This window comes from Comamonas squillarum (assembly GCF_025309455.1).
Classification (GTDB): Bacteria; Pseudomonadota; Gammaproteobacteria; order Burkholderiales; family Burkholderiaceae_C; genus Comamonas; species Comamonas squillarum.
Genome location: NZ_CP104377.1, coordinates 4,940,574 through 4,998,244, shown reverse-complemented (window position 1 = coordinate 4,998,244; position 57,671 = coordinate 4,940,574). Strand labels below are relative to the sequence as shown.

At 64.2% G+C, this 57,671-nt stretch carries 46 protein-coding genes (2 of these 46 cut by a window edge); 19 read left to right on the top strand and 27 right to left on the bottom strand.

Translation table 11 applies throughout. The annotated features are described in order from the left end of the window. From mgtA to N4T19_RS22660, 4 genes are all read right to left on the bottom strand, one after another. Positions 1 to 2,614 carry the 5' portion of a magnesium-translocating P-type ATPase gene (gene mgtA / locus N4T19_RS22675; protein WP_116927245.1) on the bottom strand. Its footprint begins 134 nt before the window's first position, so the window shows 2,614 of its 2,748 coding nt (coding positions 1-2,614); it begins with the start codon at positions 2,612 to 2,614; the stop codon falls past the left edge of the window. A 122-nt stretch (positions 2,615 to 2,736) separates the two neighbouring features. After that, entirely contained in the window at positions 2,737 to 2,931 is a 195-nt protein-coding gene (locus tag N4T19_RS22670) for a hypothetical protein (protein ID WP_116927244.1), read from the bottom strand. A 338-nt stretch (positions 2,932 to 3,269) separates the two neighbouring features. Continuing rightward, entirely contained in the window at positions 3,270 to 4,280 is a 1,011-nt protein-coding gene (locus N4T19_RS22665; RefSeq protein WP_182345215.1) for a Bug family tripartite tricarboxylate transporter substrate binding protein, read from the bottom strand. Positions 4,281 to 4,341: 61 nt separating this feature from the next. Further along, positions 4,342 to 4,710, bottom strand: a complete 369-nt coding sequence (locus tag N4T19_RS22660; RefSeq protein WP_182345214.1) for a winged helix-turn-helix transcriptional regulator — start codon at positions 4,708 to 4,710, stop codon at positions 4,342 to 4,344. Positions 4,711 to 4,911: 201 nt separating this feature from the next. Here N4T19_RS22660 and N4T19_RS22655 point away from each other — a divergent pair, with 201 nt between their 5' ends. Further along, positions 4,912 to 5,919 (top strand): zinc-dependent alcohol dehydrogenase family protein, encoded by a 1,008-nt coding sequence (locus tag N4T19_RS22655; protein WP_116927243.1) that lies wholly within the window; start codon positions 4,912 to 4,914, stop codon positions 5,917 to 5,919. Positions 5,920 to 6,042: 123 nt separating this feature from the next. Here the strand turns inward: N4T19_RS22655 and ilvD are convergent, their stop codons facing one another. Both ilvD and N4T19_RS22645 read right to left on the bottom strand, forming a co-directional pair. Continuing rightward, positions 6,043 to 7,908, bottom strand: coding sequence for a dihydroxy-acid dehydratase (gene ilvD / locus N4T19_RS22650; RefSeq protein ID WP_116927242.1), 1,866 nt, complete (start codon positions 7,906 to 7,908; stop codon positions 6,043 to 6,045). 245 nt (positions 7,909 to 8,153) lie between these two features. After that, positions 8,154 to 8,396, bottom strand: a complete 243-nt coding sequence (locus N4T19_RS22645) for a TIGR04438 family Trp-rich protein (RefSeq protein WP_021027701.1) — start codon at positions 8,394 to 8,396, stop codon at positions 8,154 to 8,156. A gap of 146 nt (positions 8,397 to 8,542) precedes the next feature. Between N4T19_RS22645 and N4T19_RS22640 the strand changes: the two genes are divergently transcribed. Next, positions 8,543 to 8,848 (top strand): c-type cytochrome, encoded by a 306-nt coding sequence (locus tag N4T19_RS22640; protein ID WP_021027702.1) that lies wholly within the window; start codon positions 8,543 to 8,545, stop codon positions 8,846 to 8,848. A 94-nt stretch (positions 8,849 to 8,942) separates the two neighbouring features. On the opposite strand, the gene N4T19_RS22635 is transcribed toward N4T19_RS22640, so the two are convergent. Beyond that, positions 8,943 to 9,407 carry a LapA family protein gene (locus N4T19_RS22635; protein ID WP_116927241.1) on the bottom strand — a complete coding sequence of 155 codons (465 nt, stop codon included), beginning with the start codon at positions 9,405 to 9,407 and terminating at the stop codon, positions 8,943 to 8,945. Between the two features lie 159 nt (positions 9,408 to 9,566). After that, positions 9,567 to 11,567, bottom strand: coding sequence for an acetate--CoA ligase (acs, locus tag N4T19_RS22630; RefSeq protein ID WP_182345213.1), 2,001 nt, complete (start codon positions 11,565 to 11,567; stop codon positions 9,567 to 9,569). Positions 11,568 to 11,889: 322 nt separating this feature from the next. Here acs and N4T19_RS22625 point away from each other — a divergent pair, with 322 nt between their 5' ends. The 6 genes from N4T19_RS22625 (at position 11,890) to N4T19_RS22600 (ending at position 18,783) form a co-directional block, all read left to right on the top strand. After that, positions 11,890 to 12,492: a TIGR00645 family protein gene (locus N4T19_RS22625; RefSeq protein WP_027011086.1), complete on the top strand. Its 603-nt coding sequence runs from the start codon at positions 11,890 to 11,892 to the stop codon at positions 12,490 to 12,492. A gap of 850 nt (positions 12,493 to 13,342) precedes the next feature. Continuing rightward, on the top strand, positions 13,343 to 14,647 hold the full coding sequence (proV, locus tag N4T19_RS22620; protein WP_116927239.1) for a glycine betaine/L-proline ABC transporter ATP-binding protein ProV: 1,305 nt from the start codon (positions 13,343 to 13,345) through the stop codon (positions 14,645 to 14,647). Next, entirely contained in the window at positions 14,644 to 15,933 is a 1,290-nt protein-coding gene (gene proW, locus N4T19_RS22615) for a glycine betaine/L-proline ABC transporter permease ProW (protein WP_116927238.1), read from the top strand. The genes proV and proW overlap by 4 nt, the downstream gene beginning before the upstream one ends. Before the next feature lie 123 nt (positions 15,934 to 16,056). Continuing rightward, a complete protein-coding gene (gene proX / locus N4T19_RS22610; protein WP_260719061.1) occupies positions 16,057 to 17,112 on the top strand; it encodes a glycine betaine/L-proline ABC transporter substrate-binding protein ProX in 1,056 nt (351 codons plus the stop codon). A 232-nt stretch (positions 17,113 to 17,344) separates the two neighbouring features. Further along, positions 17,345 to 18,358: a glycine betaine/L-proline ABC transporter substrate-binding protein ProX gene (proX, locus tag N4T19_RS22605; protein ID WP_260719060.1), complete on the top strand. Its 1,014-nt coding sequence runs from the start codon at positions 17,345 to 17,347 to the stop codon at positions 18,356 to 18,358. A 104-nt stretch (positions 18,359 to 18,462) separates the two neighbouring features. Then, positions 18,463 to 18,783: a YkgJ family cysteine cluster protein gene (locus N4T19_RS22600; RefSeq protein WP_260719059.1), complete on the top strand. Its 321-nt coding sequence runs from the start codon at positions 18,463 to 18,465 to the stop codon at positions 18,781 to 18,783. 40 nt (positions 18,784 to 18,823) lie between these two features. On the opposite strand, the gene rtcA is transcribed toward N4T19_RS22600, so the two are convergent. The 4 genes from rtcA to N4T19_RS22580 all read right to left on the bottom strand — a co-directional run bounded on the left by rtcA (position 18,824) and on the right by N4T19_RS22580 (position 24,059). Further along, positions 18,824 to 19,894, bottom strand: a complete 1,071-nt coding sequence (rtcA, locus tag N4T19_RS22595; protein WP_260719058.1) for an RNA 3'-terminal phosphate cyclase — start codon at positions 19,892 to 19,894, stop codon at positions 18,824 to 18,826. Positions 19,895 to 19,945: 51 nt separating this feature from the next. After that, positions 19,946 to 20,602 carry a zinc-ribbon domain-containing protein gene (locus N4T19_RS22590; protein ID WP_260719057.1) on the bottom strand — a complete coding sequence of 219 codons (657 nt, stop codon included), beginning with the start codon at positions 20,600 to 20,602 and terminating at the stop codon, positions 19,946 to 19,948. 42 nt (positions 20,603 to 20,644) lie between these two features. After that, positions 20,645 to 21,865, bottom strand: coding sequence for an RtcB family protein (locus N4T19_RS22585; RefSeq protein ID WP_260719056.1), 1,221 nt, complete (start codon positions 21,863 to 21,865; stop codon positions 20,645 to 20,647). Between the two features lie 616 nt (positions 21,866 to 22,481). Further along, positions 22,482 to 24,059, bottom strand: a complete 1,578-nt coding sequence (locus N4T19_RS22580; RefSeq protein WP_260719055.1) for a vWA domain-containing protein — start codon at positions 24,057 to 24,059, stop codon at positions 22,482 to 22,484. Positions 24,060 to 24,323: 264 nt separating this feature from the next. Here N4T19_RS22580 and rtcR point away from each other — a divergent pair, with 264 nt between their 5' ends. The 5 genes from rtcR to N4T19_RS22555 all read left to right on the top strand — a co-directional run bounded on the left by rtcR (position 24,324) and on the right by N4T19_RS22555 (position 30,972). Then, a complete protein-coding gene (gene rtcR / locus N4T19_RS22575; protein WP_260719054.1) occupies positions 24,324 to 25,940 on the top strand; it encodes an RNA repair transcriptional activator RtcR in 1,617 nt (538 codons plus the stop codon). A gap of 850 nt (positions 25,941 to 26,790) precedes the next feature. After that, entirely contained in the window at positions 26,791 to 28,158 is a 1,368-nt protein-coding gene (locus tag N4T19_RS22570; RefSeq protein ID WP_021027717.1) for an amino acid permease, read from the top strand. 14 nt (positions 28,159 to 28,172) lie between these two features. Next, on the top strand, positions 28,173 to 28,850 hold the full coding sequence (kynB, locus tag N4T19_RS22565; RefSeq protein WP_260719053.1) for an arylformamidase: 678 nt from the start codon (positions 28,173 to 28,175) through the stop codon (positions 28,848 to 28,850). A 73-nt stretch (positions 28,851 to 28,923) separates the two neighbouring features. Beyond that, the gene (gene kynU, locus N4T19_RS22560) at positions 28,924 to 30,240 is read left to right on the top strand and encodes a kynureninase (protein ID WP_116924879.1); all 1,317 of its coding nucleotides are present in this window, start codon (positions 28,924 to 28,926) and stop codon (positions 30,238 to 30,240) included. Between the two features lie 30 nt (positions 30,241 to 30,270). Next, positions 30,271 to 30,972, top strand: a complete 702-nt coding sequence (locus tag N4T19_RS22555; RefSeq protein ID WP_182345204.1) for a 3'-5' exonuclease — start codon at positions 30,271 to 30,273, stop codon at positions 30,970 to 30,972. Here N4T19_RS22555 and N4T19_RS22550 read toward each other — a convergent pair. Further along, positions 30,947 to 32,380 carry an L-lactate permease gene (locus tag N4T19_RS22550; RefSeq protein ID WP_260719052.1) on the bottom strand — a complete coding sequence of 478 codons (1,434 nt, stop codon included), beginning with the start codon at positions 32,378 to 32,380 and terminating at the stop codon, positions 30,947 to 30,949. The two genes, N4T19_RS22555 and N4T19_RS22550, sit on opposite strands and share 26 nt — an antisense overlap. Positions 32,381 to 32,446: 66 nt before the next feature. On the opposite strand from N4T19_RS22550, the gene N4T19_RS22545 reads away from it, so the two are divergent. Next, positions 32,447 to 33,028 (top strand): helix-turn-helix domain-containing protein, encoded by a 582-nt coding sequence (locus N4T19_RS22545; protein WP_182345202.1) that lies wholly within the window; start codon positions 32,447 to 32,449, stop codon positions 33,026 to 33,028. A gap of 27 nt (positions 33,029 to 33,055) precedes the next feature. Here N4T19_RS22545 and N4T19_RS22540 read toward each other — a convergent pair whose 3' ends face one another. Further along, on the bottom strand, positions 33,056 to 33,964 hold the full coding sequence (locus N4T19_RS22540; protein ID WP_260719051.1) for a LysR family transcriptional regulator: 909 nt from the start codon (positions 33,962 to 33,964) through the stop codon (positions 33,056 to 33,058). 106 nt (positions 33,965 to 34,070) lie between these two features. On the opposite strand from N4T19_RS22540, the gene N4T19_RS22535 reads away from it, so the two are divergent. Then, positions 34,071 to 35,603, top strand: coding sequence for an MFS transporter (locus N4T19_RS22535; protein WP_260719050.1), 1,533 nt, complete (start codon positions 34,071 to 34,073; stop codon positions 35,601 to 35,603). Here the strand turns inward: N4T19_RS22535 and N4T19_RS22530 are convergent. The 3 genes from N4T19_RS22530 to ada all read right to left on the bottom strand — a co-directional run bounded on the left by N4T19_RS22530 (position 35,597) and on the right by ada (position 38,594). Then, positions 35,597 to 36,517, bottom strand: coding sequence for a DNA-3-methyladenine glycosylase 2 (locus N4T19_RS22530; protein ID WP_116924873.1), 921 nt, complete (start codon positions 36,515 to 36,517; stop codon positions 35,597 to 35,599). The two genes, N4T19_RS22535 and N4T19_RS22530, sit on opposite strands and share 7 nt — an antisense overlap. An 87-nt stretch (positions 36,518 to 36,604) precedes the next feature. Beyond that, positions 36,605 to 37,429: a 2OG-Fe(II) oxygenase gene (locus N4T19_RS22525; protein ID WP_260719049.1), complete on the bottom strand. Its 825-nt coding sequence runs from the start codon at positions 37,427 to 37,429 to the stop codon at positions 36,605 to 36,607. Next, the gene (gene ada / locus N4T19_RS22520) at positions 37,422 to 38,594 is read right to left on the bottom strand and encodes a bifunctional DNA-binding transcriptional regulator/O6-methylguanine-DNA methyltransferase Ada (protein ID WP_260719048.1); all 1,173 of its coding nucleotides are present in this window, start codon (positions 38,592 to 38,594) and stop codon (positions 37,422 to 37,424) included. Before ada ends, N4T19_RS22525 begins: the two co-directional genes overlap by 8 nt. A 107-nt stretch (positions 38,595 to 38,701) precedes the next feature. On the opposite strand from ada, the gene kynA reads away from it, so the two are divergent. After that, a complete protein-coding gene (gene kynA / locus N4T19_RS22515) occupies positions 38,702 to 39,562 on the top strand; it encodes a tryptophan 2,3-dioxygenase (protein ID WP_116924870.1) in 861 nt (286 codons plus the stop codon). 307 nt (positions 39,563 to 39,869) lie between these two features. Further along, positions 39,870 to 41,141: an MFS transporter gene (locus tag N4T19_RS22510; RefSeq protein WP_116924869.1), complete on the top strand. Its 1,272-nt coding sequence runs from the start codon at positions 39,870 to 39,872 to the stop codon at positions 41,139 to 41,141. 46 nt (positions 41,142 to 41,187) lie between these two features. Here the strand turns inward: N4T19_RS22510 and N4T19_RS22505 are convergent, their stop codons facing one another. From N4T19_RS22505 to N4T19_RS22485, 5 genes are all read right to left on the bottom strand, one after another. Further along, positions 41,188 to 42,396 (bottom strand): FAD-dependent monooxygenase, encoded by a 1,209-nt coding sequence (locus N4T19_RS22505; RefSeq protein WP_116924868.1) that lies wholly within the window; start codon positions 42,394 to 42,396, stop codon positions 41,188 to 41,190. Between the two features lie 99 nt (positions 42,397 to 42,495). Further along, the gene (locus N4T19_RS22500; RefSeq protein ID WP_260719047.1) at positions 42,496 to 45,354 is read right to left on the bottom strand and encodes a putative bifunctional diguanylate cyclase/phosphodiesterase; all 2,859 of its coding nucleotides are present in this window, start codon (positions 45,352 to 45,354) and stop codon (positions 42,496 to 42,498) included. Between the two features lie 157 nt (positions 45,355 to 45,511). Then, a complete protein-coding gene (locus N4T19_RS22495; RefSeq protein WP_260719046.1) occupies positions 45,512 to 48,436 on the bottom strand; it encodes an aconitate hydratase in 2,925 nt (974 codons plus the stop codon). A gap of 487 nt (positions 48,437 to 48,923) precedes the next feature. Beyond that, on the bottom strand, positions 48,924 to 49,211 hold the full coding sequence (locus tag N4T19_RS22490; protein WP_021027731.1) for an H-NS histone family protein: 288 nt from the start codon (positions 49,209 to 49,211) through the stop codon (positions 48,924 to 48,926). A gap of 121 nt (positions 49,212 to 49,332) precedes the next feature. Next, on the bottom strand, positions 49,333 to 50,640 hold the full coding sequence (locus N4T19_RS22485) for a hemolysin family protein (protein ID WP_260719045.1): 1,308 nt from the start codon (positions 50,638 to 50,640) through the stop codon (positions 49,333 to 49,335). Between the two features lie 26 nt (positions 50,641 to 50,666). On the opposite strand from N4T19_RS22485, the gene N4T19_RS22480 reads away from it, so the two are divergent. Further along, positions 50,667 to 51,509: a symmetrical bis(5'-nucleosyl)-tetraphosphatase gene (locus tag N4T19_RS22480; protein WP_260719044.1), complete on the top strand. Its 843-nt coding sequence runs from the start codon at positions 50,667 to 50,669 to the stop codon at positions 51,507 to 51,509. 60 nt (positions 51,510 to 51,569) lie between these two features. Here the strand turns inward: N4T19_RS22480 and N4T19_RS22475 are convergent, their stop codons facing one another. The 4 genes from N4T19_RS22475 to guaD form a co-directional block, all read right to left on the bottom strand. Further along, positions 51,570 to 53,021 (bottom strand): DEAD/DEAH box helicase, encoded by a 1,452-nt coding sequence (locus N4T19_RS22475; RefSeq protein WP_260719043.1) that lies wholly within the window; start codon positions 53,019 to 53,021, stop codon positions 51,570 to 51,572. A 185-nt stretch (positions 53,022 to 53,206) separates the two neighbouring features. Then, the gene (ypfJ, locus tag N4T19_RS22470) at positions 53,207 to 54,085 is read right to left on the bottom strand and encodes a KPN_02809 family neutral zinc metallopeptidase (protein ID WP_116924863.1); all 879 of its coding nucleotides are present in this window, start codon (positions 54,083 to 54,085) and stop codon (positions 53,207 to 53,209) included. Positions 54,086 to 54,308: 223 nt separating this feature from the next. Further along, positions 54,309 to 54,875 carry a dCTP deaminase gene (dcd, locus tag N4T19_RS22465; RefSeq protein WP_021027736.1) on the bottom strand — a complete coding sequence of 189 codons (567 nt, stop codon included), beginning with the start codon at positions 54,873 to 54,875 and terminating at the stop codon, positions 54,309 to 54,311. A gap of 104 nt (positions 54,876 to 54,979) precedes the next feature. Then, entirely contained in the window at positions 54,980 to 56,281 is a 1,302-nt protein-coding gene (gene guaD / locus N4T19_RS22460) for a guanine deaminase (protein WP_116924862.1), read from the bottom strand. A gap of 285 nt (positions 56,282 to 56,566) precedes the next feature. Between guaD and N4T19_RS22455 the strand changes: the two genes are divergently transcribed. After that, positions 56,567 to 57,037 carry an HIT family protein gene (locus N4T19_RS22455; RefSeq protein WP_116924937.1) on the top strand — a complete coding sequence of 157 codons (471 nt, stop codon included), beginning with the start codon at positions 56,567 to 56,569 and terminating at the stop codon, positions 57,035 to 57,037. 65 nt (positions 57,038 to 57,102) lie between these two features. On the opposite strand, the gene N4T19_RS22450 is transcribed toward N4T19_RS22455, so the two are convergent. Beyond that, positions 57,103 to 57,671 carry the 3' portion of an adenosine deaminase gene (locus N4T19_RS22450; RefSeq protein ID WP_260719042.1) on the bottom strand. The gene runs 475 nt beyond the window's last position, so the window shows 569 of its 1,044 coding nt (coding positions 476-1,044); the start codon falls outside the window, past its right edge; its stop codon occupies positions 57,103 to 57,105.

The window sequence follows — 57,671 nt, the reverse complement described above, 5'->3', positions numbered from 1 at the left end:
CACCCATGGGCAGGTAGATGCCGATGGCGACCACCACCAGGGTCATCAGGCCCACCGGCCAGGCAGCGCGGCTTTGGATAAACGGAATGCGCATGGTGCGGATCATGTGCACGATCAGCGACTGCGTGAGCAGTCCCACGACAAACCAGCCGGACTGGAACAGCGCCTGGCGCTCGGGCGTGTTGGCGCCAAACACCTTCCACATCACGACAAAGGTGGTGATATCGAAGATGGAGCTGATGGGGCCGAAGAACAGCATGAAGCGGCCCACATCGGCGGGGTTCCAGCGCTGGGGCTGGGTCAGCAGCTCGGGATCGACATGGTCAAACGGAATCGCCGATTGCGAGAAGTCATACACCAGGTTCTGCACCAGCAGCTGCATCGGCAGCATGGGCAGGAAGGGAATGAAGGCACTGGCAATCAACACCGAGAACACATTGCCAAAGTTCGAGCTCGCCGTCATCTTGATGTACTTGAGCATGTTGGCAAAGGTGCGCCGGCCTTCCTGCACGCCCTGGTCGAGCACCATCAGGCTCTTGTCCAGCAAGATGATGTCGGCCGCTTCCTTGGCCACATCGACGGCAGTGTCCACCGAGATGCCGATATCGGCGGTGCGCAGCGCAGCTGCATCGTTGATGCCATCGCCCATGAAGCCCACCACATGGCCATTGGCCTTGAGCATGCGCACAATGCGCTCCTTGTGCGCAGGGCTCAGCTTGGCAAAGATATGGGCTTCTTCGACCACCTGGGCCAGGCGCTGGTCGTCCATCTGCTCGATATCGCCTCCCAGCACGATGTGCTGCGCGTTGATGCCCACCTGCTCGCAGACCTTGGCGGTGACGGCGGCATTGTCGCCCGTCAGCACCTTGGTCTGCACACCATGCCGGGCCAGCGCCTGCAGCGCCGGCGCAGCGCTTTCCTTGGGTGGATCGATAAAGGCCAGAAAGCCGCAGAGCACCATGCCGGCCTCATCGGCCACGCCAAAGTTGCTCTGGCCCGCTTGCGTCTCGCGCGTGGCCACCGCCACCACGCGCAGCCCCTGGGCATTGAGCGCCTCGGCTGTTGCCACAATGCGCTTGCGCAGGCCCGCATCAAGGTCCAGCACGCCGCCTGCGGCCTGCACCATGCTGCTGACCTGCAGGATTTCCTCGACCGCACCCTTGGTGATGATCTTGCCGATGCCGGCACTGTCGCTCACCACCACCGACATGCGCCGGCGCACAAAGTCAAACGGCACTTCATCGACCTTGGCATAGGCATCTACCAGCGGGGCACGCTCGGCATGGGCGAGCACGGCCACATCGAGCAGGCTCTTGAGCCCCGTCTGGTAGTAGCTGTTCAAGTAGGCCATGTCCAGCACATAGTGCGAGACATCACCCCAGGCATCGAGGTGGCGCTCGACCGAGATGCGGTCCTCGGTCAGGGTGCCCGTCTTGTCGGTGCACAGCACATCCATCGCACCAAAGTTCTGGATGGCGTCCAGGTGCTTGACGATCACTTTCTTGCGCGACAGAAACACCGCGCCCTTGGCCAGGGTGGCGGTCACGATCATCGGCAGCATCTCGGGCGTCAGGCCGACGGCCACCGACAGCGCAAACAGCAGCGCCTCGGTCCAGTCGCCCTTGGTCCAGCCATTGATCAGCAAGACCAGCGGCACCATCACCAGCATGAAACGGATCAGCACCCAGCTGACCTTGTTGACGCCCATCTGGAACGCGGTGGGGCTGCGGTCCATCGCCGAGACCTTGCCGGCCAGCGCGCCTAGGTAGCTGTGGTTGCCGGTGGTCAGCACCACGGCCAGGCCGGCGCCCGAGACCACGTTCGTGCCCATGAACACCAGGTTGCACAGCTCCACCGGGTTGTGCTGTGCCCCATCGGGCAGTTGGGCAAATTTCTCCACCGGCATGGATTCACCGGTCATCGCCGATTGCGCCAGAAACAGATCCTTGGCGCTCAGCAGGCGGCAGTCAGCGGGCACCATATCGCCGGCAGCGAGCTGGATGATGTCGCCGGGCACCAGCTCGCGCACGGGCAGCTCGCGTACGGCCTGCAGTGCCGACAGGCGCGAGGGCGGCGCATCCAGCTCCCGCCCCTCTTGATCCTGCGCCGTGCGGCGCAGCACGGCGGCGGTGTTGGAGACCATGGCCTGCAGGCCGGCAGCGGCCTTGTTGGCGCGGCCCTCCTGCCAAAAGCGCAGGCCGGTGGCCAGCGCCACCATGCTGCCGATCACCACCGTGGCCTTGGTATCGCCGGTCAGCCACGAGACGGCAGCCAGCACCGTCAAGAGCAGGTTGAAAGGCGTGCGAAAGCACAGCCACAGGTGCTCTGTGCGGGTCATCGCCTGGTCCTGCGCAATGGTGTTCCAGCCCGCTTGCGCACGGGCTTGCTGCACCTGTGCATCGTCCAGGCCCTGGCGGCTGGTGTTCAGGCTGTGCAGCAATGCCTGTTCAGGGGCATGGGCGGCGTCGCGCAGCCGCTCGCCCATGGCCTTGGAAATGCCGGTATCCACCGGCGTGTGGGCCAGTTGCTCCAACATGGGCAAGCGGCGGAAATGCACGCCCCAGTGGCGCGAGCGCAAAAAGTTGACGAATCCATTCTTCAGCAGGTTCAACATGACCCATCTCCCAGCCAGGGGCGCGGCTGATCCGCGCCGCATGGCGTCTGCAAGCAATACAGGCGTGCAACTGCGCGCCGCTGCGGTGCGGCGGCACATGTGCACATCAGACAGAAGAAAGGTCAGCGACTGAAGGGGTCCAGCGCAGCCGATGCCGAGCAGGACTGCGCTGCGCCCTTGCCCACCGGAGCGCGGCGGCGCAGCATGGTCGCGAGCTGGCGCTGCATGCGGCAGGGCAGGCCCAGGCCGCAGCAAGGCGTAATGGCCCATGGCGCAGCCTTGCGCTGCAGTGCGCGCAAGGGGGCCAGCGAAGACATACGCAGTGGCATGAAAAGCTCCCACACCCGGCGTGGCAGCGCGCAACAAAGGCGCTCGCCACGGGGCAAGACTGGAAGATCGAATGGGATGCCGTTGGCGCGTAGGTCTAAGAAACTACGGCGCCTGACAGCTGCCCGCCTGGTTGGGCAAGGCAGCGCGCAAAGCTGGGGCGTTTGCGATTACCTTGCCTGTGGTCGGTTGGCCGCTGGCCAACAACTCGGTAAGTCCACAGGGTTACTCCTAGTAAAAAATCTGGGCGGATTGTAGACCAACGCCCCCAAAACCGCCAGTGGTTTGGAAAGCACAACGCAGTCTTTACCTGCGCTTTTCAGAACCCTCAGTCCAGCACCAGCTTGCGCTGCTGCACCAGTTGCTGGATCTGGGCGCGCGTATCGCTGATCAGCAGCGCAAACGCTTGCGGGCTGCCGCCCATGGGCACAACACCCAGCTGCGCCAGGCGCGCCTGCACGGCCGGTTGGCGCATAGCTTCTTGCGCTGCGCGGTTGAGGGTGTCGATCACGGCCGGCGGCGTGCCAGCGGGCGCTACCAGGCCAAACCAGGTAATGGCCAGGCGGTTGAGCGCCGGGTAGCCGGCCTCCGCCAGGGTGGGAACGCCCGGAAGCGCCGGCAACCGCTGCGGCGCGGCCACCGCAAAAGGCACCAGCCGCCCCGATTGCACCAGGCTGCTTGACGAGGGGTACTGGTCGCTCAGCACCTGGGTCTCGCCGGCCAGCGCACTGTTGATCACCGGGCCCTGGCCTTTGTAGGGGATGTGGCGCAGGCGTACGCCCAGCGCTTCATTCATCGCCTCAGCAATCAGGTGGCCGATGGAGCCCACACCCGCCGATCCGATCGTGTAGTGGTCGGGCTTGGCGCGCAACGTCGCCACCAGGCCCTGCAGATCGTGTACCCCCAGGCTGGGATGGGTGGAGAACACCGACGGAATCTGCGCCAGTGCCATGACCGGTGCCAGCTCTTGCAGCGGATCGCGGCGCACCGATTTGAGCATCACCGTATTGACGGCCAGGGTGCTGATGGTCCCCACGCCAAGGGTGTAGCCATCGGGCTGGGCACGGGCCACCGCCTCGGCGCCGATGAGGCCTGCGGCACCGGCCTTGTTCTCCACCACCACCGGCTGGCCCAGCGGCTCGCGAATCGCATCGGCCAGCAGGCGCGCCACGATATCGGTCGAGCCGCCCGGCGCAAAAGGCACCACCAGCTTGACCGGCTGGCTCGGGTAGGCGCGCCGCTCCTGCGCTTGCGCCGTCACAGCGCCGGCCAACGCCAGGCCCAGACAAAACAGCGCGGACAGCAGCGCAAACGCGCGCAGGAATGGAAAGCGGGACATCATGGCAGGTGGGCACGCAACATCAGAGAGGAGAATTATCCTCCCGAGCAGGAAACTGGGACTAGGCCGCGCAGCTGGCCTGCACGCCTGGCGCCTCGTCCTGCAGCCCTTGGGATTGTGCATAGTCCATGCCCCAGTCGCGCATCGCAATCAGCACCGCTTTGAGGCTGCGCCCCATGTCGGTCAGCGCATAGTCCACGCGCGGCGGCACTTCCGCATAGACGGTGCGCGCAACAATGCCGGCCTCTTCAAGCTCGCGCAGCTGCAGGGTCAGCATGCGCTGGGTGACATTGGGAATGGCCCGGGACAGTTCGCTAAAGCGCTTGGTGCCATGGAGCAGATGGAAAAGCACAATCGGCTTCCAGGTACCGCCCATGACAGACAAGGTCACCTCCACCGCGCAACCACTTTTGCTGTTCAAACGCTTCATATTCTCTCCAACGAGCCAGTCGGCCAGGGCGCCATCCTAGCGCCAAGCCAATGCCCATGCATTGCTTACATTTTTAATACTAGACCACAAATATGTTGGTTCTGGCTTTCTGAGCCCGGCGCTTGCATGATGGCCGGGTGGCTGCGCCGTGCAGCCTAAACCGCTCTTCAAAGTGATAGCAACCCAGGAAAGAGAAACGCCATGAAAGCCATACAAGTTGCCGCCCCCGGTGGCCTGGACCACCTGCAGCTGGTCGACCTGCCAGCGCCTGCTGCGCCCCGCGCCGGCGAAATCCAGGTGCGCCTGCATGCCAGCTCGCTCAACTACCACGACCTGGCCATTGCCGCTGGGCGCTCGCCCACCGCCGATGGCCGCATCCCGATGGCCGATGGCGCCGGTGTGGTGACGGCCGTGGGTGAAGGCGTTTCCGAGTTTGCCGTCGGCGACGCCGTGGTGTCCTGCTTTTTCCCGCTGTGGCAATCGGGCAAGCAGGTGCCCTCCACCTTTGCCACCGTGCCCGGCGATGGCGTGGATGGCTTTGCGCGTGAGCACGTCACGATGGCCGCCACGGCCTTTACCCATGCACCCAAGGGCTATACGCATGAAGAAGCCGCAACCCTGACCACCGCCGGCCTCACGGCCTGGCGCGCGCTGGTGGTTGACGGCCGCATCGAAGCGGGGCAAACCGTGCTGGTGCTGGGCACGGGCGGCGTCTCCATCTTTGCGTTGCAGCTGGCCCATGCGATGGGCGCCAAGGTGATTGCGACCACCTCCAGCGCCGCCAAGGCAGAGCGTCTGCGTGCCTTGGGCGCCGACACCGTCATCAACTACCGCGACCAGCCCGAATGGGGCGATGCGGTGCTGCAGGCTACCGGCGGTCGCGGCGCCGATATCGTTGTGGAGGTGGGCGGCCCTGCGACCCTACCCCAGTCCATCCGCGCCTGCGCGCCTGGCGGCCATATTGCGCTGATTGGTGTGCTGACCGGCTTTGCCGGCGCTGTACCCACCGTGGAGCTGATGCGCAAGCAGCAAACCTTGAAAGGCCTGATCGTCGGCAGCCGCGAGCAGCAGCAAGACCTGGTGCGCGCGCTCGAGCAGCTGGCGCTGCGCCCCATCATCGACAGCAGCTACCCGCTGGAGAAAATCGCCGATGCCTTTGCGCACCAGATCAGCGCCCAGCACTTTGGCAAGATCTGCCTGCACTGGTAAGTGGTGGCGGCGGGGCAAGCGCGCTGGCGCCTGCCCCTATGCCCCCTATGCCCCCAATGGCCTCATGAAAAAACCGCCCCGGGCTTGCGCCTGGGGCGGTTCTTCATGGAAGGCGAAGCACGCTCAGTCCAGCAGCGAGATATCGCGCACTGCGCCCTTGTCGGCCGAGGTCACCAGCTTGGCATAGGCCTTCAAAGCGGTGGACACCTTGCGCGGACGGGGCTTGGCAGGCTTCCAGCCCAGCGCATCTTGCGCTTCGCGGCGCTTGGCAAATTCCTCGTCGCTCACCAGCGCATTGATCGTGCGGTTGGGGATGTCGATGAGGATACGGTCGCCGTTTTGCACCAGGCCAATCGCGCCGCCAGCCGCTGCCTCTGGCGAGCAGTGGCCAATCGACAGGCCCGAGGTACCGCCCGAGAAGCGGCCATCGGTCAGCAGTGCGCAGGACTTGCCCAGGCCCTTGGACTTGATATAGCTGGTCGGGTAGAGCATTTCCTGCATGCCGGGGCCGCCCTTGGGGCCTTCGTAGCGCACGATCACGACATCACCGGCCTTGACCTTGTCGCTCAGGATGTTTTCCACCGCCTCGTCCTGCGACTCGACCACATGGGCCGAGCCTTCGAACACCAGGATCGAGTCATCGACACCGGCGGTCTTGACCACGCAGCCGTCCAGCGCGATATTGCCGCGCAGCACGGCCAGGCCGCCTTCTTTGGAGAAGGCATGGTCGTAGGAGCGGATGCAGCCTTCGGCGCGGTCCAGATCCAGGCTGGGCCAGCGCGTGCTTTGGCTGAAAGCCACCTGGGTGGGGATGCCGGCAGGACCCGCCATGTAGAAGGTGCGCACGGCCTCGTCTTCGGTACGCACGATGTCCCACTGGTCCAGCGCGTCCTTCATGGTCTTGGCATGCACGGTGGGCACATCGGTGTGCAGCTTGCCGGCGCGGTCGAGCTCACCCAGGATGGCCATGATGCCACCGGCACGGTGCACGTCTTCGATGTGGTACTTGTTGGTATTGGGCGCCACCTTGCACAGCTGCGGCACGGTGCGTGACATGCGGTCGATGTCGGTCATCGTGAAATCGATGTCCGCCTCTTGCGCAATCGCCAGCAAATGCAGGATGGTGTTGGTCGAGCCACCCATCGCGATGTCCAAGGTCATCGCGTTCTCGAAGGCCTTGATGCCAACAGCGCGTGGCAGCAGGGTCGCTTCGTCTTGCTCGTAGTAGCGCTTGGCCAGCTCCACGATCAGGCGGCCTGCGCGCTTGAACAGTTGCTCGCGGTCCGAGTGGGTGGCCACCACAGTGCCATTGCCTGGCAGGGCCAGGCCCAGCGCTTCGGCCAGGCAGTTCATCGAGTTGGCGGTGAACATGCCCGAGCAGGAGCCGCAGGTCGGGCAGGCCGAGCGCTCGACTTCGGCCACATCGGCATCGCTCACATTGCTGTCAGCGGCCATCACCATCGCGTCGACCAGGTCGAGCTTCTTGATCTGGATGGTCTTGCTGCCGTCAGCCGCCGGCACGGCCAGGCGCACCTTGCCCGCTTCCATCGGGCCGCCCGAGACAAACACCACGGGGATATTGAGGCGCATCGCAGCCATCAGCATGCCGGGGGTGATCTTGTCGCAGTTGGAGATGCAGACCATGGCATCGGCGCAGTGCGCATTGACCATGTATTCGACCGAATCGGCAATCACTTCGCGGCTGGGCAGCGAGTACAGCATGCCGTCGTGGCCCATCGCAATGCCGTCATCGACGGCAATGGTGTTGAACTCCTTGGCCACGCCGCCTGCCGCTTCGATCTCGCGGGCGACGAGCTGGCCCAGGTCCTTGAGGTGCACATGGCCTGGAACGAACTGGGTAAAGGAGTTCACCACCGCAATGATGGGCTTGGAGAAATCGTCGTCTTTCATGCCGGTGGCACGCCACAAGGAGCGGGCACCAGCCATGTTGCGACCGGCGGTAGAGGTTTTGGAACGGTATGCGGGCATCGTGGTGTACGAATCAGTAAACAATAAGAATGCGGCCTGTCTTGCATAGTGCGGGCCTGGATATACGCCAGGGCCAGCGGGCAAGTTGGCGAGAACCTCTTGAGTGCACGCCGATGTGAGCGATGATTATCGCGCAGCTGGGCAAATGACGGAGACACTCGGGTTCCAGCCAGTAACGGCCGTAGGGGCAGCGCCCGGGCAGAAAAAAACCGCCTGCTCGGCGGTTGGTGCCCCAGCAGCCGCTGTCAGCGGCGCCGGCGGGCCGATTGGCCCAGCGCTTCTTTGGATTTTTGCAGGCGGCGCTCTTTTTTCAGCACCTCCTGCTCCATCGCCTTGCGCTTGGTGTAACCCGACCAGTCGGCCCAGGCCCACCACAGCGCAGCCAGCCCAAAGGGCGCCAGCACAGCAGTCCAGGACCAGGCCGCAACCGGGCCTATCTCCAGGTACTTCAACAACAGCAGAATGATCCCCAGGATCAGAAAATACATGGTCTCTCCATCCGCTTTGGCCCCTTGTATGTCGGTGGCGTAAAGCCCGTAAAGAATGCAAACTTGTGGAACATACTGGCGCCCCCGCAGTCTTACGCAGCGAGCCATTAGAATTAATGTACCTCATGCGCTAAGGAGATAACACGATGAACCGTATTCTGATTGCCACGGCACTGGCCTTGTCGGCCAGCGCACCTGCGTGGGCTGATCAGGCATTGGCCCAATCCAAGAACTGCATGGCTTGCCATTCGGTCGACAAGAAAGTGGTGGGCCCCGCATTCAAAGATATTGGCGCCAAGTTTGCAGGCCAGCCCGGCGCATCCAACATGCTGGCCCAGAAGATCATCAAGGGCAGCGCCGGCGTCTGGGGCCCCGTGCCCATGCCCGCCAACACCCAGGTCAGCGAAGCCGATGCCAAGAAGCTGGCCGACTGGGTACTGACCCTCAAGTAAAGAGCGCCTCGCATGCAGGTCGGGCCTGCTGGCCCACTCCGATGAAAAAACCACCTCGCGAGGTGGTTTTTTGCTGGCTGCGCAAGTGCGTCCTTTAGAACGTATTGCGCGGCGGCTCGACATGGCGCATGCGGTCTTCAATCTGGCCCAGGTAAGCGGCATTGCTGTTGTCCGACTCCTGGGCACGGGCCACCAGGTGGGCTTCCAGCTCTGCCAGGCGGGCCAGCAGTGCCGACTGGCCGGCAGCATGCTGGCTCTCCAGCACCTGGCGCAGCTCGGTAAAGCGTGATGCCTCGGCCTTGTCTGCCAGCTCGCGTTGGGCCGTCATCTCCTTGTTGTGGCGGCGCGCCTCCAGCATGACCGATCCCTGCAAGGACAGCACATAGGCAACGAAGATCACGCACAGCAGCACCGTCAGCGCCAGCATCAGCACTCCCAGCGGGGCGTGGATGGTCGTGAGGCCCAGGTTGACTTCCGATGGGGTGGACAGCACCTGCCAGTTGAGGGCCGCCAGGCCGCCGATGAGCACGGCGATGATGAGAAGAAGAATGCTGCGCATAGTGGATTTTGATGGCAAGAGTGGAATGCATAGACCATAGCACGATCTATGCACCAGCGCTTGTCAGCCAATGCTGGCAATTTCTTACCAGTTCTTCAGCTTTAACAACAGCTTGGCGCACTGGAAGGATCCAGCGCGCCATTTGTTGACATTTACCGATCAGTGGGTATCGGACAACTGGTCGAGGATCGCCGGGTTCTCCAAGGTGGAGGTGTCCTGCGTGATCGCCTCGCCTTTGGCGATCGAGCGCAACAGGCGGCGCATGATCTTGCCCGAGCGGGTCTTGGGCAGGTTGTCGCCAAAGCGGATGTCCTTGGGCTTGGCAATCGGGCCGATCTCCTTGGCCACCCAGTCGCGCAGCTCCTTGGCAATCTGCTTGGCTTCGTCGCCGGTGGGGCGCGAGCGCTTGAGCACCACAAAGGCGCAGATCGCCTCGCCCGTCATGTCATCGGGCCGGCCCACCACGGCCGCCTCGGCCACCAGGTCGGTCTTGGACACCAGGGCCGACTCGATCTCCATCGTGCCCATGCGGTGGCCCGAGACGTTGAGCACATCGTCAATACGGCCGGTGATGCGGAAGTACCCGGTCTTGGCATCGCGCACCGCGCCGTCGCCGGCCAGGTAGATGCTGCCGCCCATCTCTTCGGGGAAATAGGCTTTCTTGAAGCGCTCGGGGTCGTTCCAGATCGTGCGGATCATCGACGGCCAGGGCTTGCTGATCACGAGGATACCGCCGGTGCCGTTGGGCAGCTCCTTGCCGGTCTCGTCGACGATCTGGGCCATGATGCCCGGCAGCGGCAAGGTGCAGGAGCCCGGCACCAGCGGCGTCGCGCCCGGCAGCGGCGTGATCACATGGCCGCCGTTTTCCGTCTGCCAGAAGGTATCGACAATCGGGCAGCGCTCGCCACCGATATTGCGGTAGTACCACATCCAGGCTTCGGGGTTGATGGGCTCGCCCACCGATCCCAGAATGCGCAGGCTGCTGAGGTTCCAGTTGCGCGGGTGCACCTTGTCGTCCGAGTCAGCAGCCTTGATCAGCGAGCGGATCGCCGTGGGCGCGGTGTAGAAGATGGAGACGCCATGGCGCTCGATCATCTGCCAGAAGCGCCCGGCATTGGGGAAGGTCGGCACGCCCTCGAACACCACCTGGGTCGCGCCAGCGGCCAGCGGGCCGTAGGCAATATAGGTGTGACCGGTGATCCAGCCGATATCGGCCGTGCACCAGAACACATCGCTGGGCTTTAGATCAAAGGTCCACTCCATCGTCATCTTGGCCCAAAGGATGTAGCCGCCGCTGGCGTGCTGTACGCCCTTGGGCTTGCCGGTGGAACCGCTGGTGTACAGAATGAAGAGCGGATGCTCGGCATGGACGGCCACTGGTGCACATTCCTTGCTTTGGCCGGCCAGCGCCTCACCAAAGCTCACATCCCGGCCGTCCACCTTGTTCCAGGCTGTCTGGGTGCGTTCAAACACCAGCACTTTCTTGACGGTGTCGCAGCCCCCCATGGCCAGTGCGTCGTCGACAATGGCCTTCAGCGGCAACTCCTTGCCGCCGCGCATCTGGTAGTTGGCGGTGACGATAAGCACCGCGCCGGCGTCGATGACGCGCTCATTGACCGCCTTGGCCGAGAAGCCGCCAAACACCACCGAGTGGGTCGCACCAATGCGCGCGCAGGCCTGCATCGCCACAATGCCCTCGACGGTCATCGGCATATAGATGAGGACCCGGTCGCCCTTTTGCACGCCCTGGGCCTTGAGCGCATTGGCAAAGGCACTGACCTTGTCCAGCAGCTCACGGTAAGTGATCTTGGTCACCTGGCCATCATCAGCTTCAAAGATGATCGCTGTCTTGCTCTCCACCGGCGTGCCGATGTGCTTGTCGAGGCAGTTGGCGCTGACGTTCAACTCACCATCCTGGAACCACTTGAAGAATGGCGGCGTGCTCTGGTCCAGCACTTCGGTGAAGGGCTTGGTCCACTGCACATGCTCGCGGGCACGTTGGGCCCAAAAGCCTTCAAAGTCGGACTCGGCCTCGGCGCACAGCGCCTCATAGGCCTCCATGCTGCCGACGCGGGCCGTGGCAGACAGGCTGGCCGGTGGGGGAAATACGCGGTTTTCGACCAGAACGGATTCAATGGTTCCTTGGGCTGGGGCTGTCATGGGTGGGTCTCCTTTGCAAACATTGTAGGTATGAAAATCGCTGCTACTGTGGACCGGCGCACTTACAGGCATCTGACAAGGCTCCACTGCCTGCCACCGCTTGCGATAGACAAAACCAACCACCCGATCCAGGCGAGGAATTTTCCCAATCGCCACACTGCAGACGCAGGGCGCTGGCTACAATGCGCGACGCTCTTTTTAGCGGCATTTCCGCACGCGCTGAGCCAGCATCCGGACAGGCTGGCACGGACCTCAGCGATGGACGGCCGAAACACAGATTCCAAACCTGCTGCAGGGCACTCTCTCCACTACCCCCTCCACCATGTCTCTCCCTCAAAATGCTCCTTTGCGCCCCTTGCCGGCGCTGATTTTTGCCAGCCGCTGGCTGCAGCTGCCGCTCTACCTGGGCCTGATCGTTGCCCAGCTGGTGTATGTCTGGCATTTCCTGGTCGAGCTGCTGCACCTGGTTGAAGCGGCCTTTGGCAGCGATACTGCGCTGCGCATCCTCGTCACCTCGGTGGGATATTCGCCCGATGTCCAGATCACGGCGCTCAACGAGACCATCATCATGCTGGTGGTGCTCGGTCTCATCGATGTGGTGATGATCTCCAACCTGCTGATCATGGTCATCGTCGGCGGCTACGAGACCTTTGTCAGCCGCATGCACCTCAACCGCCACCCGGACCAGCCCGAATGGCTGGGCCATGTCAACGCCTCGGTGCTCAAGGTCAAGCTGGGCCTGTCGATCATCGGCATCAGCTCCATTCACCTGCTCAAGACCTTTATCAATGCACCCAATTACAGCGAGAAGGTGCTGATGTGGCAGACCATCATCCATGTGGTGTTCCTGCTGTCTGCGCTGGCCATCGCCTGGACCGACCGCATCCTGCACCCAGCAGGCCCTGCACACAAGGACAGTCACTGATCCATCAGCCGCTTCGCGCCCCCTCCAGCCTCGCCCCCGTGCGGGGCTTTTTCATGGGCGCTTTGGAGATCCGTATTGGCGAGAAATTCCTACAAGGCAACCTTTGGTTTTCAGATATCAGCAGTCATTTACCCTTAAAAGACAGCATCCATAGCACAAGCAACGCGATCGGTTCGCAATTGCTAAAATTGGGGTCTTTTCGGCAATGGCTCCGCATAAAATTGAAACTATATGTTTCATGTTCATGCAAAGTCCTGACCGCTTGATCCGACCATATTTGGTTTTTTATTGCTATTAAAAAAGTAGCAATCCAGAAATCAGATGCTGCAAATGGCCGTGTAGAACGCCAAATTCGCCCGGATGAAACCCGCTTTTTTTGACTTCTATATTTCCAATACGTATACTTAAAGGATGTTTTACAACCTGCAACGCAGGTAATCCGTGCCTTTCTGACAGGTGCGGATCGTCTCCGTCGGGTCTTTGGCGTCGCGCCAAAGTCCGTCAACAGGCCGGAATATTCCCGGCCCTGATGCCCCGGCGTGGTGGCCTTTTTACAGTGTCCGCCGCGCTCGCGTGATTGAAACCATCGGGTTTCAATGCGCACGAGAGACCCTGTACCCGGCTCGACCCTGGAGCCCATCGCTGCTGGCATGCACGCCCGGTACAGGCAGAAATTGTTGGTCACATTGCGTGGCCTGCCCACCCCACGAGGGCTTGCCATGGTTGTCGCTTCGACAGCCAGGCGCAGCTATCGGCATCAGGGTTGAGAGATTGACGGTCCCGTGCTGGACGACGCCCTTCATGGGCGTCTTCAGCGTTGTAGCCACTACAACTTAGGGAGGAGCCACACATGGCCAAACAAATCCGTATCGAGCACGTCTTCAAGGTGTTCGGAGATTCCCCAAAAGCCGCGCTCGAGCTGGTGCGCAAAGGCGCCACCAAACAAGAAGTCATGGAGAAGACCGGCAACTCCATCGGCGTGTTTGACGCCAACTTCACGATCGAAGCCGGTGAAATCTTTGTCGTGATGGGCCTGTCGGGCTCGGGCAAGTCCACGCTGGTGCGCATGCTCAACCGCCTGATCGAGCCCACCAGCGGCGCCATCGTCGTCGATGGCCAGGACATCAACCAACTGTCCGACAGCAAGCTGCGCGCACTGCGCCGCAAGGACATCTCGATGGTGTTCCAGTCCTTTGCACTGATGCCCCACCTCACCGTGGTGGAGAACACCGCGTTCGGCCTGGAGTTGGCCGGCGTGGCCCGCGAAGAGCGCCTCACCGCTGCCGAGCAAGCGCTCGAGCAGGTGGGCCTGGCCGGCTGGGGCGCGAGCTACCCCGATGAGCTCTCGGGCGGCATGCAGCAGCGCGTGGGCCTGGCCCGGGCGCTGGCATCGGACCCCTCGATCCTGCTGATGGACGAGGCCTTCTCGGCGCTCGACCCCATTATCCGCACGGAGATGCAGTCCGAGCTGATGCGCCTGCAGGAGATCAAGCGCCGCACCATCGTCTTCATCTCGCATGATCTGGACGAAGCGATGCGCATCGGCGACCGCATTGCCATCATGAAGGACGGCATGGTCCAGCAGGTCGGCACGCCCGACGATATTTTGCGCAACCCTGCCAACGACTACGTGCGCGCCTTTATCCAGGGCGTGGATGCCGCAGCCGTGTTCAAGGCCGCCGATATCGCGCGCCGCGCCATCACCGTCGTCAAGGAAAGCGACCAGCGCGGCGCCCGCGCCGCCATGCAGCTGCTGCAGGACGAAGACCGGGATTTCGCCTATGTCGTCTCGCCCCGCAAGCAGTACCTGGGCACTGTCTCGACCGAATCCCTGCGCAATGCCTTGAAAGGCCATGTCGGCCCGCTGGGTCTGCAGCATGCCTACCTGGACAAGGTCGAGCCCATTGCCGAAGACGCGCTGGTGGCCGATCTGTTTGGCCAGGTCGCGCAGGCACCCTGCCCGCTGCCGGTGCTGCGTGCCGATGGCCGCTTTGTCGGCGCCATCAGCAAGAACACCTTGCTGCGCTTCCTGGACCGCGACACGCCGCCCGTGCCGCCCACCGACCCTGCGGTGATCGCCATGCAAGCGGCCACCGAGGCCGCTGCCGCTGACGCCGCCAATACCGACAACAACGACAACAGGAGTGCCGCATGAGTACCGACAACACGCTGACCATCGCCCAGAACACTGCCGCTGCCGACCCTTGGGCCGATACCGCATCGACCAGTTCGAGCGCGGCCACCGCATGGACCTCCACCGACGCTACGGACGCGGCAGCAGCACCCGCCCAGGCCGCACCGGTGGACGACCCCTGGGTTGCCGTGGGCAATGTCTCGGGCAACACCGACTGGCTGGGCGGCCCCGACGCCGTGGGCCAGACCGCGGACGCTGCCCAGGCCGCAGCGCAGCATGCGCAGGCCGCCCATGACAGCGGTTTCCACCTGAGCCAGCTCTGGGACGGCAGCCTGCCGGTGCAGGACTGGATCAACAGTGGCCTGACCTGGGTGGTGGCCAATTTCCGCCCCTTCTTCCAGACCGTGCGCGCGCCGATTGACGCCACGCTCACCGGTGTGGAGCATTTTCTGACCGCCATCCCGATGCTCGCGATGGTGGCGATCCTGGCGCTGATCGCCTGGCAATTTGCCGGCGGCGCCCTGGCCATTGGGGCCGTGGTGTCGCTGCTGATCATCGGCATGCTGGGCATCTGGCACGAAGCCATGGTCACCCTGTCGCTGGTGCTGACCTCGCTGGCCTTCTGCATCATCATCGGTCTGCCGCTGGGCATCTTGCTGGCCAGCAGCGACCGGGCGCAGAAGTTCTTCCGCCCGGTGCTGGACGCCATGCAGACCACCCCGGCCTTCGTCTACCTGGTGCCGGTGGTGATGCTGTTTGGCATTGGCAATGTGCCAGGCGTCGTGGTGACCATCGTGTTTGCACTGCCACCGCTGGTGCGCCTGACCAACCTGGGTATCCGCCAGGTCCGGCCTGACCTGATCGAAGCGAGCCGTGCCTATGGCGCCTCGCCACTGCAATTGCTGTGGAAGGTGCAGTTGCCGCTGTCCATGCCCTCGATCATGGCCGGTATCAACCAGTCGCTGATGCTGTCGCTGTCGATGGTGGTGATTGCCTCGATGATCGCCGTGGGCGGCCTGGGCCAGATGGTGCTGCGCGGTATCGGCCGCCTGGACATGGGCCTGGCCACTGTTGGCGGCCTGGGCATTGTGCTGCTGGCCATTTTGCTCGACCGCATCACCCAGGCCATGGGCCAGCCACGCCGTGGCGTGCGCCACTGGTGGCAGACCGGCCCGGCCGGCCTCATCGCCCGCGCCCTGCACAAGCCTGAAGCCAGCCCTGCGCCCAAGCCCCTGCCCCAGGCAGCGGCCCAAAAGCAGGCACAGGCAGCCACGCAGCCCGGCCAGGACGCCGTGCCTGCCGCCTAAGCCCAGGCGGGGCAGCCCACACCCGTTGGCCAAGGCTGCCCTGCTCGCCCTCTTGGCCCCCCATTTGTGCATTGATCGGCGGCACGCAGCGCGTGCCCGCCGAACCCCTAACAAGGAGCATCCATGACATCCACCTCCCATTCCTGGCAGGCCTTCGCCGCCCCCACCCGCCTGGTCAAAAGCCTGCTGACCACCAGCCTGCTGGCCGCTGGCCTCGCCGCCGCCGGCCATGCGATGGCCCAGGACCTGCCCGGCAAGGGCATCAAGGTCCAGCCGCTGCAAAGCTCGATCGCCGAAGAAACCTTCCAGACCCTGTTGGTCAACAAGGCCATGCAAAAGCTCGGCTATGACGTGCAGCCCATCCGCGAAGTGGAGTACGCCACCGCCCACGTGGCGATCGGCAACGGCGACGCCACCTACATGGCCGACCACTGGGATCCGCTGCAGGCCGACTTCTACAAGAATGCCGGCGGCGCCGACAAGCTCTACCGCGAAGGCGAGTACTCGACCAGCGCCGTGCAGGGCTATCTGATCGACAAGAAGACCGCCGATGAGCACAAGATCACCAATATCGAGCAGCTCAAGGACCCCAAGATCGCCAAGCTGTTTGACACCGATGGGGACGGCAAGGCCGACCTGACCGGCTGCACCCCCGGCTGGGGCTGCGAAGGCGCAATCGAGCATCAGCTGACTGCCTACAAGCTGCGCGATACCGTCACCCATGTGCAAGGCACCTATGCCGCGCTGATGGCCGACACCATCGCCCGCTACAAGTCCGGCAAGCCCATCCTCTACTACACCTGGACGCCATACTGGGTCAGCGCCGAGCTGCGCCCTGGCCGTGATGTTGTCTGGCTGCAAGTGCCGTTCACCGCACTGCCCGGCAACCAGGCCGATCTGAAGACCGCGCTGCCCAACGGCAAGAACTACGGCTTCCCGCTCAACACCCAGAAGATCGTCGCCAACAAGAAGTTCGCCGAAGCCAACCCAGCGGCCGCCAAGCTGTTTGCAATCATGAAGCTGCCGGTCGCGGACATCAACGCGCAGAACCTGGCGATGAAGGACGGCCAGAACAAGCCTGCCGATATCGAGCGCCATGCTGACGGCTGGATCAAGGCACACCAGGCCGAGTTTGACGGCTGGATCAAGACGGCGCTGGACGCCGCCAAGGCGCAATAAGCCAGCTGGCAACACCAGCCCGGCAGGATCTTGCCGGGCCGGTGCCTTCCCTCAGGGCATGCCGCCATGCCCACCGCTGCAGCGCCAGCGCTGCCCGCCCCAAGCCCCCCGCAAGCTGCACACAGACCACCCGGCACCACCGGCCGGCCCGGGCGCCGTCTTGCCCCAGGGCTGCCCATGTTCCCTCTCGGTGCACCTCTGGTGCATCGCGTATCCATCCAAGGAGAAGACCATGACTGATAAAAACCGCCTCAATCGCCCCATCCACCTGGCCTGCGCCGCCGCCATCTCCTTGATGGCCTGGGTGCCCATCGCCCAGGCGCAAGACCTGCCCGGCAAGGGCAAGGATGTGCTGCCGCTGCTGGGCACCGTGGATGAAGAGATGTTCCAGACCCTGATCGTCTCGCGCGCGCTGGAAAAGCTGGGCTACACCGTCAAGGACCCCAAGGGGCTGGAGAACGGCACCGAGCACGTGGTGGTCGGCCAGGGCGATGCCACCTTTATGGCCAACCACTGGATTCCGCTGCACCAGGAGTTTTATGAGCGCAATGGCGGCGCCAAGGTCTTCTACCGTGAGGGCATGTTCTCGACCAATGCAGCCCAGGGCTACCTGATCGACAAGGCCACGGCCGAGAAGTACAAGATCACCGACATCATGCAGCTCAAGGACCCCAAGATCGCCAAGCTGTTTGACACCGATGGCGATGGCAAGGCCGATCTGACCGGCTGCAACCCCGGTTGGGGCTGCGAGCTGGCGATCAACAAGCACCTCAAGGGCCTGGGCCTGGAAGGCAGCGTGACCCACCGCCAGGGCAACTATGCGGCGCTGATTGCCGACACCATCGCCCGCTACCAATCGGGCAAGCCGGTGCTCTACTATGTCTGGACCCCCTACTGGGTCAACGGCGTGCTCAAGCCCGGCCAGGATGTCGTCTGGCTGCAGGTGCCCAATATCCCCAATGCCAAGGGCGATGACGACACCCGCCTGCCCAACGGCAAGAACTATGGCTTCAAGGTGAACAACCAGTACATCCTCGCGAACAAAAAATGGACCGACGCCAACCCGGCCGCCGCCAAGCTGTTTGCCACCATGCAGGTGCCCATTGAAGACATCACCGCCCAGAACCTGCTGATGCGCAACGGCGAAAACAAGACTGCCGATATCCAGCGCCATGTGGACAGCTGGATCAAGAACAACCAGGCCAAGTTTGATGGCTGGATCAAGCAAGCGCTGGCCGCCAAATAAGTTTGGCACTCGCCGTGCCCACCCGAGCCCGCTCACCCAGCGGGCTTTTTTGTGGCGTTCAGCGGCGCAAAACTACAATAGCCCCCAAACAACGCCCATGCCCCATGTCCCATCCCTGCCTCAGTTGCGGCGCCTGCTGCGCCAGCTTTCGCGTTGATTTTTCGGTCCATGAATGCGACAGCAACGGGGGGCGTGTGCCCTCGGGCCTGGCCGAAGAGGTCAACGACACCACCAGCCGCATGCGCGGCACCGACTATGCCCGCCCGCGCTGCGCGGCCTTGACCGGCACCATCGGCCAGCAAGCCGCCTGCGGCATTTATGAATGGCGCCCCTCGCCCTGCCGGGAGTTTGCCACCGGCAGCGAGGCCTGCAACAAGGCACGCCTGCGCCATGGCATGCCGGCGCTGGAAGGCGGGCTGTACTAGCCAGCCCTCCCACCGCCCGATGCGTTGCGCTACATCGGCGCTAGAGCGGAGCGATCCGCACCACCGGCGCACTGGCTGTTTCAATCGACATGCGCAGCGGCAGAAACTGCGCAATCACCGCCATATTGCTGTGCAGGTGCGCGCTGGCCTCGCTGCAGCTAAAGGCAGCGGGCTGGCCGCTTTGCCACACGGCCAGCGCCTGCAGCAGCAAGAGCTGGTCGGCCAGGTAGGCACAAACGGCAGCATCGGGCTTTTTCTGGTAATCGCGCAGGTCCTGGCAGAGCTTGCGCGCCACCGCTTCGGACGAGACGCCATGCGCGCCCAGGCACCAGAACAGCTCGGTGACATGGTCATAGCGCAAGGTGGCCTGCAGCAGATTGCCCGGGCCTTCCTCCTGGTCCACCGGCAGCAGCTCCATCGCGCGCCGGTCCCAACCGGTCAGCCGCGCCAGCTCATCAAACTCGCGCATCGCCACGCCGCGCGGCACGGCCGCGCAGACCGCCTCCACCGACACATGCTGCAGCATGCCGCGCGCCAGCAGGTCAAAAGGCTGCAAACCCTGCGCTGCCGGGCTGATGCAGGCCAGCGCCTCGCCACCACCCGCCGGGTAAAAACCAAAGCGGCGCAGCCGCATATCCAGGCCTGCCCCCATGCGCGCCACCAAGGGCGCATAGGCGCGTTCAATGAAGTGGAAATTGGGCGCCAGCGGGTTGTGCGTGCCGCCCGCCAACTGCACCGTGCTCGCGCCATCGGCCATCAGCAGCGCCGGCAGCACCGTCTGCAGCACCAGCATGGCGCTGCCCGCGCCCGAGATCGGGAAGCGGTAGTCCCCGGCCTTGAGCGTCACCGGCGCAAACTGCAGCTCCGTCACGCCCGCAGCGATGGGCGACAGCTGCGCATCGCTGATGGTCTGCGCGGCCTGCACACAGGCCAGGTGCTGGCGCATCAGCCCCGGCTTGGAGCGCCTGGCCCGGATGCTGTGCATCGCCAGCGGCCTTTGCGTGATGACCGACAGCGCCAGCGCCGTGCGCAGCATCTGGCCACCGCCCTCGCCTTGCGAGCCGTCGATCTCGACCAGGCCCTTTTCTATGGATTGGCTTGCGATTTGCATTGGAATCGTTTCCCTCTCTCTGTTTTCTTCTTCTGATTTACCTGCGCTGGCTCAGTGACCGGACAGCGCAGCGCCCATGGTCACGCGGGGATAGGCCACTACTCGGCAGACGCGATGCACACCGGGACGCAGCTCTACCTGGCGCCGCAAGATGCGGTCGATACGCGGCGCCCAGCTGCGCTCCAGGCTCAGCGCCTCCAGCTGCGCATGCGCGGGCTTGTCACCAAACTGCACCCACCACCAGGCGAGGGCCTGCGCTGCCAGGCTGCGCAGATCCGGCGCCTTGGACTGCAAGGCGGCATGCACACGGGCACGGGCAGACGCGTCGGGGCGGGCACGCCATAGCGCACGCAAGGCTGCCATCTCGGCCGCATCGCAATGGCTTTGGCGCCAGGCGCGGTGCCGCGCACGGCAGTCCTTGCAGCGGCTGGCACTGGCATACAGGCTGCCTTGCACTTGCTCGTACCACCATTTCTGGTCCTGCGCGGTCCAGACACAGGCGGCGCCGCAATCACAGCAGCGGTAGCTGATATCGACGTAGTAACCGGGGAGCCAAAAAGGCGCGCCGTGGATCAGTTCAAGGCGCTGCACATCAGCAGCCAAGGCGCCATGCGGCATGGCTGGGCGTAACGCTGCTTCACGCTGCGCCTCCATGCGCGCCCAACGGCGCTGCTTGATCTCGTGTCGACGTTGCTTATTGCTCTTCATCACCCTTCTCCTCAGGGTTGCGGCCCCATGGCCGCCCCCTTTTTACCCCTTCACACACACCACCTGCTTGAGCGTGTACACCACCTCCACCAGGTCGCTTTGCGCCGCCATCACCGCGTCGATATCCTTGTAGGCCATGGGGATCTCGTCGATCACCTCGGCGTCCTTGCGGCATTCCACGCCTTCGGTGGCGCGCATCTGGTCCTCGACGGTGAACAGCTTCTTGGCCTTGGTCCGGCTCATCGTGCGACCGGCACCGTGGCTGCAGCTGTTGAAGCTCTCGGGGTTGCCTTTACCGCGCACGATAAAGCTCTTGGCCCCCATGCTTCCCGGGATGATGCCCAGCTCACCCTGGCGTGCGCTCACCGCGCCCTTGCGGGTCACAAACACCTCCTGGCCAAAGTGCGTCTCGCGTTGCACATAGTTGTGGTGGCAGTTCACCGCTTCCAGGTGCGTCTCGAACGGTTTGGTGATCACCTTCTTCAAGGCATGGATCACGCGAACCATCATCACCTCGCGGTTGGCACGCGCAAACTTCTGCGCCCAACCCACCGCTTTGACATAGTCGCCAAAGTAGGCGGCGCCTTCTTCAAAGTAGGCCAGGTCCTTATCGGGCAGGTTGCGCTGGTGCAGCTCGGCATCCTTCTTGGCCAGCTCGATGAAGTGGGTGCCAATGGCGTTCCCCACCCCGCGCGAGCCCGAATGCAGCATGATCCACACGGCTTGGTTCTCGTCCAGGCAGACTTCAATGAAGTGGTTACCGGACCCCAGGGTTCCCAGGTGCTTGTAGTTGTTGGTGTTCTTGATGCGCGGGTGCGCTTCGCAGATCTCGTCGAACTCCTTGACCAGGCCCGTCCAGGCGGCATCGGTTTCCTCAGGCGGCGTCTCCCAGCTTCCCTTGTCGCGGCCATAGCGCTTGGGCGTCATCCCCACCGGCACCGCCCGCTCGATCGCAGCGCGGATCGGCGCCAGGTTGTCGGGCAGATCGCTGGCCGTCAACGTGGTCTTGCAGGCCATCATTCCGCAACCCAGGTCCACCCCCACCGCCGCCGGGATGATGGCCTTGAGCGTAGGCACCACCGAGCCGATGGTGGCACCTATCCCCAAGTGGACATCAGGCATCACCGCCACGTGCTTGAACACCACCGGCAGGCGCGAGATATTGGCCAGCTGGTTCTGCGCTTCGGCCTCGACCGGCACGCCATTGGTCCACATCTTCACGGGCACGCCATTAGGCACTTGCATTTCGTTGTATTGCGACATCTCTTAGCTCTCTTCTTTATCTTCACACCGCTGTACGACAGCGATGACTTGGTAGGGGTGACACGGTGAGCACCTCTGGGCTGCGACCAGGGTTTGGTGAAACACTTCCGGAGCTCAGGCACTGAGCTACAGGTTCAAAGAACCTGGCGGGATTCCAACCCGCATCGCCGGATTCCAATGTAGTTCCACCGGCATTCGCAGCCAGCGATGCAAACCTTCCCAAAAACACTATCCCAAAAAAAGCGCGACCAGGGTCGGCAAGACAACTGCCACACCGGTTTCCCGGCTGAGGATTCGAACCCCCGGCGTTCCGGATGTAGTCTTGCCAGCATTCGCGCAAACCAAAAATCTTGTACAGATGGGCCACCTGCAGCGACTAAAAAGGTGAAATATTTTTCGTGCTCTACCCATGAGCTACAACTTGCGTTGGCAGGACTCGAACCTGCTCCCTCGAGCGTTAAAGGCTGTAATTTCACCGGCATTCGCCGCAAGCCACCCAAACCTTTTAAACCTTATTCATTGTCGGTATCCACCGTTGGCGACCAGAAGGTGGTGTGACGCAACAGTTTTGGAATGTAGTCACACCGGCATTCGCCAACAGCAGATAAAACACAGCTTACTGGGCGGGCAGCACGATCTGCTCGATCTCGCCCACCCAATGTGCGGCACCCAGCTTGCCTTCGGCAAAACGGGCCACCACATCAAATACCGCATCGCTGAAACCACCGATATTCAAGATATCGGCACGCTCCTGCGCCTGCGTCGTCGCATACGGCTGGATGTCAATACACACCAGCTTGGCAGCGGGGTTGCGTTGCTTGATGCGCGCCCATTGCTGCATCGTCTCCGTCGCACCCGAGCGCTTGCCATCCACCCAGGACTCGTTGTCCGAGACCAGGATCACCAGGTCCACGGCCGCCTTTTCATCGGCCAGCAGCTTGAGCGGCGCACTGCAATTCGTACCGCCTCCGCCCACAGCCGCCAGGCGGCTGGCATTGGTCATCACCGAATCACGGCCGTTGAGCGACAGCGGCACCACCTTGCATTCAAAGGGAAGCACGCGCGCCTCGCGGTTCTTGCGCAGCACGGCAGCCGCCATCAGGCCAGCCACATCGATGCAGCGCACCGCGCTGGTGGCACCGGCCCGGTAACCCGTCACCGACGAGTGCATGGAACCAGAGACATCAGGGCAGACGGCGACCCGGCCCGCAAATTGCGGCACGTTGGCCGTTGCCAGCTCCATCGCATCCTGCAGCGCCTCTGCCACGGCAGCCGGCACCTGCTGGCCCGCAGCCTGGTAGGCCGCCAGCAGCTGGTAAGGCATGGCACGGGCCTTGGCCACGGCTGCCGCATCCTGCAGCTTGGCGGCCACGCGCTCAGCCATACCAGGCAGCTCGAACACACCATGGCGTGCCAAGGTGTTCAGGTTCTGCCGCATCATCTGCCACGAACCCTGGCTTGCAATCTGCGCCCATTGCTGCGCACCCAGGCCCAGCGCGGTCAGCATCTGGAACGGCACCTCCGGCACCTGCTCGGGCATCTGGCCCTGGGCCACGGCACGCTTGAAGCGCTCGAACGCCAAGGTGATGGGTGGCAGGCTGGCTTCGTCATACGACTTGCCAATCAGCCAGGCAAACCAAGCGGCGCGCCAGGCCTCCTGGGGCTTGGGGTGCACCATCTTGACCACATCGGCGAGCGAGGGCTGGTTACCGATGGCGGCGTTGAGCAACTGCTTTTCCGTCGCCGTCAGCAACCACTGCTGCACCAGCTTCTTGGGCCGGGTGCCGAGCGACTTGCGCCCCAGCACTCCGCTGCGCAGGATTTGCACAAAATTGCGCAGCATCTTGCCGTTGTCCACCACGCGGGGAAAGATCTGTGCCAGCAGCTCGACATCACGCACGGCCAGCACCGCCGCCAAGGTGGCAGGCATGTCCTTCATATAGCCACGCTCACGGGCATAGATGGCCGTCTTGGCAATAAAAGGCGCTTCGACCTTGGCCAGCACGTCCATCAGTTGCGAGAGCTGGTCCTGCGGGCTGGCATAAAAAGTCTGGCCCAGGCAACCGGTCAGCGCCATTTGCGCCAGCTGGTGCTGCGGGCCAAATGCATAGGCCGCCATACCCGATTGGTTGGTGGCATCCGCCGTTGCCAGCTGGGAGCCCTTGTAGGTTTGAAACAGTTGCAGGTTGACCATGGTGTTCTTCTTTCTTGTTCATTCAACGCCTCGGGAAAGCAGAGACCCTGCTCTGCTTTCCCCAACGCACGCCACGTGGCGCTTGTTAGGTTTATTGCCAAAAGCGTGCCAACTTTTATATCCAGCACTCGCACGAAATTAACTTATTGATTTAAATATAAATTTTCACACCACCACCAATTCCCACTTCACCATCGTCTCGCTATTTTTATCTTTTTATCTAATCTATTTAGAATATGGAATCGTCTTCAAGATCGCACTCGCATGAAACCCATCACCGTCATCGGCTTTCTCGGCACCCAGCTCGACAGTGGCCGCGGCGCAGGCCGCTGGAGCAAATGGCGCCCCTCGGTGGCCATCACGCAGCATGAGGACATGGTGGTGGCCCGCATGGAGCTGCTCTACACGTGCGCGCATGTGGACCTGGCGCGGCTGGTGCAAAAGGACATCGCCACCGTGAGCCCCGAGACCGAAGTCCACCTGGTGGAGCTGCCGATCCACGACCCCTGGGACTTTGAAGAGGTCTATGGCGCGCTCTACGACTGGACCAGCAGCTACCACTTCGACAGCGACCAGGCCCAGTACTGGCTCAACATCACCACGGGCACCCATGTGGCGCAGATCTGCCTGTTTTTGCTGGCCGAATCGCGCACGATCCCCGGCGTGATCCTGCAGGCCTCGCCGCCCAAGCGGCAGATCGATGGCGCGGCGGGCAACTATGCGCTGATCGACCTGGACCTGTCGCGCTACGACGCGCTGGCCACCCGCCATGCGCAGGCCCAGCAGGATGCGGTGGCCTTTCTCAAAAGCCACATCCCCACCCGCAACCCGCGTTTCAACCAGCTGATCGCCGAGATCGAGCAGGTGGCAGGCCGCTCGCAGGCGCCCATGCTGCTGGTGGGGCCTACGGGCGCGGGCAAGTCCTTCCTGGCGCGCCGCATGTACGAGCTGAAAAAGGCACGCCACCAGCTCAGCGGCGCCTTTGTCGAAGTGAACTGCGCCACCTTGCGCGGCGACAGCGCCGCCAGCACCTTGTTCGGCCACAAGAAAGGGGCGTTCACCGGCGCTGCCACCGAGCGCGCCGGCCTGCTGCGCACCGCAGACCAGGGCCTGCTGTTTCTCGACGAAATCGGCGAGCTGGGCGCTGACGAGCAGGCCATGCTGCTGATGGCGATCGAGGAAAAGCGCTTTTATCCCATGGGCTCGGACAAGGAGGTGAGCAGCGACTTCCAGCTGATCGCAGGCACCAACCGCGACCTGCGCCTGGAGGTGAGCGCCGGCCGCTTTCGCGAAGACCTGTTTGCCCGCATCAACCTCTGGACCTACAACCTGCCCGGCCTGGCCCAGCGCAGCGAAGACATCGAGCCCAACATCGACCACCTGCTGGTGCAGCATGCCCAGCAAACCCACCGCACCGAGCGCTTCAACGCCGAGGCGCGCAAACGCTACCTGCAGTTCGCCCAGAGCCCGCAAGCGCTGTGGAGCGGCAATTTTCGCGATCTGCACGCGAGCGTGACGCGGCTGGCCACCTTGTCGACCAGTGGTCGTATCACCGAGGATCAGGTGGAGGCGGAGATTGGGCGCTTGCAGTGGCTGTGGCAGCGGCCGGAGGCTGTGGCCTCGTCTGTCGATGGTTCTGCTGAAGTAGCGCTGGAGGCCTTGTTGCCTGGCGATGCCATCGAGGCCATGGATTTGTTTGACCGGATGCAGTTGGCGTCAGTGGTGCGGGTGTGTCGTTCATCTGGCAGTTTGTCAGAAGCGGGGAGGCAGTTGTTTCAGGCTTCGCGGGCGCAGCGGGCGGTGGTCAATGATGCGGATCGGTTGCGCAAGTATTTGCAGAAGTTTGGGTTGAGTTGGGATGTGGTTTGTGGTGCTCGTTGAGCTGGCTGCTCTGCTTTATTGATACTTTTTAGCGACTGCTGTTTGATTGAATTTTGCTGGCCGGATTTCGCCCGGCGGGCGAGGTACTTTTCTTGGCGACCCCGGATCGCCGGCCGAAGAAAAGTACCCAAAAGAAGGTCGCCCTGCTGACTGCGTCCCTTCGCTTCGCTACGGGCAACCTGTGGTGCTCGGGTATGGGCTGCACCGCGAAACTCACTACGCGCCAGAGGCGCTCCGTTCAAACAGACGCGGTGAGCCAGTTCACGATGCAGTTGCACTCTGCGGTGCAACTGCCCAGCCCATACCCTGTGCTCCTCGGCGCATTCAGAAGGGAAACTGAGCAGACGTGTGCCATCGCTGCGCTCGGCACCCAAACCCGGCCGAGCGCAGCGATGGCCTAATGGTATTTGACTGCTGGGGTGTTCGCCCTCCCCCTTTTGCATGCGCCTGGGGCGTGGTGTTTGCGGGGTGGCGCTGGCACCGCAGAGTGCCAGTGCATCGTCAACTAGCTTGCCGCGTCTGTTTGAACGGAGCGCCTACGGCGCGTAGTGAGTTTCGCGGCACACCCCGCAAACGCCACGACACAGGTTGCCCTTCGCAAAGCGAAGGGTCGCAAGCAGCAGGGGCAGCCTTCTTTTGGGTACTTTTCTTGGCAGCGCAAGAAAAGTACCTCGCCCGCCGGGGCGAAACCCGGCCAGCAATAACTTGCAAAGATAAATGCCCATCTAACAGCCATGGCACAAACAAGCGACATGGATTTCCCACAAATCCTAAAATCCCCACCTTCCCCGCGCACCAGCGGCCCGCAAAGCCGCCCCAGCGCCACCCCAGCCACAACAAGCAAAAACCCGTGTCCCCTTTTGAATCGATTGCCCGCCGCGAACGCGGGCTGCTGCAGCAACTCACTGCAGCCCAAATGACGATGATCGCCATTGGCGGCGCCATCGGCACCGGCCTCTTCATGGGCAGCGCTTTTGCCATCGGCTTTGCCGGGCCCAGCGTGCTCATCAGCTACGCCATCGGCGCGCTCATTGGCCTCTTGCTGATGGGGTGCCTCGCCGAGATGACCGTCGCGCACCCGACCAGCGGCTCGTTCGGCGCCTATGCCGAGCACTACCTCAGCCCGCTGGCCGGCTTTGTGGTGCGCTATGCCTATTGGGCGGCCGTGGTGCTGGCGGTGGGCATGGAGGTCACCGCGGTTGGCAAGTACATGAAGTACTGGTTCCCCGAGGTGGAGCAATGGGTCTGGGTGGCGCTGTTCTCGGTCGTGCTGGCGGCCGTCAATGCCACCAGCGTCAAGGCCTTTGGGCAGATGGAGTATGTGTTCTCCATGGTCAAGGTCGTGGCCATCGTCGCCTTTATCCTGATCGGCGCCTATGTGGTGTTCGGCTCGCGGCCCGAAGGTGTGGGTTTTTCCAACTACACCGCGGACCGGGGCTTTTTCCCCAATGGCTGGTGGGGCACCTGGGTGGGGGTGATCATCGCCATCTTCAGCTACCTCAGCCTGGAGTCGATCGCGATTGCCGCCGGTGAGGCGCAGAACCCGCGCCAGGCGGTGACCTCGGCGTTCAAGACCACGGTGCTGCGCCTGGTGCTGTTCTACCTGCTGTCGCTGGCTTTGATGCTGGCCATCGTGCCCTGGAGCCATGCCAGCACCGACAAGAGCCCCTTCGTCAAGGTGATGGAGATCGTCGGCATTCCCGGCGCGGCGAGCGTGCTCAATTTTGTGGTGCTCGTCGCCAGCCTCTCGGCGATGAATGCGCAGCTCTATGTCACCTCGCGCATGATGTTCAGCCTCTCGCGCGGCGGCTACGCGCCGGCAGCGCTGGGCAAGGTCAACAGCCGGGGCGTGCCGATGGGCGCAATTGCGATCTCCTGCCTGGGCATGGCGGTCGCCATGGTGCTCAACGTGCTCAAGCCCGAGGAGTCGCTCACCCTGATGATGTCGATCTCGATGTTCGGCGCCATGTTTGCCTGGTTCATGGTGTTTGTCACCCACCTCTTCTTCCGCCGCCGCTGGCAGCGCGAGCATCCGGGCGAGCGCCTGCAGTTCCGCATGTGGGGCTTTCCGGTGCTGACCCTGCTGGGCGCCGTGCTGATGCTGGCCGTGATCATCACCACCTATTTCACCGATGTGTTCCACATGACCACCTTGATCGGCGTGCCCATGCTGCTGGTAATGACCGCCGTCTACCTGATCTGGTACCGCAAGCGCTGATACATTGCATAGCTATGCCAAACACGCCTCACTCCGCGCCAACCCTGTGGGACATCTCACCGCCCGTCTACGTCGGCATGCCGGTGTTTCCCGGCGACACGCCCTACCAGCAGCAATGGGTGGCCAGCATCGGGCCGGGTTGCCCGGTCAATGTGGCCAGCATCACCAGCACCCCACATGCAGGGGCCCACGCCGATGCGCCGCTGCACTACGCCCCCGATGGCGCGACCATCGGCCAGGTCGATCTGGCGCCCTACCTGGGCCGCTGCCGCGTGGTCCATGCGATTGGCTGCGGCCCGCTGATCGAGTGGCAGCACATCGAACACGCGATAAGCGACGACCTGCCTGCGCGCGTTTTGGTGCGCACCTACCAGCAGATGCCGCAAACCCAGTGGGATGCGGGCCTGACGGGCTACGCGGCCGAGACCGTGGAGCGCCTGGCTGCGCTGGGTGTGCGCCTGATCGGCATTGACACCGCCAGCATCGACCCGGCCGACAGCAAGGCCCTCCCCAGCCACCAGACCGTGCGCCGCCACGACATGCGTGTGCTGGAGAACCTGGTGCTGGACGCCGTGCCCGAGGGCGATTACGAACTGATCGCGCTGCCGCTCAAGCTCGTGCAGGCCGATGCCTCGCCGGTGCGCGCCGTGCTGCGCGCGCTGCCCGGCACCTACAATCAGGCCTCGGTCTGAACCACCCCATCCCTTGCGGCAGGCGCCTGGCCCACCAGCGCCTGCCCGCCACCACTGACAAAGAGACATAGCCATGACCACCTTGGAAGCCTGCCGCGACGTTGACCAGCAAGAGCCGCTGGCACCGCTGCGCGATCTGTTCGACCTGCCCGACGGCGTGATCTACCTGGACGGCAACTCGCTGGGCCCACTGCCCAAGGCCACGGCCGCGCGCGTGGCCGATGTGGTGCAGCGTGAATGGGGCCAGGGCCTCATCCGCAGCTGGAACGATGCCGGCTGGATCGACCTGCCCCAACGTTTGGGTGACCAGTTTGCGCCCTGGATAGGCGCCAAGCCCGGCGAAGTCGTGTTCACCGACACGACCTCGGTCAACCTCTACAAGGTGCTGAGCGCGGCCATCCGCCTGTCACAGCAGGAGTTCTCCGACCCGGCGCCGCGCACCAAGGTCATCAGCGAGCGCAGCAACTTCCCCACCGATCTGTACATCGCCGAGTCACTGTGCAAGCAGCACAACCTGGAGCTGGTGCTGATCGAGCCCGAAGAGTTGCCCGCTTGCCTGACCACCGACGTCGCCGTGCTGCTGCTCAGCCACGTGAACTACCGCACCGGCCATATGCACGACATGACCCAGGTCACGCGCGATGCGCATGCCCAGGGCGTGCTGACCGTCTGGGACCTGGCCCATGCCGCCGGCGCCGTGCCGGTGGACCTGAACGCCGCCAACGCCGACTACGCGGTGGGCTGCAGCTACAAATACCTCAATGGCGGCCCCGGCGCCCCGGCCTTTGTCTGGGTGCATGCGCGCCATACCGACAAGTTCTGGCAGCCGCTGTCGGGCTGGTTTGGCCATGCCGAGCAGTTTGCCTTTACCAGCGACTACCAGCCAGCTGCCGGCATCCGCCGCTATATGTGCGGCACCCAGCCGATGATTGCGCTGTCGGCGCTGCAGTGCGGCCTGGACATCTTTACCGAAGCCGAGAAATACGGCGGCATGACGGCGCTGCGCCGCAAGTCCATCGCGCTGACCGACCTGTTCATCGAGCTGGTGGAGACCCGCTGCGCCGGTTACGGCCTGGGCCTGGCCACGCCGCGCGATATCTTTGCGCGCGGCTCGCAGGTGTGCCTGACGCGCGACGACGGCGCGGGCGTGGACGGCCAGGGCAGCGGCGCCTACGCCATCGTGCAGGCGTTGATTGCCCGGGGCGTCATCGGTGACTTCCGCAAGGGCGACGGCGGCAACGGCCCGCACAAGGACATTCTGCGCTTTGGCTTCACCCCCCTCTACACCCGTTTTGAAGACGTGTGGAACGCGGTCGAGCACCTGCGCCAGGTGCTGGAATCGGGCGAATGGCAAAAGCCCGAGTTCAACCGCATCCATGCGGTGACCTGATTGCCGAGCACCTCCAGCACCCGCCCCGCCATGTCCGAACGCATCGCCATTCTCGACTTTGAAACCACCGGCATGAGCCCGGCGCATGGCGCGCGTGCGGCCGAGGTCGGCATTGTCATGGTCGAGAACGGCCGCATTGTGGACCGCTACCAGAACCTGATGAATGCCGGCCAGCGCATGCCCAGCTTTATCACGCAACTGACCGGTATCACCACAGCGATGCTGCAGGCGGCAGCGCCCGCTGAGCAGGTGATGCGCGAGGCAGCAGACTTTGTCGGCACGGCGCCGCTGGTCGCACACAACGCATCGTTTGACAGCAAGTTCTGGCTGGATGAGCTCGAGCGCGCAGGCTGCGCGGCCAGCCCGGCCGCGGCGCCTGTCGGCAGCCTGTTTGCCTGCACGGTCTTGCTGTCGCGCCGCCTCTACCCCGAGGCGCCCAGCCACTCGCTGGGCAAGATCGTGCGCCATCTGCAACTGCCGCCGGCCGACAAGGCCCACCGGGCGCTGGCCGATGCCGAGATGACCGCCCATTTGCTGCTGCGCATGCAGGCCGATCTGCGCAGCCGCTGGCATATCCCCGACCCCAGCCATGCACTGCTGAGCGAGCTGCAGGTCTGCCAGCGCAAGCACCTGGGCCGCTGGCTCAGCAACACCTCCGCACGCCAGACCCAGCCACAGCTGCCCGAACTGGTGGCCACACTGGCGCCTAAGGCTGCTGCAGCACGGCGCTGAGCAGCACATTCAGCACCGCCATCAGCAGCACCGCCAGCCCGGTGACCAGCAGCACCTGGGACTGCACCCAGGCGCGCTCAGTCTGTGCCGTCCCGGACACCAGCTGGCAGGCCATCTCCACCTTGCCGGGCGATGCCATCAGCAGCAGCGCCGCGCTGACATTGTGGACCGCCATAAAGGGCAGCACCGCGACGCCCAAGGCCTGCGCAATCTCGGCCTGGGTAGCGGCAAACATCGCATTCGCCCCCGTGTTGGAGCCGGTCACAAAGCCGCCCAGCGCGCCGACAAAAGGCGCAGCAAACACATAGGCGCTGCCGCCCTGGGCCAAGGCATGGGCCAGTTGCGCGGCCATGCCAGATACCGCCATCACGACACCCAGCACGATGAACAGCCCCGTCACGGGCGCCACCTGGCGCCAGGACTGCCACACCCGCTGCAGGCTGCTGGGCGCTGGCAGGCCACGCGCAAACCAGGCCGCCGCCACAAACAGCCACAAGGCCGGTGACGCCAGCAGATGCCAGGCGCCCGCAGCTTGCAAGGCCCGCAGCACGGCCCCTGCCACCAGCACACCGAGCAGCAGCAAGCCATAGGCGGCCAGCGCGCGCCAGCCCAGAGGGCCCAGCGGCGCAGCGGCATCGCCCGCAAAAGCGCCTGCGCCCCGCCGGCCCAACCAAAGCCAGAGCACGGTCATCAGCAAGGCGCCCAGCGCTCCGGCGGCTGAGGTACCTACCACCGCATTGCTCAGCCCAATGGCCAGTGCCAGCAACAGGCCCGACAGCGCGCCCTGCAGCATAGCCCCCGCACGCCGGCCCGGCGCACTGGCCAGCCCTGCGGCGGCCACACCCACGACCACCATCGGGATCACGCTCACTGCCGCCGAGGCCACGCCCAGCGCGTCAAATGACAGCCCGGCCATCGTCGCGGCAACCAAGGTGCCCGGGCCCATCGAACCCCAGGGCACGGCGCACAGGCCTAATAGGCCAATCAGCGCAATCTTGCGCGCCGGCAAACCGCTGTGCACCAACAGTGGAATGCCAATCGTGATGCCAATGCCAAAGCCGGTCAGCGATTCGGCAAAGGGCGTGACCCCATGCACCACCAGCAACACCGCACCCATGCCTTCGCCGGTGCGGCCCATCACCCATTGCGCCAGCGCCTTTTGCGCGCCGGCGGCGCGCAGCACTTCGGACAGCAAGAGGCCCCCGCCAACAATCAGCAGCACCTCGACCAGCACCGGCATCCAGCTGGCCAGGGCCTGCAGCGCTGCGGGCGCGCTGAGCGGAAACGCCATCACACAGCCGACCAGCGCCAACGCCACGCCGATCAGCGCCGCATACAGCGAGCGCAGGCCCAGCAGCAACCCGGCGATAACGGCCAGGACCGGCGACGCACTCAATAACAGGTACATTGGGAGAGCTCTTGTTGAAATTGCATATAGGTAAATAATATTTCCCACACGAAATATCGTCAATCCATGTCGACTGAAAACTCCCCACCCAGCGCGGACTCCGACCTGCAGTTCGGCCTGGCGGTGCGCGCCCGCCGCGCCCAGCTGGCCATCACCCTGGACCAATTGGCCCAGGCCAGTGGCGTAACTTCCGGGGCGCTGTCCCGGGTGGAGCGGGGGCTACTGAGCGTGAGCCTGCGCAACGCCATGGCCATTGCGCGCGGCCTGGGCTGCGAGCTGAGCGACCTGGTGCAAAGCCCTGCCCCGGCGCAGATCACCCGCGCGGGCGACCATGCGCGCTTTGTGCATGAGGACACCGGCATCGTGCGCCTGGCGCTGGCCCGCCCGCTGCCGGGGCTCGAGCTGCTGCACTATGCGGTGCCGCCCGGCCAGAGCTCCAGCCACTTCGCGCCGCACCGCCCGGGCACACGCGAGGTGTTCTATGTCGAGACCGGCAGCCTGCGCGTCTTCACCGGTACTGATTCGGTGCTGCTGCAGGCGGGTGACAGCGCCCAGCTGGCGATGGACACCGAGCACCACTTTGCCAACGAAGGCCGGGGCGTTGCGCATTTCATCCTGCTGGTGGCAGCTCCGGCACACGGCGGCTGATGCCCCTGCGCCTGGCCTCGATGGGCTTTATGGCGACGGTGGCTGGAACAGCCGCTCGGCCACAAAGTCCACAAACACGCGCAGGCGCGGCGACATCAGCCGGCCCGAAGGCCAGAGGATGCTGAACTGACCGGAATAGGTCAGACAGTCGTCCAGCACCGTCTGCAAGCTGCCATCGGCCAGCGCGTCGCGGGCCAGAAAATCGGGCATATAGGCGATGCCCAGGCCGGCGATCGCCGCGCCGCGCAAGGCCTCCATGTTGTTGCAGGTCAGCGCCGGCGGGTGGGCTGCGGCATCCTGCTGTGCCTCGGCCGTGTCACCGCCCATCTGCCAGGGCTGCAGCTTGCCCGAGGTGGGAAAACGAAAACGCAGGCAGTCGTGCGCCGCCAGGTCCTCGAGCCGCTGGGGCCGGCCGCGCTGCGCCAGATAGGCGGGGGATGCGCAGAGCACAAAGCGGAACAGGCCCAGGCGCCGGGCGCTGAGGCTGGAGTCGGCCAGCACCCCACTGCGGATCACCGCATCCAGGCGCGCCTCAACCACATCCACCAGCCGGTCGTTGAAGTCCAGGTCCAGCTCAATGTCCGGATAGCGCGCACGGAAGTCTGGAATCACCGGCAGCAAAAAGCGGTAGCCAATGGTGGGCAGCCCTATGCGCAACAGGCCCCGGGGGCTGCTTTGGGTGCTCGACAGCAGCGCCTGCGCATCCTGCAGGTCATCCAGAATGCGGCGCCAGTGCGTGTACATCAGCTCGCCCTCATGCGACAGCGACACCCGCCGCGTCGTGCGCACCAGCAGCTGCGTGCTCAGCTGCGCCTCCAGCTTGGCCACGCTTTTGCCAACGGCAGACGCGGAGATGCCCAGGGCGCGGGCGGCGGCCACAAAACTGCGGCGCTCGGCCGCCTGCACAAAGGCGGCGATGTGGTTGAGGTTGTCCATGCGCGCATATTACGGAATTTTGGTTGTTAATCAAACAACGATTGGCCTGTTTATCGGCGATTCATTCCTCATTAAGCTCCACAGCGTGTTTTTGCAGGAGTTGGCTATGCACCGTGTTTTACCCGCCGCCTGGCGCGGGCCCTGGATGGTTCTGGCATCCGTCTGTCTGGCAGCGCTGGTGCTGCCGCTGAGTTTTTCTGGCGGGGCCGTGGCCACGCCGGCAATTGGCCGCGCACTGGGCGGCAGCGCCACCAGCCTGGGCTGGATCACCAATGCCTTCATGCTGGGCTTTGGCAGTTGCCTGATGGCCGCCGGCGCGCTGGCCGACCAGTGGGGGCGCAAGCGGCTCTTTTTGCTGGGCCTGTCGACCTTCTGCCTGGCCGGCCTGGCGCTGGTGCTGGCGCGCAGCGTCTGGCAGATTGACCTGCTGCGTGCGCTGCAAGGCGTGGCCGCAGCTGCAACGTTGGCCGGCGGCACGGCCGCGCTGGCGCAGGAGTTTGCGCCGGCCCAGCGCGCCCAGGCCTTTAGCCTGCTGGGCACCACCTTCGGCACCGGCCTGGCCTTTGGCCCGCTGCTGACGGGCTGGCTGATCGAGCAAGCCGGCTGGCAGGCCGGTTTTGCGCTCTGCGCTGGCCTGGGCCTGGTCGCCTTGCTGGTGGGCATGGGGGCGATGCGCGAGTCGCGCGACCCGCAGGCCCAGGGGCTGGATTGGCCCGGTGCGCTGCTGTTCACCAGCATGCTGGCCTTGCTGACGCTGGGCATGGTGCAGGCCGCCGCGCTGGGCTGGCGCAGTCCGCAGGTCATCGCACTGCTGCTGGCATCCATCGCGGCGCTGCTGCTCTTTATCGCCGTGGAGCGGCGCGTGGCCCGGCCCATGCTGGACCTGAGCCTGTTCCGCTACCCGCGCTTTATCGGTGTGCAGGTGCTGCCCATTGCGACCTGCTACTGCTATGTGGTGCTGCTGGTGCTGCTGCCGCTGCAGCTGATCGGCATTGCCGGCTACAGCGAGGTGGCGGCGGGCTGGTGGATGCTGGCGCTGTCGGCCCCGATGCTGGTGGTGCCGCTGGCCGCAGCCTGGCTCACGCGCTGGTTCCACGCCGGCCCTATTTCTGCCGCTGGCTTGCTGATCGCGGCTGGCGGCCTGGTGTGGCTGGCGCAGGTGCCTGTGGATGCGGGTGGCATGGCGCGGGTGCTGCCGCTCTTGCTGATCGGCTGCGGTGCGGGCCTGCCCTGGGGCCTGATGGATGGGCTGTCGGTGAGCCTGGTGCCCCGGGAGCGCGCGGGCATGGCCACCGGCATTTTCAGCACCGTGCGGGTGGCCGGCGAAGGCATAGCGCTGGCGATGGTGACCGCCCTGCTGGCCGGTTTGATCAGCCCGCATCTGCCCGCGGCGCTGGATGGGGCCAGCCTGCAAACGGCCGCCCAGCAGCTGGCGATGGGCGAGCTGCGCCAGGCGCTGGCCCGGTTGCCCGCCCAGCCGGGTGCGGCAGCAGATTTGCAAAAGGCCTATGGCCAGGCCTTTGCACAGCTTATGTATGTGCTGGCGGCGATAGCCACGGTCTCGGCCCTGGTGGTTTTGGGCCTGCTGCGCCCGGCCAGTGGCGATGCGCTGCAGGTGGCTGCGGCCAGTCCTCAGTAGCTTTTGGCCGACAGGCTGGCCCAGAGGTGGGCCGCCACCAGTGCCCGCCAGGGCGCGAACGCACCCAGCCACTGCTCGGCCTCGCGCTGCGAGACGCTGGGCACATCCAGCAAGCGGGCCAGCGCATTGCGCACCGCCACATCGCCATGCAGGCTGCCATCCAGCCAACCAAAGCCGCGCAGCAAGGCGTAATGCACCGTCCAGGGGCCAATGCCCTTGATGGCCAATAGCGCATCTTCAATCGCCTGGGCATCTTGCGCCTGCAAGGGCTGGGCGGCCCAGGCATCGAGTGGCAGGCTGCCATCCAGCACAGCGGCGCAGACGCGCTCCAGGGTAGCGATCTTGCTGACCGAAAAGCCCGCCGCGCGCAGTTGTTCGGGCGTCAGCGCCGCCAGCGCGGCGGCATCGGGGTGGCAGAGCATGCCACTGCTGTGCTGCACCGCTGCTGCCGCAATCAGGCGCCTGCGCAGCGCAATGGCCGCTGCCACGCTGATCTGCTGGCCGGTGATGGCCCAGACCAGCGCCTCAAACGGGCTACTGCTGGCGGGCACACGCAAGCCCATCTGGCCCAGCAGCAAGGGGCCCAGCACCGGGTGCTTGCCATGCTGCAGTGCCAGCTGGTCCGCCCCATCACCCAGGCCCAGCATGCGCGCCAGCATCGCATCGAGTGCAGCGGGGTCGTTGCCAGTAGGCGCAGTGCCATCGACTGCCAAGCTGGCGACCGCGCGGGACGCGCCGTCCACCATCTCCAGCTGCAGCAGCGCAGGCTGCCCCTGCCAGACCAAGCCCTTGCTGACACGCAACCCTTCGACCTTCTCGGACGCCTGCAAGGCATCGCGGGCATGCAGGGCCAGCATGTCCTGCGGGCGGTAGTTGGCAGGCAGGGCGACTTGGGTCGTCAGTGGCAGGGGCATGGCGGGGTCGGTAGAAGGCGGCGGCGGCCGTGGATCCCCACTATAGAGGATGGACTGCGGGCGATAAAGTCAGGGCTGTTTCAGTGTTTACTCCGCATCGTGGAACACGATGCCCAGCGTGTGGCGCTGCCCGCGCAGTACCGTGGACACCCCATGCCGGTGCTGCACCCGGTAGCTGCCGCGCGTGCCTCGTACCGGCCGCTCGCGCACCGCAATGATGGCCGCATCACCGCGCTGCAGCGGCAGCACCTGCACGCGCGACTGCATGCGGGGGCGCTGCTCGGTCAGCACCAGCTCGCCCCCGTCAAAATCCTCGCCCGGCTGCGACAGCAGCACAATCACCTGCAGCGGAAACACCAGCGCGCCATACAGGTCCTGGTGCAGGCAGTTGTAATCGCCCGCGCCATAGCGCAGCAGCAGCGGTGTGGGCCGCCGCTGGCCGGCTGCATGGCACTGCGCCAGCAAGGCCGCATGCTGCGCAGGCCAAGGCGGCGCGGCGGCTGCGAGCTGCGCGCGCCATTGCTCCGCCACGGGCTGCAAGCGGGCATAGAGTGCCGTGCGCAGAGCCTGCAGCAGCGCTGGCAGCGGGTAGGCAAAGTACTGGTACTCGCCCCGGCCAAAGGCGTGGCGCTGCATCTGGATGCGGCTGCGAAAATGCGCCGCTTCGCCATACATCGCGGCCATCTGCTGGCATTGCGCGGCATCCAGCAAACCTGGTAGCAGGCCCCAGCCCTGGCGGTTCAGCTCGCTGCCCACAGCGGCCCAGTCGTAGCGCTGCAGGCTTGCCTCACTGGCTACATCTGCGCCATCTGCATCGGGTTTTGCGGGGGCGGTGGGCTGCAACAGCGGCGCGCTGGCCTCGGCATCCAGCGGCAATGCAACCTGTGCAGCGCTGGCCGTGCGCTTAGCCATGGCGCGCCACCCGTGGCGCCTGCGGTGCCAGCTCGGCCTCGTGCTGCAGCAGCGCGCGCTTGCGGTCCACGCCCCAGCGGTAGCCGGAGAGGCCGCCGTCATTGCGCACCACGCGGTGGCAGGGAATGGCCACGGCAATCGCATTGGCCGCGCAGGCGCCAGCAACGGCGCGGCTGGCCTGGGGCATGCCCAGCTTGCGCGCCAGCTCGCTGTAGCTGACGGTGCTGCCGACGGGAATCAGTCGCAGCGCCTGCCAGACCTGCTGCTGAAACGCGGTGCCGCGCACATCCAGCGGCAGCGCCAGGCCGCGCGTGGGTTCATCGACAAAGCCGATGACCTGGGCCATCCAGCGCTCAAAGGCTGCGTCGCCCCCGGCCAGCTGGGCTTTGGGAAAACGCTGCTGCAGGTCCTGCACCAGCGCATCGGCATCGTCGCCTAGCAAGATCGCGCAAATGCCCTGCGCGGTGGCGGCCACCAGGATGGGGCCGAGGCTGCATTCGGCCACGCCAAAGCGGATCTGCTGCGCGGCGCCCCCTGTGCGGTACTGGCGCGGGGTCATGCCCAGCACGGCCTGGCTGTCGCGGTAGAGCTGCGCGGTGCTGGCAAAGCCGGCATCAAAGATCGCATCGATGACGCGGGGCGCTTCTTGCGCATCGCCCAGCGCCGTTTGCAGGCGCTGGCGGCGCTGGGCCTTGGCATAGGCCTTGGGCGATACGCCGACGGCCGCCTTGAAGACGCGCTGCAGATGGAAGGGGCTCATGCCGGCGCGCTCGGCCAGCTCGGCCAGGCTGGGCTCGTCTTCGGCGCTGGCGATCCAGTCGCAGAGCTGGGTCATCAACGCCGCATGGCCGGGCTTGGCCGCCGCTTCGGGCTGGCAGCGCTTGCAGGCGCGGTAGCCGGCGGCCTGGGCCTGCGCTGCAGTGTCGAAAAAGCTGACGTTCTCGGGCTTGGCCAGGCGCGAGCTGCAGGAGGGCCGGCAAAAAACGCCGGTGCTGCGCACCGCATAGACAAAGCGGCCATCGGCTGCGGCCTGGCGGCCCTGTACATCGGCCCAGCGCGGATCGGCCAGGGTTTGCTGCGCGCGGGAGGCAGCTAACGCGGCAGCACCGCGCGCCGCAGGGGTGTCAGAAGTGGCGCTGGGTGTGGATGGGACAGACGGTTTCATGCGAATCACCTCAGTACAATCGATGCAGCCACTTTAGGCCTTGCGGCCCGGTTGTGCAGTGCCATTCTTGCGCTGCAATTGACGCCGCTTGCACTGCCCCACACACCATGCGAGACACCCCCAGCAAGCCCGAATCCATTGTGCATGAAGAGCGCGCCCAGCTCGATTTCAGCAAAGACATGAGCTATGGCGACTACCTGCACCTGGACGAGATCCTCAACGCCCAGCACCCGCTGTCGCCCGCGCACGACGAGATGCTGTTCATCGTGCAGCACCAGACCAGCGAGCTGTGGATGAAGCTGATGCTCCATGAGCTGCGCGCCGCCATGCAGGCCATGGCCAATCCGGCAGACAATACCAAGCCCGAGGCCTTCAAGATGCTCGCGCGCGTCTCGCGCATCATGGAGCAGCTGGTCAATGCCTGGACCGTGCTCTCGACAATGACCCCGCCCGAGTACACGGCCATGCGCCCCTACCTGGCCAACTCCAGCGGCTTCCAAAGCGCGCAGTACCGCAGCATCGAGTTCTCGCTGGGCAACAAGAACGCCACCATGCTCAAGCCCCATGCACACCGGGCAGACCTGCTGGCCCAGGTGCAGGCGGCTTACGAGTCGCCCTCGCTCTACGACATTGCGCTGCAGCTGCTGGCCCGCGAAGGCATTGCCGTGCCGGCCGAGGCGCTGCAGCGCGACTGGACCCAGCCCTACGCCGAGAGCGAAGGGGTCCAGCAGGCCTGGATCACCGTCTACCGCGATCCGCACAAGTACTGGGATCTGTACCAGCTGGGCGAGAAGCTGACCGATATCGAGGATGCCTTCCGGCTCTGGCGCTTCCGCCACCTGACCACCGTCGAGCGCGTGATCGGCTTCAAGCGCGGCACCGGCGGCACCGGCGGCGTGAGTTACTTGAAGAAAATGCTCGACGTCGTGCTCTTCCCCGAGATCTGGACGCTGCGCACCCACCTCTGAGGCACGGCGGCCCGCCAGTCCACCCAGGGTTGCCCCAAGTGACACCGCGCCGTGCAGAGCCGGCCAGAGTCCTCTATAGTGACAGGCGCATATAACAAGCCGCGCCAGCCCCCTGCTGGCCAATGGCGCATATTAAGAGGCGCTTACATCACCCAGCAAACCGAAGGTTAGCGGTTGAGACGAGGCATCAAGCCGCAGACAGTACAAACGTACGGCAAGGCTTGAGAGCGGCGTATCAAGGGTTATGTTAGCGACTCCAATAGGACCGGCACCTTCTGGCCCTGGCTTGTTTCGCTCACTCTCAGCCATGCCGGTTCCACCTACACCCTCCCCCACCGGGCGCCCCGCGGCACCCTCGTCCACCCTGCTCTGGGCCATGCTGCTGACCTTGCTGTCGGCCTTCTCGCTGAGCCAGGCCTTCCGCACCGTCACCTCCATCATTGCCGATGGGCTGCGCACCGATTTCGGGCTGTCGGCCGAGTCGCTGGGCGCCTTTGCCGGGCTGTTCGGCCTGTCGTTTGGCGTCACGCAGCTGTTCATGGGCGTGGGCATGGACCTGTATGGCCTGCGCAAGACCGTGCTCACCGCCTTCCCGCTGGCCATTGCCGGCTCGCTGATCTCGGCGCTTGCGCCCAGCTACCACGGGCTGATGCTGGGCCAGCTGCTGATCGGCATTGGCTGCTCGCCGGCGTTTTTGGCCTGCACGATGTTCATTGCGCGCCATTTCCCGAGCGACCGCTTTGCGTTCATGTCCGGCGTCGGCATGGGCGTGGGCGGCCTGGGCCTGCTGTTTACCGGCACGCCGCTGGCCTGGCTGGTGCAGCACTACGGCTGGCGCTGGGGCTTTGGCCTGCTGGCGGTGCTCTGCGCGCTGTCCTGGATAGCGATCTTTTTGCGCGTGCACGAGCCGCACCTGCCCAGCGATGACCTGCCCAAGCCCAGCTGGCTCACCGCCGTCAAGGGTTTTGGCGGCCTGCTGCTGGTGCCGCACACCTGGGCGATCGCCATCATGGGTATGGTGGGCTATGCCTCGTTTCTGACGGTGCGCGGGCTCTGGCTCAGCCCCATGCTGATCGACCGCTATGGCTTCTCGCTGGTGGCGACTGGCAACGTGGCCCTGATCGTCTCGATGATCTCGCTGTTCACGCCCTCGGTCTTTGGCCGGCTCGATCCGGGCCCGGCCCGGCGCCGGCGCCGCATCATCGCCGGGGCGGCGGTGATGGCCTGCACCTTCTGCGCGCTGGCCTTTGTGCACCATGCGGCGGCCACCGTGGCGCTGATCATGTTCATGGGCCTGGCCTCGGGCTACTCGGTGCTGCAGTACGCCGATGTGCGCTCCTCCTACCCCAAGGAGACCACCGGCCGCGCGCTGTCGGTCTACACGATGGCGATGTTCCTGGGTGTGGCGCTGATGCAGTGGCTCTCGGGCATCGTCGCGTCGTACGCGCAGCAGCACGGCGGCGAGATCTACCAGTATGTGATGCTGTTTGTCGCGGGCATGCTGATGCTCGGCTGCCTGGCCTTCCGCTTTTTGCCGCAGTCGCCGCTGCTGGCGCAGCAGGCGTCGGCGCGCAGTTAAGGCCCCATCGGGACTTGCGCGGTTTGCGCGGCTTGGCAAGCCCGCACTACAGCACCGAGGCCGATGAACCATCGCCCCGGTACAGCCAGGGCACATCCATCAGCTTGGCGCCCAGCGCGCGTAGCGCCGTATCGCGCCCCAGGGCCACCAGGCCGCGTGCATGGAAAATCTCGCCATTGCGGATCGCCCGCGCCTGCACCCGGGCATTGCGCTGCCAGCGGTTGAGCGCATAGCGCCGCAGGCGCAGTGGCATCTCCAGGTCGTGCATGGTCAAGGCCCGCTGCAGCTCGGCTGCATCTTCAATCGCCATGCCGGCGCCCTGGGCCAGGTAGGGCCGCATCGGGTGGGCGGCATCGCCCAGCAGCGCGACCAGGCCTTGCGCCATCTCCTGGGGGCCGGTCATCGGTGCGCGATCAGCCAGCGGCCAGAGGCGCCAGGCAGCGCCTGTGGCACTGACCGCTTCCACCAGCCCCAGCAACTGGCGATGCGCACCGGCCAGGCACCGCAGCAGATCGGCGCCGTTGCCGGCATGGTCCCAGTGCTCCAGGTCATCGGGCGCGGCGCCCTCGACAATGATGACCAGGTTCTGCATGTCGCCGCCGCGCACGGGGTACTGCACTGCATGAAAGCGCGGCCCCATCCAGGCGCTGACCACGTCGGTGCGCAGGGCCGCCGGCAGATCGCTCTGGCGTACCAGTGCCCGGTAGGCCAGGTGGCCGGTGACGCGCGGGGGCGCATCATGGAGCAGGCGCAGCCGCGTGCGGCTCCAGATGCCATCGGCCCCCACCAGCGCATCGCCCTCGATCTGCTTGCCCTGCTTGGTGGTGAGGGTGACGACGCGGCCGTTGTCCTCGTGGTAGTCCACGGCGTTGTCCAGGTTGAGGTGCAGATCGGCGCTGGGCCGCACCGCATCGAGCAGCAGCTGGTGCAGGTCGGCGCGGTGGATGGTGGCGTAGGCTGCGCCATAGCGTGCCACCGCGTGTGCACCCAAGTCCAGCCGGGCCAGCTCCTGGCCGCTGATGGCATTGCGCGAGACCAGCGCCTGCGGAAAGGCTGCCACCGCCTGCAGCGGCCTTTGCAGGCCCCAGGCCTGCAGGCGCCGCACGACGTTGGGGCCCAGCTGCACACCGGCGCCCACCTCGCTGAACTGCGCAGCGCGCTCAAACAGGCGCACCTCGGTGCCCGCGCGAAGGGCGGCCAGCGCAGCAGCCAGGCCGCCGATACCGCCGCCGGCGATCAAAATCTGTTCATGCATACCGCCATTGTGCCCAGATTGCAGGGCCTGCCTTGTGCGCTAGCGCAACTGCCACGTGCCTGGCTGCAGCAGCCCACAACACTGTATCGGCCGTGGGGCTCAAGCCGGCCGGAAGCTGGCGAAGCCGTGCAGGCGCTCGAACTCGCCAATCGGCACCGGGCGGCCAAAGTGGAAGCCCTGGAAGCGCTTGCAGCCGTTGCTGACGAGGAAATCCACCTGCTCGGAGTTCTCCACGCCTTCGGCCACCACTTCGAGCTCCAGGCTGTGGGCCAGCGCCAGGATGGTGCGCACAATCACCGCGTCGCTGACGTCGCTCAGCACATCGCTGACAAAGCTGCGGTCGATCTTCAGCTGGTCGAGCGGCAGGCGCTTGAGGTAGGACAGCGACGAGTAGCCGACGCCAAAGTCATCGAGCGAGAAGCCCACGCCGCGCTCCTTGAGCTGGCGCATGCGGTTGACGGTTTCATTGACATCGCCCAGCAGCAGGTTCTCGGTCAGCTCCAGCTTCAGGCGTGCGGGGTTGGCACCCGTCTGCGCCACAATGCCCAGCACCTCGTCAACAAAGCCCTGGTTATGGAACTGCCGGGGGCTCACATTGACCGACATGGTCAGCGCCTGGGTGGAAGGGCTGGCGGCCCACAGCGCCAGCTGCTCGCAGGCGGTGCGCATCACGAAGTTGCCCAGGTCGACAATCAGCCCGGTCTGCTCGGCCAGGTCGATGAACTCGATCGGCATGACCAGGCCACGCGCCGGGTGGCGCCAGCGCACCAAGGCTTCCGCGCCCACCAGGCTGCCGCTGCCATTCATCACCGGCTGGTAGTAGACCTGCAGCTCGCCGTCATGGATGGCCTGGCGCAGATCACTTTCCAGGTTGGCACGCGCGTTGACGATGGCCTGCATCTGCGGATCAAAGAAGCGCTGCGTGTTGCGGCCGGCCGATTTCGCCTCGTACATCGCCAGGTCGGCGCGCTTGAGCAGCTCCTGCACCGTCAGCGATTCTTGGTCGCCAAACACGGTCACGCCAATGCTGGGCGTGCTGTGGTGGGACTGGCCGTCGAGCACAAAGGGCTGCTTGAACCGGGTGATCACATGCTCGACCACCGAGCGCACATGGGCTTCGGCCTGCACGCGCTCGGCGCCCAGGTTCTCGACCAGCACGACAAACTCGTCACCGCCAAAGCGCGCCACCACATCGCCGCTGCGCACGCTGGCAATCAGGCGCTTGCCCACTTCGCACAGCAGCCGGTCACCCTTTTGGTGGCCCAGCGAATCATTGAGGTCCTTGAAATTGTCCAGATCGATGAACAGCAGCGCCGCATAGGTGCCGCGCTGCTTGCAGGCGATGATCGACCATTCGAGCCGGTCCATCAGCATGCGGCGGTTGGGCAGGCCAGTGAGCACATCGAAGAACTCCAGGCGCTCGATTTCCTTGCGGGCGCGGCTGCGCTCGGCCAGATCGCGGCAGATGCACAGCAGGCCGGTGACCTCGCCATTGGCAGCACGGATGGCCGATTTGGTGATCTCGAAACGGCCCTGGTAGCCATTGTCGGCAAACTGCAAGGTCTCTTCATAGACCACCGGCGTGTTGGCATTGCGCGCACGCAGATCAGTCTCCCAATCGGAGGGCATGCGCCCTTGCAGGCCCAGGTCCGAGGTCGTGCGGCCGATGATCTGCGCGTGTGCCAGGCCCACCAGGCGCTCAAAGGCCTGGTTGCAGTGCAAAAAGCGCCCATCGGCCCCCTTGAGCACGACCAGGTCCGGGATGGCACTGACCAGCGACACCAGTTGCGACTGCTGCTCCTGCACGCGGCCGACCATCAGTTTTTGCATCGACACATCGTGCGAGAGCAGCATGAAGGCATGCGCATCGCGCCCTTGCGGGGCGACCAGGATATCGGTCTGGAAGTGGCGCAGGCCCTGGGGCGTATCCATGCTTTGCTCAAAGGCGAGCGACTGCCCCGCGCGCAAGCGTGCGAGCCAATCGGGCGCCTGGTTGCGCAGGCTCGGCGCCAGCGCTTCGGTCCAGGGCTGGTCCACCAGGCTGGGCACGCCCAGCCAGTCGAGCTGGGTGCGGTTGGCATGGACGATGGCGCCCGAGCCGTCGACCCGCACGACACCAATGGGGGCCTGCTCCAGCCACTCCTCACCTTGCAGGCGCGCAGGATGGGCCGAGGCCCAGCCCACCAGGCTGTGGCGCAGCGAGGCCATGACCAGCACCAGGGCCAGCACCGACAACGCATAGCACCAGGCCGCCTGCTCCAGCAGCATGGCCCAGTGGCTGCCCGCGCCCAGCAAGATGGCTGCTGCGCCCACGGCCAAGGCGGCCGCGAGTCTCAACACTGTCCAGCGGCCGGACTGGCCCGCAAAATGGCGGCTCTGCAGCGCAGCCCAGGCGCAGCAGGCCAGCATGCCCAGCGGCAAGACATAGCGGCGCATGCCTTCCAGATCGACCAGGCCCTGCGCCACCCCTGCCGTGACCGCCACCAAGAGCGCCAGCGCCGTGAGCACCGCGCCATTGCTTTGCAGGTGCAACCAATGGCTGGCTCGGGGCACGGCGCCCGGGCTATTGCGCCGCGCAGACGACAATAAATCTATGGAGACTATCAATAGGCATATTGATAGCAAAATATTGACCGCCAGCTCCAGCCACAAGGCCGGCCGGCTGCCGTGTTCAGACAGCCGCAGCGGCAGCGCCAGCAACACCGCAAAGCCGCCCAGCGCAACGGCACTGCAGACCCACAGCGGCCGGCCCATGAACGCACTGCCGGCCGTGCCCTGCAGCAACAGGCGCCCGCCCCAACCCAAGGTGGCAAGAGCTGCGAGCAGCAGCAGCACCTGTATCCAGGTCTGCAGCGCCCGGGCAAAGCCCACGCCCTGCGCATCGGTAGACACCAGCCCCGCCAACAGCACCCCGCCAGCGAGCAGACACCACATGATCCGCGTGTGGATCTCGTGCATGCGCCTGCCTAGCGACAAGGGGGTGTAGGGATGGGCCATAGTTGGCTAAATGTAATTAAAAGTAAACTAACGTCCATCTATTTGACCAGTAACGGTCAACAAATGCAAACGGGCCTCGTCGTAACAAGGCCCGTGTCAGTCGCGTGTAGGTCAACTCTTACAGCAATTGGCGTAAAACGAAGGGGAGTATACCGCCGTCCTTGTAGTATTCGACCTCGATAGGCGTGTCAATACGCAACACCAGCTCGGCTTCGGTAACGCTGCCATCGGCGCGCTGGATGACCAGTTTGGCCTTGCTGCGCGGCGCCAGCGACGGGTCGGGCACGATGTCGATCAGCTCGTCGCCGCGCAGGTTCAGACTCTCCCAGCTTTCACCTTGCTTGAACTGCAGCGGCAGCACGCCCATACCCACCAGATTGGCGCGGTGGATGCGCTCGAAACTGCGCGCCACCACTGCCTTGATACCCAGCAACTGGGTGCCCTTGGCCGCCCAGTCGCGGCTCGAGCCCGTGCCGTATTCCTCGCCGGCAAACACCACAGTGGGCGTGCCCGCTGCCATATAGCGCATGGCGGCATCGTAAATGAAGAGCTTGCTGCCTTGTTCGTCGCCCGGATTTTGGTAGAGCGTCAGGCCACCCTCTTCGCGCGAACCGTCCGGCTTGGCCGCCAGCATCAGGTTCTTGATGCGCACATTGGCGAAGGTGCCGCGCATCATCACCTCATGGTTACCGCGGCGCGATCCATAGCTGTTGAACTCGCTCTTCTTGACGCCGTTGGCCAGCAGCCATTGGCCGGCGGGCGAGCTGTCCTTGATCGATCCAGCGGGCGAGATATGGTCAGTGGTAATCGAATCACCAAATAAAGCCATCACTCTGGCCTTACGCACCGCATTGTCGCGCTGATCGGCACGCGGCTCGGGCGCTGCCAGCGAGAAGTCCTTGAAAAAGGGGGGCTCGGCAATATAGGTGCTCTGCGGCCAGGTATAGGTGGCGCCGGTCACGCCCTTGATCTTTTCCCAGAGTTTGCCCGGCTCGCTGCTGACCTTTTCGTAGTTGGCGCGGAAAGCCTTGCCGTTCATCGCAAATTTCATCAGCTTCTGCACCTCGTCGGTCGTCGGCCAGATATCGCCCAGGTAGACGTCGCGGCCATTCTTGCCCTGGCCCACCGGCTCGGTCATCAGGTCCTTGCGCACATTGCCGGCAATCGCATAGGCCACCACCAGCGGCGGACTGGCCAGGAAGTTGGCGCGGATATTGGGGTGGATGCGCGCCTCGAAGTTGCGGTTGCCCGACAGCACGGCCGCACAGACCAGGTCATGGTGCTGGATGGCGCTGTTGAATTCCGGCAGCAGATCGCCAGCATTGCCGATGCAGGTGGTGCAGCCATAACCGGCGATATTGAAGCCCAGTTGCTCCAGATAGGGCAGCAGACCCGACTCGGTCAAATACAAGGTCACCAGGCGCGAGCCAGGGGCCAGCGATGTCTTGATGTGCGACTGCACACGCAGGCCAGCCTTGACGGCCTTCTTGGCCAGCAAGCCCGCGGCCAGCATCACGCTGGGGTTGGAGGTGTTGGTGCAGCTGGTGATGGCGGCAATCAGCACATCGCCGTTGTGCAGGTCCACATCGCGCCCGTCGATGCGCTCGGCATGGGCATCGGCCGCATCCAGGCTGGCTTCTTCATCCACCACCGCGGGCTTGTTGGCGACCATCTCCTCGGCATTGCGCGGCGAGCCGGCCGGCAAGGGCTTGGTGGACGGCTCGGCCGTCTCGCCCGCGCCATTGATGCGCACCTTGACGGGCTGGGCCAGCTGGTCTGCAGGCAGGTTGAAGCCGTTTTGGGCCCCCGGCGCGCTGAACAGCATGTCAAACTTGGCAGCCACCTGGCCGATCTCGATACGGTCCTGGGGCCGCTTGGGGCCCGCCAGGCTGGGCGCCACCGTGCCCAGGTCCAGCCGCACGACCTGGGAATAATCAATGTCTCCCGCCCGGGGCACGCCATACAGGCCCTGGGCTTTGAAGTAGGCTTCAAAGGCGGCAATCTCGGCCTTGCTGCGGCCCGTACCTTCAAAGTAGTCCATGGTCTTGTCATCGACCGGGAAGAAGCCCATCGTGGCACCGTACTCGGGCGCCATGTTGCCGATGGTGGCGCGGTCAGGCACCGACAGGCTGCGCGTGCCCTCGCCAAAGAACTCGACAAACTTGCCCACGACCTTTTCACGGCGCAGCATCTCGGTGACGGTCAGCACCAGGTCGGTGGCGGTCACGCCTTCGCGCAGGCTGCCCGAGAGCTCAAAGCCCACCACATCGGGCGTGAGGAAGTAGACCGGCTGGCCCAGCATCGCAGCTTCGGCCTCGATGCCGCCCACGCCCCAGGCCACCACTCCCACACCATTGATCATCGTCGTGTGGCTGTCAGTGCCCACCAGCGAGTCGGGGTAGTAGACATGGTGCTTGTCCTGGTGCACGCCGCGCGCGAGGTATTCCAGATTGACCTGGTGCACGATGCCAAAGCCCGGCGGCACCACGCCAAAGGTGTCAAAGGCCTGCATGCCCCATTTCATGAACTGGTAGCGCTCGTTGTTGCGCTCGAACTCCAGCTTCATGTTCAGGTCCAGCGCGTTCTTGCTGCCGTAGTAATCGACCATGATCGAGTGGTCCACCACCAGATCGACAGGCACCAGCGGCTCGATGGCGCTGGCGTTCTTGCCCATGCGCTCGGCCGTGCTGCGCATCGCAGCCAGGTCGGCGAGCAGCGGCACGCCGGTGAAATCCTGCAGCACCACGCGTGCCACGACAAAGGGAATCTCTTCGGTGCGTTCGGCCTGCGGCTTCCAGTTGGCCAGCTGCTCCACATGCTCGGGCAGCACGCGCTGGCCATCGCAGTTGCGCAAGACCGACTCCAGCACAATGCGCAGGGACATCGGCAGGCGCTGGATATTGGGGAATTGTTTGCTCAGCTCGGGCAGCGAATAGAACTTGGCCTTGCCACCTTTGCCAGACTTCTTGGACGAAGGGATCGAGAGGGCTTGGAGGGTCGAGGCGAAGGCGTGTTGCGCTGCCTCATGATCACCTGATTTCATCGTGACTCCTGTTTTACGCGTATTAGACGGAACGCTGCAAACAGTCTACTCCCGGGCCTGGTCCTGCATATGTCATCCAAAGGCTAAGCCCTGCAATCCCAGGTGCAATCGCAGGAGTGATCGCAATGCGATTTGCGCATTCCCATTAACCATCCATACCGGACACCATGGGCATCGAAATGCGACCCACTCCGCAAACTGCCAATCCGCTGCCAGGCCTCCATAAAATCTACAAAATCGTAAAAAAAATGAATAAGCCTATAGATTAGCAAATGCAATTATAGCAAGGCACTATGAGCAATTGCATACATTTAGCATCGCTCAGATATGATGGATCGCTCAACGGATAGTTAGCAACAATCCACTCCTACAAAAATAGGAGAAATGAAGAAGAGATGTAGGAATTTTTATAAAGCTGCCCGACAAGTCGACCCCGCAACGAAAAAAAACCTGCCGAAGCAGGTTTTTTCTTTGAAGGACGCCCCACTTAAATCGCGAACTTTTCACGATCCTGGCCTTCAATCCACTTTGGCGCCTTGCCACGGCCCGTCCAGGTAGCGCCCGTTGCTGGGTCGCGGTACTTGGGAGCGACTTTAGAGCCTGCGGAAGCCGAGCGGCCACGTGCAGGAGGGAATACATCCTGTTCGGTCAGGCCGTAATCTGCCACAAGCTTGCGCACCTGGTCGACAGCGGTCTTCAGTTCGTTGCGACGAACTTCTTCACGCTGTTGTTGCAGTGCTGCCAGTTGGGCATCGATTTCCTTCAAAGTAGGCATGTTTAATATCCATTCAATTCGGTTAACGTTTGCAGTATACCTAAAAATGCAATAACCGAGTAAGTCCACACATTTTTCTATTTAAAGGAATGGTAAACCTGGATCCCCCTACCTGTAACTTTCAGTAATCGAGTGCCATCACGTCCAGCCTGGCGATTACCTTGTCGACGCGCTTGCCTTCCAGCGCCAGAACCTCAAATACCCAACCCGCGCAATAAATCTTTTCACCCAACGGCGGCAGATGGCCCGATTCGGCCATCAACATGCCAGCCAAGGTGTTATAGCGGCCCTTGTCCTCATCGGGCAACTCCTTGATTTCCAAACGCGCCTTCAATTCGGATACCGGCATCAGGCCATCAAGGTACCAGGAGCCATCGTCGTTCTGTACCGCCCAGGCCTCGCTGGCGGCCCCGGGTTTGAGCTCGCCGGTAATCGCTTCGAGCAAGTCACGCGGCGTGATGATGCCTTGCACGACCCCGTATTCATCGACAACAAAAATCATGCGGCCCGCGCGCGCGCGGAACTGCTCGAGCAGTTCAAAGCCGCTGAGCGTTTCGGGCACGTAGCTGGCCGCCAAGGCCACCTTCGCAATCGCGGTGTTGTGCGTATCGACGACGTCGAGCAGGTGCGCCACGCTGACCAGGCCCACCACGTTGTCCAGCGATTCGCGGCAGACGGGATACCAGGAATGCGCTCCCTTGCCACTGGAGGCACGCACCGCATGCAAGGCCTCGGCCACGGTCAGATTGGCATCGAGCCATTCCACATCGCCCCGGGGCACCATCATCGAGATCAGGGGGCGGTCATCCAGATGGAACACGTTCTGCACCATCTGGTGTTCGTGGTGCTCGATCACGCCAGCGTCTCGCCCTTCATCGAGGCTGGCGACGATTTCCTCTTCGGTCACCGCGCGGTCCGATTCATCCTTGATGCGCAGAAGGCGCAGCACGCCTTGTGCAGAAATGGCCAGCAGCCAGACAAAAGGCTTGGCGATGCGCGACACCCAGGTGAGCGGCAGCGCAATGAGGCGCGACGACGCCTCGGGGTACATCTGTCCAATGCGCTTGGGCACCAGCTCGCCAAACACAATGGTCATGAAGGTAATGACAATGATCACCGTGGTGGTGGCCACCACCGACGCAAACGAGGCCGGCATGCCCCAGGTGATCAGCGATTGCGCCAGCCCGTCGCTGAAAGCCGCTTCACCAAAAATGCCGTTGAGCATGCCGATCGAGGTAATACCCACCTGAATCGAGGACAGAAATTGGGTAGGATTGCTCAGCAGATCCAGCGCCGCCTTGGCGCCCTTGTCGCCACTTTCGGCCATGGCCAGCAAACGGGACTTGCGGCTGCTGGCCAGCGCCAGCTCGGACATGGCAAAGACCCCGTTGAGCAAGGTCAAAAGCGCGATCAAGAGTACGTCTAACAAAATAGTTCACAGGTAGTTCAACAAGCATGTCACTTTACTGTATCGGCGATATCCAAGGCTGCGATAGCGCTTTGGGCCGTCTGTTGGCCAAAATCGACTTCTCCCCCAGCCGCGACACGGTCTATCTGCTGGGCGACCTGGTCAACCGGGGCCCCGAATCGGCCCAGACCCTGCGCCGCTGCATAGACGCGGACGGCAGCATCCAGGCCCTTCTGGGCAACCATGACCTGCACCTGCTGGCGGCTGCCCATGGCCGGCGCAAGTTCTCCCGGCGCGACACCTTGCTGGAAGTGCTGCAGGCACCCGATGCCGCACAGCTCTTGGCATGGCTGCGCCAGCAGCCGCTGGCGCGTACGCACACAGTGGCGGGTGAACAACTGCTGATGGTGCATGCCGGCGTGCACCGCAGCTGGAATGCAGCCGACACGCTGCGTTATGCGGCCGAGGTGGAAGCGGTGCTGCGCAGCGAAGAGCTGACCAGCTTCTTGCAAGCCATGTACGGCAATATCCCTGCGCAATGGGATCCGGAGCTCACGGGCATGGAGCGTCTGCGCATGATCACCAACGTGCTCACGCGCATGCGCTTTTGCCATGCCGATGGCAGCCTGGACTTTGACAGTACCGAGAGCCTGGCCGATGCCCCCGAAGGTCTGACCGCCTGGTTTGACCTGCCCGGGCGCGCCACTGCCAACACCACCATTGCCTTTGGCCACTGGTCCACCCTGGGCGATCTGCAGCGCCCCCATCTGCTGGCGCTCGATACCGGCTGCGTCTGGGGTGGCTGCCTGAGCGCGGTGCGCTTTGGCAATACGCTGGCCGAGCGCGAGCTGATCCATGTCGATTGCGAGCAGGCCCAGCAGCCGGGATGAGCGCAACAAAAAAAGGCCTCAGCGGTTAGCTGAGGCCTTTGTCTATCGTCGTGACCGAGATTATTCAGATGCTGGCGAAGGCTTGAACAGCGCAGCGACCTTGCGGCGTGGCTTGATGCCGGGGCCACGTGCTGGCGCCGGCTTGGCGTTCGCATCCCAGGCAGCGGGCTCAGCGGCCTTGGGCTCGTACGGCTTGTCAAAGAACGGATCGCGCGAGACGGGTGCCGGGCGGTAGCGCTCACGGCGGTCCTGCGCGTCGTCCTCGCGCGGCGCGCGGCGGTCGCGGCTGCGCGAGCTGTCGCGCTCACGGCCAGCTTCACGCTCACGGCGTTCGCGGTTGCCATCGTTGAAGCGCTCGCGCTGGGGCTGCTCGTCCAGCGCAAAGTTCTCGACGTCGATCTTCTTCTTGATCAGCTTCTCGATGTCCGACACATGGCGGGCATCGGCATGGGAGACCAGCGTGACGGCCAGACCGGATGCGCCAGCACGGCCGGTGCGGCCAATGCGGTGCACATAGTCTTCGGCATTGAAGGGCACATCAAAGTTGAAGACGGCGGGCACATCCTTGATGTCCAGACCACGGGCGGCCACATCGGTGCAGACGAGCAGATCGACTTCGCCTTGCTTAAAGGCTTCGAGCGCCTTGAGGCGTTCGTCCTGGCTCTTGTCGCCGTGCAGCGCTGCGGCACGCAGGCCCTCACGCTCCAGCGTACGCGCCAGGCGCGAGCAACCCAGCTTGCTGTTGACGAACACAAAGGCCTGGCGGATCTGGCGCTCGCGCAGCACCTTGGTCAGCACACGGCGCTTGTCATCGTCAGAGGCAGCGTAGAAGCGCTGCTCGACGGTGGACGCGGTTTCGTTGGGGCGTGCAACCTCGATCGTGACCGGGTCTTGCAGGTAGCTGCCGGCCAGGCGCTTGATCTCGGGCGAGAACGTGGCCGAGAACAGCAAGGTGGTGCGCTTTTTGGGCAGGAAGGACAGGATGCGCTGCAGATCGGGCAGAAAACCGATGTCGAGCATGCGGTCGGCCTCGTCCAGCACCACGTACTCCACCTGGTTGAGCACCGCGTTCTTGGCCTCGATGTGGTCCAGCAGGCGACCGGGGGTCGCCACCAGGATTTCCACACCCTTTTTGAGCTCCAGGGTTTGCGGTTTCATGTCCATGCCGCCAAACACCACGGTGCTGCGCAGCTTGGTGTGTTTGGCGAACTGGGCAATCTGCTGGGCGACCTGGTCGGCCAGTTCACGCGTCGGCAGCAGCACCAGCGCACGCACCGGATGGCGCGCGGGCGATGCCGAGCTGTTTTCGTGCACCATCATCCGCTGGAGCAGCGGCAATGAGAAAGCAGCTGTCTTGCCCGTGCCAGTTTGTGCAGCACCCATGACGTCTTTCCCAGTCAGCACCACAGGGATGGCCTGTGCCTGAATGGGAGTCATGGATGCGTAGCCCATCTCGGAGATGGCTTTGGCCAGGGGCTCGGCCAGATGAAGGTTGGAGAAAGAATTTGTCATGTAAGCCCCCTATTGTCGCACTGCAGACAAATCGGCGCTTGGCTTAACCCTGTCTTGCCTTACGGATTCGCACGCGGCCCCTGAAAATCCTGGCTGGCCAGCGTAGAAACGGGCGCCGCCAGCCTGCAGCGGAAGGCCGCAGCGGATCGGCCCAGCCCGATTTTTAGCGGCCGGGGCCAAGTGCATCACAGGCTGCCGGCCTGGAAGGTATCGCAAGACTGGACGCTGCCGGTCTTGTAGCCCTGCGTGAACCAGCGCACGCGCTGGGCGCTGGAGCCGTGGGTGAAGCTGTCGGGGCGCACGGTGCCGGTGGCTTCGCGCTGCAGCTTGTCATCACCAATCTGCTGAGCGGCATTCACGGCCGATTCAATGTCGCCCTGCTCCAGCCAGCTCTTGGCCTGCTGGGAATGGTTGGCCCAGATGCCGGCATAGCAGTCGGCCTGCAGCTCCAGCCGCACCGACAGCGCATTTTGCTCGCGCTCGCTGATGCGGCCACGCATCGCGTCGACCTTGCCCGAGATACCCAGCAGGTTCTGTACATGGTGGCCCACCTCGTGCGCCACCACATAAGCGCGCGCAAACTCACCGGGCGCGCCCAGCTGGCGGCTCATGGTGTTGAAGAAATCCATGTCCAGGTAGACCTTCTGGTCACCGGGGCAGTAGAACGGCCCCATCGCCGACTGGCCGGTGCCGCAGGCGGTGCGCGTGACGCCGGTGAACAGCACCAGGCGAGGCGCGCGGTACTGGGCGCCACCCTTGGTGAAGATATCGCTCCAGACATCTTCAGTCGAGGCCAGCACGGTGGAGACAAACTTGGCCCCCTGGTCATTGGCCGGTGGCGCCTTGGCCGGGCCTTGCTGCGTGGGCGCGGGCGAGCCCCCCCCCGAGAGCACGCCGATGGTGGTGAGCGGGTTGATGCCAAACACCCCCCAGCCAATCAGCGCCAGCACCACGGTGCCAATGCCGATGCTGCGCCCGCCCAGGCCAAAGCCTCCGCCGCCCCCGCCACCACTGCCGCGGCGGTCTTCCACATTGCTCGATTCGCGGTTGCCTTCCCATTTCATGGTCGCTCTCCTTGCAGTGCCCTGGCACTGCCTCTGTTATTGATCCGTCTACAGTAGCGCATTTGCGGTGGCCCAGCGCGTAAGACCGGCTCCCGAGCGCGCAGAAAATGGGCCCGCAGCGCCCCCATTGAAGAAAATTTGCAAAGACCTGGGCCACTGTAAACAGGCCCCGTAAAAAAGCCACTCCAAAACGGGAGTGGCTGCAGGGCAAGATGGCGCGTTGTCAGGCCTTTGGCAAGGTGACGCCATGCTGGCCCTGGTACTTGCCATTGCGGTCCTTGTAGCTCACCTCGCAGGGCTCATCACCGCGCAGGAACAGCACCTGCGCGCAGCCCTCGCCCGCATAGATCTTGGCCGGCAGCGGCGTGGTGTTGGAGAACTCGAGGGTTACATAGCCTTCCCACTCAGGCTCGAACGGCGTCACATTGACGATGATGCCGCAGCGCGCATAGGTGCTCTTGCCCAGGCAGACGGTCAGCACATCGCGCGGAATGCGGAAGTACTCGACGGTGCGGGCCAACGCAAAGCTGTTGGGCGGAATGATGCAGTAGTCGCCTTCAAAATCGACAAAGCTTTTTTCATCGAAGTTCTTGGGATCGACCACGGTGCTGTGGATGTTGGTGAACACCTTGAATTCGCGGGCGCAGCGGATGTCGTAGCCGTAGCTGGAGGTGCCATAGCTGATGATTTTCTTGCCATCCACCTGGCGCACCTGACCGGGCTCGAAGGGCTCGATCATGCCGTGCTGTTCCGCCATGCGGCGAATCCACTTGTCGCTTTGAATGCTCATGTCTGAAATAACTCCTAGGCGGCATTGTAGCGAAAGGCATTGCCCCGGCGGGCGGCATCTGCAGCCGCCCCGAGGCCTGCCCCTGCACTACCGCTGCACCAGGATCAGCCCTGCTTCTGCGCAATCCGGCTGCGCTCGATCAGGCGGTCATCGCCCAGCACGATGAGGCTGAACAGCAGCTCCTCCAGATTGCGGGCCTGCGCCGTCTTGCGGGCGATCAGCAGCGTGGCCTGCGGGTTGAGCACGACAAAGTCGGCTTCGCAACCCGGCTGCAGGTTGCCGACCACCCCAGCCAGGCCCAGCGCCTGCGCCGCACCGGCCGTGTGCTGCCACCACAGATGGCTGGGCGCGAGCGACAGGCCCTGCTTGTCGCGCCCCTCGCGACCGACAAAGTAGGCCGCCAGCATGGTGCGAAACGGGCTAAAACTCGTGCCGCCGCCCACATCGCTGGCCAGGCCGTACAACATCTGCGCGGCGTCGGCCTGGGCATAGTCAAAAAAGCCGCTGGCCAAAAAAAGGTTGCTGGTAGGGCTCACCGCTGCGGCGGTGCGGGTTTCGTGCATCAGCGCGCGGTCACGTGCATCGAGGTGGATGCAATGGGCATAGACGGCACGCTCACGCATCAGCCCCCGGTCGGCATAGACCTGCAGGTAGCTGCGGCTGTCCGGAAACAGCTCGCGCACCCAGGCAATCTCGTCGAGGTTTTCAGCCACATGCGACTGGATCCAGACATCGCTGTAGCGCGCTGCCAGCTCGCCGGCGCCGCGCAGTTGGGCCTCGCTGCTGGTGGGCGCAAAGCGCGGAGTGATCGCGTATCCCAGGCGGTCCACGCCATGCCAGCGGCGGATCAGCGCTTCGGTGTCGACCAGGCTTTGCTCGGTCTCATCGCGCACGCCGTCGGGCGAATGGCGGTCCTGCAGCACCTTGCCGGTGATCAGCCGCATCTGGCGCTTGTGCGCCTGGGCAAACAGCGCATCGGCCGATGCCGGGTGCGAGGTTGCAAAGGTCAACGCCGTGGTCACGCCATTGCGCAGCAGCTCATCGACAAAGAATTGCGCCACTTCTGCCGCGTAGGCGGCATCGACAAAGCGCGACTCATGGGGAAAGGTGTAGTCATTGAGCCAGGGCAGGAGGCCGCTGGCGGGCGAGCCGATCACATCGGTCTGCGGGTAGTGGATGTGCATGTCGACAAAACCCGGCGCGATGATGCGGCCGGGCAGTTGCTCGACCACGGCATCGGCCCCCGCCTGGGCCAGCAGCTGGGCCGACAGCGCCTGCCAACTGCCTGCGGCCAGCACACGCTCGCGGCCATCGGGGCCCGGGGCCACGGCCAGCAGGCCATCTTCTTCATACAGCGCCTGGCCGTCATCGGCAAAGCGCAACAGGGCGGATCGGTAAATATGCATGCTGCCAAGCTTAGCGTCTGCCAAGGTCTGCCGTTATATGGACCTGGCAATAGTTTCTATGCGCCGCAGCAGCGCTGTCGGCAGTGCCGGCTGCTGACCGCGCTGCAACTCGGGCTGTAGGCTGACAGCAGCGCGATGGTTAACCAGGGAAAACCCCAGGCTCAGATGTATACGCGGGTCATATCTGCGGTCTATAGTGTTTGTTTTACCTGTTGGTTAAATCCACTGGTAGTGGCACTGCACAGACAGCAGCCGCTGCCAAAGCCCAAGGAGGAGGCTTGGCCCATGCCGCATTTTGTTGATCCGTCCCCTGCCGGTGTCTGCATTTTCTGCCGACTGGTGCAAGGAGAAATCCCTTCGGCCAAGGTGTATGAAGATGCGCTGACGATCGCCTTCATGGACCTGGGCCAGGTCAACCCCGGCCATGTGCTGGTCGCAACCAAGCGCCACGCAGCCAATATTTTCGAGATCACCGACGAAGAATCGGCTGCGGTGATGCAGACGGCGCGCAAGGTGGCACTGGCCGCCAAGATCGCTTTCGAGCCCGCAGGCCTCACGTTGCTGCAGGCCAATGGCGTCGAAGGCGGTCAGACCGTCGCGCACTTCCACCTGCATGTCGTGCCGCGCCATGCCGACGACGGCGTGAGCTTCAGCTGGCCGCGCAAGGAGCCTGGCGGCGCGGTGCTCGAAGGCTATGCGCTGCAGCTGCGCAATGCCATGCTGTCGGAGTCGGTGCCCGCAGCAGCCGCCGCTTAACGTCGCCGCTCACCTGCCAGCAAACAGGGCGCCTCGCGGCGCCCTGTTTGCTTTAGCGTTTCAGTTCAACGGGCTGCCTCGGCAAAGGCCATCTGCAGCTGGCCCAGCCAGGCCTGCTTGCGCGTCTGCGGCACAAAGCTGGCTTCAAAGCTGTTGGCCGCCAGTTGGTAGGCCTCGTCCGAGCCCATGCCGGTGGCTGCAAACAGCTGTACAAAGTTCTCGTTGATATAGCCGCCAAAATAGGCCGGGTCGTCCGAGTTGACCGTGGCCACCAGGCCCGCAGCCAGCAGCTGCGGCATATTGTGGTCGGCCAGGTCGGGGAACACCTGCAGCTTCTGGTTGGACAGCGGGCAGACGGTCAGGGGAATGCGTTCGTCCTTGAGCCGCTGCATCAGCGCGGCATCGTGCACCGCTTGCACGCCATGGTCCACGCGCTCGGCATGCAGCACATCCAGCGCGCCCCAGATGTAGGCCGGTGGCCCTTCCTCGCCGGCATGGGCCACGCGGCGCAGGCCCAGATCCTTGCAGCGCGTAAACACGCGGGCAAATTTCTCCGGTGGGTTGCCGACCTCGCTGCTGTCCAGACCCACCCCGCTGAAATAGGCGCGGTAAGGCAAGGCCTCACCCAGGGTCT

Coding starts and splice junctions, on each gene's coding strand:
- N4T19_RS22670 (WP_116927244.1), bottom strand. CDS start 2,931: ATGTCTTCGCTGGCCCCCTTGCGCGCACTGCAGCGCAAGGCTGCGCCA.
- N4T19_RS22660 (WP_182345214.1), bottom strand. CDS start 4,710: ATGAAGCGTTTGAACAGCAAAAGTGGTTGCGCGGTGGAGGTGACCTTG.
- acs (WP_182345213.1), bottom strand. CDS start 11,567: ATGACAGCCCCAGCCCAAGGAACCATTGAATCCGTTCTGGTCGAAAAC.
- N4T19_RS22525 (WP_260719049.1), bottom strand. CDS start 37,429: ATGGCTAAGCGCACGGCCAGCGCTGCACAGGTTGCATTGCCGCTGGAT.
- proX (WP_260719060.1), top strand. CDS start 17,345: ATGACTGATAAAAACCGCCTCAATCGCCCCATCCACCTGGCCTGCGCC.
- N4T19_RS22480 (WP_260719044.1), top strand. CDS start 50,667: ATGTCACTTTACTGTATCGGCGATATCCAAGGCTGCGATAGCGCTTTG.
- N4T19_RS22625 (WP_027011086.1), top strand. CDS start 11,890: ATGTCTCTCCCTCAAAATGCTCCTTTGCGCCCCTTGCCGGCGCTGATT.
- kynU (WP_116924879.1), top strand. CDS start 28,924: ATGACCACCTTGGAAGCCTGCCGCGACGTTGACCAGCAAGAGCCGCTG.
- N4T19_RS22655 (WP_116927243.1), top strand. CDS start 4,912: ATGAAAGCCATACAAGTTGCCGCCCCCGGTGGCCTGGACCACCTGCAG.
- N4T19_RS22510 (WP_116924869.1), top strand. CDS start 39,870: ATGCCGGTTCCACCTACACCCTCCCCCACCGGGCGCCCCGCGGCACCC.
- N4T19_RS22540 (WP_260719051.1), bottom strand. CDS start 33,964: ATGGACAACCTCAACCACATCGCCGCCTTTGTGCAGGCGGCCGAGCGC.
- N4T19_RS22665 (WP_182345215.1), bottom strand. CDS start 4,280: ATGTCCCGCTTTCCATTCCTGCGCGCGTTTGCGCTGCTGTCCGCGCTG.
- N4T19_RS22580 (WP_260719055.1), bottom strand. CDS start 24,059: ATGGTCAACCTGCAACTGTTTCAAACCTACAAGGGCTCCCAGCTGGCA.
- N4T19_RS22490 (WP_021027731.1), bottom strand. CDS start 49,211: ATGCCTACTTTGAAGGAAATCGATGCCCAACTGGCAGCACTGCAACAA.
- proW (WP_116927238.1), top strand. CDS start 14,644: ATGAGTACCGACAACACGCTGACCATCGCCCAGAACACTGCCGCTGCC.
- kynB (WP_260719053.1), top strand. CDS start 28,173: ATGCCAAACACGCCTCACTCCGCGCCAACCCTGTGGGACATCTCACCG.
- N4T19_RS22600 (WP_260719059.1), top strand. CDS start 18,463: ATGTCCCATCCCTGCCTCAGTTGCGGCGCCTGCTGCGCCAGCTTTCGC.
- N4T19_RS22535 (WP_260719050.1), top strand. CDS start 34,071: ATGCACCGTGTTTTACCCGCCGCCTGGCGCGGGCCCTGGATGGTTCTG.
- N4T19_RS22545 (WP_182345202.1), top strand. CDS start 32,447: ATGTCGACTGAAAACTCCCCACCCAGCGCGGACTCCGACCTGCAGTTC.
- N4T19_RS22505 (WP_116924868.1), bottom strand. CDS start 42,396: ATGCATGAACAGATTTTGATCGCCGGCGGCGGTATCGGCGGCCTGGCT.
- kynA (WP_116924870.1), top strand. CDS start 38,702: ATGCGAGACACCCCCAGCAAGCCCGAATCCATTGTGCATGAAGAGCGC.
- rtcA (WP_260719058.1), bottom strand. CDS start 19,894: ATGCAAATCGCAAGCCAATCCATAGAAAAGGGCCTGGTCGAGATCGAC.
- proX (WP_260719061.1), top strand. CDS start 16,057: ATGACATCCACCTCCCATTCCTGGCAGGCCTTCGCCGCCCCCACCCGC.
- N4T19_RS22495 (WP_260719046.1), bottom strand. CDS start 48,436: ATGAAATCAGGTGATCATGAGGCAGCGCAACACGCCTTCGCCTCGACC.
- N4T19_RS22555 (WP_182345204.1), top strand. CDS start 30,271: ATGTCCGAACGCATCGCCATTCTCGACTTTGAAACCACCGGCATGAGC.
- N4T19_RS22585 (WP_260719056.1), bottom strand. CDS start 21,865: ATGTCGCAATACAACGAAATGCAAGTGCCTAATGGCGTGCCCGTGAAG.
- N4T19_RS22635 (WP_116927241.1), bottom strand. CDS start 9,407: ATGCGCAGCATTCTTCTTCTCATCATCGCCGTGCTCATCGGCGGCCTG.
- rtcR (WP_260719054.1), top strand. CDS start 24,324: ATGAAACCCATCACCGTCATCGGCTTTCTCGGCACCCAGCTCGACAGT.
- N4T19_RS22640 (WP_021027702.1), top strand. CDS start 8,543: ATGAACCGTATTCTGATTGCCACGGCACTGGCCTTGTCGGCCAGCGCA.
- N4T19_RS22645 (WP_021027701.1), bottom strand. CDS start 8,396: ATGTATTTTCTGATCCTGGGGATCATTCTGCTGTTGTTGAAGTACCTG.
- N4T19_RS22475 (WP_260719043.1), bottom strand. CDS start 53,021: ATGACAAATTCTTTCTCCAACCTTCATCTGGCCGAGCCCCTGGCCAAA.
- N4T19_RS22500 (WP_260719047.1), bottom strand. CDS start 45,354: ATGCACGAGATCCACACGCGGATCATGTGGTGTCTGCTCGCTGGCGGG.
- N4T19_RS22590 (WP_260719057.1), bottom strand. CDS start 20,602: ATGAAGAGCAATAAGCAACGTCGACACGAGATCAAGCAGCGCCGTTGG.
- proV (WP_116927239.1), top strand. CDS start 13,343: ATGGCCAAACAAATCCGTATCGAGCACGTCTTCAAGGTGTTCGGAGAT.
- guaD (WP_116924862.1), bottom strand. CDS start 56,281: ATGCATATTTACCGATCCGCCCTGTTGCGCTTTGCCGATGACGGCCAG.
- ilvD (WP_116927242.1), bottom strand. CDS start 7,908: ATGCCCGCATACCGTTCCAAAACCTCTACCGCCGGTCGCAACATGGCT.
- N4T19_RS22550 (WP_260719052.1), bottom strand. CDS start 32,380: ATGTACCTGTTATTGAGTGCGTCGCCGGTCCTGGCCGTTATCGCCGGG.
- ada (WP_260719048.1), bottom strand. CDS start 38,594: ATGAAACCGTCTGTCCCATCCACACCCAGCGCCACTTCTGACACCCCT.
- N4T19_RS22530 (WP_116924873.1), bottom strand. CDS start 36,517: ATGCCCCTGCCACTGACGACCCAAGTCGCCCTGCCTGCCAACTACCGC.
- ypfJ (WP_116924863.1), bottom strand. CDS start 54,085: ATGAAATGGGAAGGCAACCGCGAATCGAGCAATGTGGAAGACCGCCGC.
- dcd (WP_021027736.1), bottom strand. CDS start 54,875: ATGAGCATTCAAAGCGACAAGTGGATTCGCCGCATGGCGGAACAGCAC.
- N4T19_RS22455 (WP_116924937.1), top strand. CDS start 56,567: ATGCCGCATTTTGTTGATCCGTCCCCTGCCGGTGTCTGCATTTTCTGC.